The sequence below is a fragment of the Streptomyces sp. NPDC002206 genome, from assembly GCF_053593595.1.
The window spans coordinates 960,978-1,016,912 of record NZ_JBSFCW010000001.1; the positions used below are offsets into that span (position 1 = coordinate 960,978).

A 55,935-nucleotide genomic window follows, 5' to 3' on the forward strand; every position below is an offset into this window, starting at 1 on the left:
ACAACACGGCGAAGGAGTTCGGCGGCACGCCGATCCTCGGCGGTGCGGTCGCCGCGATCATCGTCTTCCCCGGCGTCGCGGACATCGAGGCCTTCGGCCAGAAGCTCTCCCCCGGCCAGGGCGGTGTGCTGGGCGCGCTCGGCGCGGCGGTCCTCGCGGTGTACGTGGAGAAGTGGTGCCGCCGCTGGGTCCCGGAGGCGCTGGACGTCCTGGTCACCCCGACGCTGACGGTGCTGATCTCCGGCCTGGTGACGATCTTCGGCCTGATGTACGTGGCCGGTGAGGTCTCCACCGCGATCGGCGACTTCGCCAACTGGCTGCTGTCCAACGGCGGTGCGGGCGCGGGTCTGGTCCTCGGAGGCTTCTTCCTCCCCCTGGTCATGCTGGGTCTGCACCAGGCGCTGATCCCGATCCACACCACCCTGATCGAGCAGCAGGGCTACACGGTCCTTCTCCCGATCCTCGCCATGGCGGGCGCGGGCCAGGTCGGCGCGGCCCTCGCGGTCTACCTCCGTCTCCCCCGCAACGAGTCGATCCGCAGGACCATCAAGTCGGCGCTCCCCGCCGGTCTGCTGGGCGTGGGCGAGCCCCTGATCTACGGTGTCTCGCTCCCCCTCGGCCGCCCGTTCATCACGGCGTGCGTGGGCGGTGCGTTCGGCGGGGCGTTCGTCGGCTTCTTCAACCAGCTCGGCAGCGCGGTCGGCTCCACGGCGATCGGCCCGTCCGGCTGGGCCCTGTTCCCGCTCCTCGACGGCAACCACGGCCTGGGCACGACGATCGCGATCTACGCGGGCGGCCTGCTGGTCGGCTACCTGGCGGGCTTCGTCGCCACGTACTTCTTCGGCTTCAGCAAGGACCTGCTGGCGGAGTTCAACGTGTCGCAGGAGCCGGCGGTTTCGACGGTCGCCGCAACCGGCACCCCGGCCGCCCCGGTCACCGACCCGGCACCGGAGCCGGCCCGCGCCTGATCCCATGACGCAACAGAGGGCGGCACCCGCACGGGTGCCGCCCTCACTGCTGCCCGGTCACGTCGGGAAGTCCGCGGTGAGCAGCGTCGTGCCGAAGGGCTCGGGGAGTGTGAGCGGCTTCCCGAACGGCACGGCGTCGGAGCGCTTGTACGTCCCGTCCTCGTTGGGCTCCGTGAACAGGGTGGCCATCGCCCCACGCGTGTCGAACCGATCGATCAGCAGGTACAGCGGCACGCCCGCGCGCGCGTAGGCGCGGTACTTCTTCGTCCGGTCGTCCCGGGCATTTCCCTTCGCGGTGATCTCGACGATGAGCAGGGCTTCCGACACGTCCATCGGATCGCTGGACTCCGGGTCGGCAGTATCGATCAGCTCCGAAGGCATGACCACAAGGTCCGGCACATAGAGCTTGTCGAGCGGGGCCACGTGGACACCGAGGGTCTGATAGATCTCCAGCTCTTCGGGCAGATCTGCGTAGAGCCTGCGCTGCACTTTGGCGGCAATACCGTTGTGATGCGCATGAGGCGGAGGTGCCAAGACGATCTGCCCTTCGTCGATCTCGGCGCGCCACCCCTCGGGCACGTCCAGTTCACGCCATGTCTGCAGCAGGTAGTCCCACGGGCGGCCCTCAGAGGCCTGGCCGTTCTCGACCATCGCGGCGGTCATCGCGGGTCCCTTCTCCTGTGGCCTGACAAAGGAGCGCAGATCGACGGTCTGCGGCGGCATGCCGCTTCCGTCAGCGCCCCACGACCGAGTGACGAACGCACGGATCCCCCCGCTGCCCCTGGACCTCGACGCTCGTACGGGAAGCCCCCCGCCCCGTAAGACAACAAGCCGACCGGCGGCCGGCGCCCGTCCCGAGCGCCACCCCCCACGTCTCTCACGGCAGCCGCCCCTCCCGGTTGACCTCCTTGACCCTGGCCCGCAGCACGTCCCCGGGCGAGGCCGGCTGCACGGACTCCGGTGGACAGTCCCACTCGGCCCCACCGCCCGGCGGACGCAGCTGCACGTACGGTCCGACGCGCCCCATCACGCGTCCCACCCGCCCGTCCCGCGCGTCCACCGCGTACGTCCCGGGCTTCGGCGTACACGGTTCGAGTCCCTCACCCGCCATGACCGGCCTCCCCGTCACACTTCTTCTCCAGAACGGCGCTCAGCCGCAGCGCCGTGTCGATGTTGCAGCGCCCGAGATCCACCAGCGGCGCGGGCTCGTTCCCCGCGCACGACACCGGATCGATCCGCAACGACGGCAGCGTGAGCTCCACGCCCTTCAACCCCTGTCTCAGCGTCTCCACCGCGTCCTCCGCCTCCTGCACTCTTCCGGCGGCAACCCGTCGTCGCTCCGTACTGGTCATCCTGCACACCTTCCACGCTCGGTAATCGCAATGCCTACCCAGCGTGTCCGACGCCCGACTAGTCTGGAAGTGGCGCAGGTCCAACAACCGCAGGTGTGTCACAGGGAGTTGCCATGCCGGGCCCCAAGAAACTCGACCCGTCCTCCTCGCCCCGCGCCCTTCTCGGCGCCGAACTCCGCCATCGGAGGGACAGCGCCGGCCTCTCACAGGAAGAACTCGGGCTCCCGCTCTTCGTCAGCGGCTCGTTCATCGGCCAACTGGAGTCCGGTACACGCCGGATGCAGTTGGACCAGGCCCAGAAGTTCGACGAAGTCCTGACGACGGACGGGTTCTTCGTGCGGAACTGCGTCGCCCTGAAGAAGTCGAAGTACCCGGACCACTTCGCGGAGGCGGCGGAGGCGGAGGCCGTCGCGAGGACCATCAAGGAGTACGCGCCGCAGCTGATCCCCGGGCTGTTGCAGACGGAGCCGTACGCACGGGCGGTGTTCCGCGCATACCAGCCGACAGCTCCGGAGAACGTGATCGACGATCTGGTCGCGGCGAGGCTGGAGCGGGCGCACCTGCTGTCCGATCCAACAACCTTCTTGGTTTGGGCGGTTCTGGACGAGGCGGCGTTACGTCGGGAGGCCGGCGGACCGGCAGTGATGGCAGAGGCGCTCAATCACGTACTGAAGCTGGCACGTGAACACCGGATCATCGTGCAGGTACTGCCGTTCAGTTCGGGCGCGCACATGGCCATGCAAGGCCCGCTCAAGCTGATGTCCTTCGATGACGCGCCCCCGCTCGTCTACCTTCAGGGCCTGGGTACAGGGAAGTTGCAGGATGATCCCGCAACCGTCAGGCACTACGAACTGACCTACGATCTGGTGGTGGCCAGCGCATTGTCACCGGAAGCGTCCCTGGCCCTGATCGAGTCGGTGGCGGAGGATCACGCCCATGAAGCTCAGCAGTTCTGACTATGACCTGGCCGCAGCAACCTGGCACAAGTCCTCACACAGCGGCGGAGACGGCGGGGACTGCCTGGAAGTCGCGGACGGCCACCCCGACATCGTCCCCGTCCGCGACTCCAAGGTCCCGGACGGCCCGGCGCTCGTCTTCCGAACGGCGGCGTGGTCGTCCTTCATCGCGGATCTCAAGCGCAGCTGAGGCCCGGGGCTCAAGCCCCGTACGCCGAGCGCTCTTTTCAAGGAATGGGTGGAGGGCTTCAACCCACCCACCCTCCCCAGCAGCCAAGTTCACTTTTCGTGACCGGCTTGCCACGCAAGGTCGCGACGCTCTAGCGTTCCGAATAACGAACGACCCCTGCCGGTGCGGGAACACCGAACAGGGGTCTGACCAGCAAGATCGAAAAGGGCGATCCCATGGCTGACAGCCAGCTTAGTGCTGCCTCGTGCGCACCGCACGTACCCCCGCACAGCCCGCACACACCGCCGCACCCGATGGCCAACCCGGGCTACGGCAAGCGGTCCGCGTCCGGCCAACGACCCCGTACCGCACAGGACTTCGCGCACCTTCCGCCGCGTGAGGCCGCCGTCGCCGCCTATGTCGACCGGCTGCCGGACGGCGCCGACATCGCCGTGAAGACGCTGGCCAAGGTGTTGCCGTACGGGCAGTGCGCACTGCGGACCGCGCTGAACAACCTCCAGCGGGCCGGGCATCTGCGCCGGGGCAGCGAGCACGTCATCGGCTCGGGCAGCGCACGCTGGGTGACGCGTACGTTCTTCTCCCGCACGCCTCGCGACGACGACTGGTGGGCTGCGTTCACCAGGGGCGACGCACCGCCGGAAGAACGGCGGCCGACCCGTTCCCGGGCATTCGTCCTGCTGGCCGCACTCGGCCGCACCGCACCCGCGCTGAGCCTGTCGTCGACGGACTGCGCAACGCTGGAGCCGTATGTCACGGCGTGGTTCGACCGGGGCGCCACCGAGGCACAGCTGCTGCACGCGCTGACCGACGGGTTGCCGGTCCCGGTGCATCATGCGGCGGCACTGGTCCGCAGCCGCCTGACCACCAAATTGCCACCCGAACGGGTCGCTCCGTCCACACCGTCCGCCGCGCTACGGGTCCTGGAATGCGCGAAATGCGGCACACCGGGCCGGGCGGAGACACTGCCCGGCGGCGAGTGCGGGCCATGCCGGGGTGCGCAGACCTCCGCACCGGCGAGCAGCCGCGGGATCCCGGCCGACGGGGTCCGCAACCGGATGGCCGAGGTGCGGGCCGCGATGGCCCCCCGCCCCAAGAGGCAGGACGTGATCACGTGACGCCGCGGCCGCGACTCCGAACTCCGGGCCCGCAGGCGTCGGTCTGCAGGTGGCTGCGCGCCGGGGCGGCCGTGTCACCGCAGCGGGCCCGACACCGCTCGGTGTCGGGCCCGCTGGGCGGTCAACGCGTGGGCCGGGGTGCCTGGTCGGCACCCCGCCTCATGCGTCAGGCGTGGGAGCCGGCCTTGCGACGGCGTACGACGAACACCGCGCCCGCGCCGATCGCCAGGGCCGCGCCGCTCGCGAGGGCGAGCTGCGACGTCGCGGAGGACGAGCCTGTGGCGGCGAGGCTGCCGCTCACGGGACTGGCCGACGCACCGCCCTGCGGCTTGACGTCCGAAGTGTTCGGCTCGGTCGTGCTCGGCTTGGCGTCGTCGACCTTGCCGGGCTTGCTGCCTGCGGCGGCGATCAGGAACTCGTAGCCCTCGAGGTCCGGGTTCCCGCCGCAGGTTCCGTTGTCGTTGAAGTAGTCACCGGCGACGAAGGTGACGCCGTTGCCCGCGGGGGCCGAGGCGTCGACCGTGAGGCGCATCTTGACGTCGGCGTGGGCGCCTGCCTTCAGCGGGCTGATGGCGTCCATGTAGTGCTCGTTGTCGACGGTCTTCCACGTCGAGGACGAGGCGGACGACCACTGCAGGTGCACCAGGTCGTCGATGTCCTTGAGTCCGCTCTTGTCGGTCGCGTGGACGTAGGCGAACGGAAGTACCTCGTCCATCGTCTTGTCGGTGCCGTTGGTCACCCGGAGATTGAAGTCGACCTTCGTGCCGGCGACGACCGTGGACGGCAGACCCGTGACGACCGTGGTGAGCTCGGCCTCGGGGACGCAGTCCTCGCCGCCCTCGCCCGCCTCCTCCTTCGCCTTGGCCAGCGCCTCGTCGGCGGCGGTCTTGTCAGCGAGCGCCGCCTCGGTGGCCTTCTGCGCCTGGTCCAGCGTCCGGGTTGCGGCGACCCGCTCGTCGTCACGCGCGTCCAGGGCTTCCACGACCTTGGCATCGGCGGCGGCCTTGGCATCGGCGGCGGCTGTGGCGGCGGCTTCCGCCTCGGTGAGAGTCGTCGCCGCCGCGGTCTTCTCCTCCTCGGTGGCCGTCTCCGGGAGGGCGTCGACCGCTGCCTTGGCGTCGACGACCGCCTGGTCGGCGTCGGTCTTCGCGGTGGCGGCGTCGGCGGCCGCGGCCTCGGCGGCCTTGGCTGCCACGGCCAGCGGAGAGGTGTCGGACAGGACCGCCTCCAGAGCCGCGTAGGCGGCACTCTCGGCCGCCACGGCGTCGTCGTACGCCGCCTGCGCTGCGTCGGCGGCCTTTTCCAACTCGGCGATGGACGGCTTCTCCTGCGTCTGCGCGGCCGGCTTGTCGTCGGCGAACGCGGGGGTGACCGACAGCAGGAGGACAGGCGTGGTCACTGCGGCGGCAACAGCTGTGGCAAGAATCCGGCGAATCTTCACAAGAACCCTTCGGAGTCCGAAAAAGAGAAGAAGGGGTCGCAGCGGAATGGGACACGCAGATGCGACTTGAGCCGATCGTATGGCCGGGGCGACGGTCGACCGTCACGAGTTTTTCACCTGTTCCGACCAGCACCACAACACCGGGACAGACAGAAAAGACGAAAGGGTGCAGTTGCTTTCACTACCTGCACTTTCGCTGTGAGGAATGCCACATGACCCGGGGCGCCTCGTTCTGCGCTTCTCCGGCGCCACCCCACCCGGCAAGCGCCTGCACCTTCACGTACGCGGCCCTGCCGCCGCCACAGCGCTCACAACCTGGAAGGCCGGCAGGAGAGTTGTGGCGTTTCCGTCGAGGAACTCAACAGGGAGGCGGGGCGCGTCCCGTCCCACCGTTGGGAACGCGCCCCGACGTCACGGCCTCATGAGACCGGCCACCGAATCAGCTGGTGAAGATGAAGTACTTCCAGGCGCCGTGCGTCGTCGAGTTCACGTTGTCCCCGGAGCTGAAGTTGATGTACGAGGAGCGCACCCGGGCGCGGATGCCCGACTTGGCGGCTCGAGCTGCGCGAACAGGAGGTGACGTCCGTCCTCAGAGCCAGCCGCGACGGCTCGCCTGGACACCGAGCTGGAAGCGGGTCTGCGCACCGAGCACCTCCTGGAGGCGGGTGATGCGGCGAGCCACCGTCCGCTCGCTGACGCCGAGCTCGCGGGCGATCGAATCGTCGGTCAGGCCACCACTGAGATAGGTGAGGAGCTGCCGGTTCTCGGCGGTGGCAGTTGCGCCGATGTCGTTCGCCGTGTCGACGGCGGTGGGCAGCGGGACGGCGATCTGCCAGAACGACTCAAACACGCCGATCAGCGCCTCGAGTAGGTCCGATCGCTGCACGAGAATGTGGTGACGACGGCCCCAATTGCTTGCAGGGGGGCATACGAGGGCGAAGCGGTCGTCGCAGATGCCCATGTTCAGCGGGATGCCAGGAAAGACACGCGCTCGCTCACCGAGGTCGATGGAGGCCTGGACGCCCTCCCGGCCGGGCCTGTCGCGCAGCACTTCGGCCCCATAGACGACCGAGCACTTGACGCCGCGCGTCAGTGCCTCCCGAAAGCCGGGGGCCAGGCTGTTGGGTTGTGCCGATCGGCCGGTGAATCCAATGGTCAGGCAGCGGAGCTGCTCGGTGGCCTCGTCGTAGAGCCGCCGGACAAGTGCCCTGCGGGCCACCTCCGTCCGGGCGATTTCAATGTAACTGACCCCTTCGATGTGGTGGTCGCGCCAGAAGCGGGACAGCTCCTCGACGCCATTGCGCAACTCGGCCAGTTCCTTGGTGCGGCTTTCCACCACGACGTCGAGCGCAGCGCGTGGGGGGTGGGCGACAAGCCGTGCGCCGTCCGGTCCCACCAGGCCGAGGCCGGTCAGTTCACCGACCGCCGCGCTCATGGCGTGCGAGGTCACGCGGAGGACGCTCGCCAGTTCAGCCGGAGCCATCGGGCCCCGCTCGACCAGGGTGAGGTAGACATCCTCGGCCGTTTCGCTGATACCTATGCCATGAAACGAATACATATGCCCCATTATCACATGCAGAGCCCGGGCGAGGCGAGTGCCGTTGGACACAGTGCTCTGCGTGTGTCAGCAAGGCAGTTGCGATGAGTCCACTGGTCTCCAAGAGTGCGGGACCTGTCAACTTTCTGCCATGCCGGATCTAGACAACACAAGCTCTTCATCGGCGCGCCACTTCCTCGCAGACTCTGTGTACGACGCAGCTGACCGCCCCTCACTCCGCAGGGACACCCCCGCGCGTCGGCTCGCGCACACGAAGGAGTTCTCTGTGAAGAAGACCCTGACCTGGGCTGTCACTGCTGGGATCGCGGCCACCTGCACCCTCGGTGCCGCCCTGCCGGCCATGGCCGCGGACGACACGACGTCCGCCGCCGTCACGTCCCCCGCCGCCCCCGGCTCCGCGTTCGACACCTCCCGCCTGTCCCCGGAGCTGAAGGCCCTCGCCGACCAGGTCCTGGCCAAGCTGCCGGCCGACTGGCAGCAGCGCCGCGATGCCGCCGCCGCCAAGTACGGCATCCACGACACCCAGTGGGCCGACGTCCGCAACAGCGTCCTCAACCCGGGTGACTACCAGTGCCAGAACACGGCGCTCAGGGACTACCAGGGGACCCTGCTCCAGGGCGCCAACTTCGAGCTGCTCCTCTTCCTCTACTTCCTGGGCGTGTTTGACATGCCCACGTATGACGCGCTGTTCTTCGGCAGCGAGTCGAAGTCCAACACCTTCGGTGTCAACGGCGAGTACACCAACGAGCTGACGTCCGAGGGCAAGGACCTGAAGAAGTTCTGGGACATCAACTCCGACGACATCCAGATCGTGCCGATGCACGGCGGCGAGGTCTTCTCCTCCCCGGAGCGGCTGGCCCCCGTCGTGAGCCTGATGTACGGCATCCCGAAGGAGAACAACCAGGCGGCGCTGGCCCTGGCCAAGGTGTTCATCTACGTGATCAACCTCGAGCCCGTCCTCCAGGGCGGCGACAACCCGTTCTTCACCCTCAACGCGTTCGCCTTCACCGAGAAGGGCGACCCGGACCCGGCAGGCATATCCGACCGCATCGTCATGGGTGACGGCATCCTTCAGGCCCTGAAGGCGGTGGGTTTGGGCGACACCGCCCCGCGTGCCGTCCTCGCCCACGAGTTCGGCCACCACGTGCAGTACGAGAACAACCTGATCGACAACACCACGCTGACCGGGCCGGAGGCCAGCCGTCGCGTCGAGCTGATGGCGGACGCGTACGGCACGTACTTCCTCACGCACTCGCGCGGTGAGGCCCTCAACGCCAAGCGAGTGCTGGACTCCGAGAAGTCCCTCTACGAGGTCGGCGACTGCAGCTTCACCAGCCCCGGGCACCACGGCACGCCCAACCAGCGCTTCACGGCCGCCTCGTGGGCCGCGAGCGTGGCCGATGACGCCGCCAGCCAGGGTCACATCCTGCCCTCGCTGAAGTTCGACGAGCTGTTCGAGGCGAAGCTGCCGGACATCGTGAAGCCGGACGCGATGAACTGAATGCGGTGATCCGGGTGCGGCTCGGCGGGCCCTGAGACCCGCCGATCCGCACCCGCCGCACTCGACCCGAAAGGCCTGCCGGACAAGGCAGGGGTCTTGGAATTCCGCGGTCCCGGCACCTTCTTGCCACGCCGGATTCCGCCCGTACGAACGCTTCATCGGAACGCCGGTCCCTCGCAGACTCTGCATCCGGCACCGCCGACCGCCTCCCTCGCTCCGCAGGGACACCTTTGCGCGTCGGCTCGAGCACACCAAGGAGTTCTCCGTGAAGAAGACCCTGGCCTGGGCGGTCACCATGGTGACCGCGGCCACCTGCACCCTCGGTGCCGCCTTGCCGGCCATGGCCGCGGACGACACGGCGTCCGCCGCCGTCACGTCCGCCGCCCCCGGCTCCGCGTTCGACACCTCCCGCCTGTCCCCGGAGGTGAAGGCCCTCGTCGACGAGATGCTGGCCAACCTGCCGGCCGACTGGCAGGAGCACCGCGATGCCGCCGCCGCCAAGTACGGCATCCACGAAACCCAGTGGGCGGACCTCCGCAACAGCGTCATCAACCCGGGCGACTACCAGTGCGGGAACACGGCGTTCAGGGACTACGCGAACAGCCTGCGGACAGGCATCAAGGATCAAGACCTGCGCGACTGGCTCGACGTCTTCGGCGCGTTCGACATACCCACCTATGACGCGCTGTTCTTCGGCAGCGAGTCGAAGTCCAACACCTTCGGCGTCAACGGCGAGTACACCAACGAGCTGACGTCCGAGAGCAAGGACCTGAAGAACTTCTGGGACATCAACTCCGACGACATCCAGCTCATGCCGATGCACGGCGGCGAGGTCTTCTCCTCCCCGGAGCGGGTGGCCCGCGTCCTCGCACTGATGTTCGGGATCAATAACGAGCCGGTGGTGCAGAGACTGGCCAAGGTGGTCATCAGCCTCGTCAACGCCGACCCCGTCCTCCAGGGAGGCGACAACCCGATCTTCACCTTCAACGCGTTCGCCTTCTCCGAGAAGGGCTCGCCGCAGCCGTACGGCATCTCCGACCGCATCGTCATGGGTGACGGCATCCTTCAGGCCCTGAAGGAGCTGAGCCTGGGCGACATTGCTCCGCGTGCCGTCCTCGCCCACGAGTTCGGCCACCACGTGCAGTACGAGGACCACCTCTTCGCCAACACCAACCTGACCGGGCCGGAGGCCACCCGCCGCACCGAGCTGATGGCGGACGCGTTCGGCACGTACTTCCTCACCCACTCGCGCGGTGAAGCGCTCAACACCAAGCGGGTGCTGGACTCCGAGAAGTCCTTCTACCAGGTCGGCGACTGCTACTACGACAGCCCCGGCCACCACGGCACGCCCAACCAGCGCTTCGCTGCCTCCTCGTGGGGCGCCAGCGTGGCCGATGGTGCGGCCGACCAGGGTCACATCCTGCCCTCGCTGAAGCTGGACGAGCTGTTCGAGGCGAAGCTGCCGGACATCGTGAAGCCGGATGCGACGAACTGAGCCCTCTGAACCGGGTGCAGCCCGGCGGGCCCTGAGGCATGCCCGGCTGCACCCTTTCCACGGCACCGCCTGGGTGTACTACGGCGAGGGACACACACGGTTGATGAATCCCTTCATCACGGCCGACGAGTTCAAGCTCGCCTCGCAGAACGAGGGCCACACCCTCGTGAGCGAGGAACTCTGCTCCTGGATCATCGAGCAGCTGTAACAGCATGTAACAGTGCCGGGTACGACGACGTCGGCCCCCGGGACCAACTGGTCCCGGGGGCCGACGTACGGGCACTTACCGATCCGTCAGGATCAGAAGTCCATGTCACCGCCCGGCATGCCGCCCGGAGCGCCCGCAGAGGCCTTCTCCGGCTTGTCGGCGATGACGGCCTCGGTGGTCAGGAACAGCGCGGCGATCGACGCGGCGTTCTGCAGAGCGGAGCGCGTAACCTTCGCCGGGTCGAGAATGCCCTCGGCGATCATGTCGACGTACTCGCCGGTCGCGGCGTTCAGACCGTGACCGATCGGCAGGTTGCGCACCTTCTCGACGACGACGCCACCCTCGAGACCACCGTTGATGGCGATCTGCTTGAGCGGGGCCTCCAGCGCCAGCTTGACGGCGTTGGCGCCGGTCGCCTCGTCACCCGAGAGCTCCAGCTTCTCGAAGACGGCGGTGGCCTGCAGCAGCGCCACGCCACCACCGGCGACGATGCCCTCCTCGACGGCCGCCTTCGCGTTGCGAACGGCGTCCTCGATGCGGTGCTTGCGCTCCTTGAGCTCGACCTCGGTGGCGGCACCGGCCTTGATGACGGCCACGCCGCCGGCCAGCTTCGCCAGGCGCTCCTGGAGCTTCTCGCGGTCGTAGTCCGAGTCGGAGTTCTCGATCTCGGCACGGATCTGGTTGACGCGACCCTGAACCTGGTCGCTGTCACCGGAACCGTCGACGATCGTGGTCTCGTCCTTGGTGATGACGACCTTGCGGGCGCGGCCCAGCAGGTCCAGGCCGGCGTTCTCGAGCTTGAGACCGACCTCCTCGGAGATGACCGTGCCACCGGTGAGGATGGCGATGTCGCCGAGCATGGCCTTGCGGCGGTCACCGAAGCCCGGGGCCTTGACGGCAACGGACTTGAAGGTGCCACGGATCTTGTTGACGACCAGGGTCGACAGGGCCTCGCCCTCGACGTCCTCGGCGATGATCAGCAGTGCCTTGCCGGACTGCATGACCTTCTCCAGCAGCGGAAGGAGGTCCTTCACGTTGCTGACCTTGGAGTTGACGATCAGGATGTACGGGTCGTCCAGGGACGACTCCATGCGCTCCATGTCGGTCGCGAAGTACGCCGAGATGTAGCCCTTGTCGAAGCGCATACCCTCGGTGAGTTCCAGCTCCAGACCGAAGGTCTGGGACTCCTCGACGGTGATGACGCCTTCCTTGCCGACCTTGTCCATCGCCTCGGCGATGAGCTCGCCGATCTGGGTGTCGGCGGCGGAGATGGAGGCCGTCGAAGCGATCTGCTCCTTGGTCTCCACGTCCTTGGCCTGCTCCAGCAGAGCGGCGGAGACGGCCTCGACGGCCTTCTCGATGCCCCGCTTGAGGGCCATCGGGTTTGCACCCGCGGCTACGTTGCGAAGGCCCTCACGGACGAGCGCCTGGGCGAGAACGGTGGCGGTGGTCGTACCGTCGCCGGCGACGTCGTCCGTCTTCTTGGCGACTTCCTTGACCAGCTCTGCGCCGATCTTCTCGTACGGGTCCTCGAGCTCGATCTCCTTGGCGATGGAAACACCATCGTTGGTGATCGTGGGCGCGCCCCACTTCTTCTCGAGGACGACGTTGCGGCCCTTGGGGCCAAGGGTGACCTTGACGGCGTCGGCGAGCTGGTTCATCCCGCGCTCGAGACCGCGCCGTGCCTCCTCGTCGAACGCGATGATCTTGGCCATGTGAAGTGGTCCTCCCGGACAGGGGTGGATTTCTCCGGACCGAGTGGCGCCCGCGACGGACGGCCTGCCTGCCCGGTGGTTCCTTGCCCCACCAAGCCTGCGGGCCTCACCGGCCCGGTCCAAGTTCTGTCACTCTCACCTGGAGAGTGCTAACGCCAATGATTAGCACTCGACCCCCACGAGTGCAAGCGCCCCCGGCGGTTGTGGACAACGTGCGGACCGGGCGACGGCGCGCGGGATGCCGCGGGCATGCCACGCGGGGCGACGGCCGACATCACGCGTGAAGGGCCCGTCCCCCTGGGGGTACGGGCCCTTCATGCGTGAGTGGTGTCGTTGGCCGACCGCGCCGAGCTCAGCCGACGGCGAGCTTGACCATGTCCGCCTGCGGCCCCTTCTGGCCCTGCGAGATCTCGAATTCAACTCGCTGACCCTCTTCGAGGGTGCGGTACCCGTCCATCTGGATCGCGCTGTAGTGGACGAAAACATCCGCACCACCGTCGACCGCGATGAAGCCGTACCCCTTCTCCGCGTTGAACCACTTGACGGTGCCCTGAGCCATGCCTAACTCCCCTATTACTGGCCCTTGCACAGGACCGCACTTCGCGGGCCCGGGTCAGAACTCACCCTCCGACAGGAGAGGGTGCGTGCGCCGGAACGCGTCGACCGCGGCCGAATGTATCTGCCCAACTGCCCTCTGCAACAGGTCAATCGGACGAGAATTCTGGGCAGCACTGAACGCCCGAATATGCGGAATTTGTGCGATTCCAGGGCAACTCGGACCGGGCAAAGGCCACTTATGTCGCAAGGAGTTCGAACACTTTGGCTGCATCTTGTCGCGGGCGGGCGCATTCTCATATGCGGTCGGCACGGGCAGCGGAGGGGGCTGCCCAACTGTACCGCGCTTAACCATGCAGAATTGCCCCCTCCGCTTACCTCGCAGAGGGGGCAATTCCGGTGACGCTGTGAAGTCGGCCGCGGGGCCTACGGGGAGTCCGGGCCGGGGCGACGGAAGGTCAGCAGCCGCCCGCGACGGCCGGGATGATCGAGATGCCGGCGCCGTCCGGGGTGGCCGCCTCCAGGCCGCCGTCGAAGCGCACGTCGTCGTCGTTGACGTACACGTTCACGAACCGGCGCAGCTTGCCCTGGTCGTCCAGGACGCGCGCGGCGATGCCCGGGTGGTTCTGCTCCAGCGACTCGATGACCTGGGAGAGGGTCGCGCCCTCGGCCGGGACCTCGGCCTGACCGCCCGTATAGGTGCGCAGGATGGTGGGGATACGGACCTTGACGCTCATGTGGGTGCCTTCCTTGCGTCTCGGGTGGACGTCTCGGGTGGACGTCCCGGTGGTCGGGTCAGCTGCGGGCCAGGCCGGCGTCGCGGAACGCGTCGAGGCTGGGCCGGATGGTCGCCGTCGGACCGGTGGTCGGGGCGACCGCGTCCAGCGTCTTCAGACCGTCACCGGTGTTGAGGACGACGGTGGTGAGCGTCGGGTCCAGCAGGCCGGCCTCGATCAGCTTCTTCGTGACGCCGACCGTCACCCCGCCCGCCGTCTCCGCGAAGATGCCCTCGGTGCGCGCCAGCAGCTTGATCGCGTCGACGACCTGCTCGTCGTCGACGTCCTCGACGGCGCCGCCGGTCCGGCGGGTGATGTCCAGGACGTACGGGCCGTCGGCCGGGTTGCCGATCGCCAGCGACTTGGCGATCGTGTTCGGCTTCTGGGGGCGCACGACGTCGTGACCGGCCTTGAAGGCGGTGGAGACCGGGGAGCAGCCCTCGGCCTGGGCACCGAAGATCTTGTACGGCCTGTCCTCGACGAGACCGAGCTTGATCAGCTCCTGCAGGCCCTTGTCGATCTTCGTGAGCTGCGAGCCGGACGCGATCGGGATGACGAGCTGGTCGGGCAGCCGCCAGCCGAGCTGCTCGCAGATCTCGTACGCAAGCGTCTTGGAGCCCTCGCCGTAGTACGGGCGCAGGTTGACGTTGACGAAGCCCCAGCCCTCGCCGAGCGGGTCACCGATGAGCTCCGAGCAGAAGCGGTTGACGTCGTCGTAGTTGCCCTCGATGCCGACCAGTTCACCGCCGTACACCGCGGCCATGACGACCTTGCCCTGCTCCAGGTCGTGCGGAATGAACACGCAGGACCGCAGGCCGGCCCGGGCGGCGGCCGCGCCCACGGCGCCGGCGAGGTTGCCGGTGGAGGAGCAGGAGAGAGTGGTGAAACCGAAGGCGCGGGCGGCCTCGACGGCGATCGCGACGACGCGGTCCTTGAAGGAGTGCGTCGGGTTGCCGGAGTCGTCCTTGACGTACAGGCCGCCGGTGACGCCCAGTTCGCGGGCGAGGTTGTCGGCCTTGACCAGCTTGGTGAAGCCGGGGTTGATGTTGGGCTTGTCCGCGACATCGGCGGGGACCGGCAGCAGCGGCGCGTAACGCCAGATGTTGTTCGGCCCGGCCTCGATGCGCTTCTTGAGCTCGTCCGGGGAGCCGCTCGGCAGGTCGTACGCCACTTCGAGCGGCCCGAAACAGGTCGCGCAGGCGAAAATGGGACCGAGCTCGAAACGCTCTCCGCACTCGCGGCAGGAAAGTGCCGCGGCGGGACCGAGGTCGACAGCGTCGGCGGAAGAATTGGTGCTCACTGCAACGGTCTGCGTAGCCATGATGGCGAGGCCCTTTCTCCTCATCTTCCTCGCGACGCATTTCGTCACGAGACGGAATTGGCACCTTCCCCACCTGACCTCGCGGTCGGCAGGAGGGTTGCCGGGACTTCAACGGGCCGTTCCCTCAGTCCCTCTGGATGAGCGCTGTGGCACTGGATCATCGATCCAGGCATTTATCGGCGGAGGACCCCGGCATGCGAGGGTCATCCGCGTTGTTCAAGACTGTAACCGAAGCATCGGACGGTTGAGATGGCCGTCCGAACCGCGAGATGGATCACATACAGGGAGTATCGACCGTGCTGGAAGAGGTCGAACGCTGGCTGACCAGACGTTCCTGGTCGGCCGCCGACCGTCCGCTGGACCGGCTCGTCGCAGCCAGGACCAGGGATCCGCGGCGCGGGAGTGTGAGCGTCGTGCTGCCCGCCCTCAACGAGGAGGCGACGGTCGGCGCGATCGTCGAGACGATCCGGGTCGAGCTCATGGAGAGGGTCCATCTGGTCGACGAGCTGCTGGTGATCGACTCCGGATCGACGGACGCCACCGCGGAGGTCGCCCGGAAGGCGGGCGCCCGGGTGGTGCACCGTGACGACATCCTCCCCCGGATACCCGCGCTGCCCGGCAAGGGCGAGGTCCTCTGGCGATCACTCCTGGTCACCGACGGTGACATCGTCTGCTTCATAGACGCCGACCTGAAGGACTTCTCCGCGGATTTCGTCTCCGGCATCATCGGCCCGCTGCTCACCGATCCCGAGGTGCAGTTCGTCAAGGCGATGTACGACCGCCCGCTCGGAGACACAGCAGGCCAGGGCGGTCGCGTCACGGAACTGGTGGCCCGGCCGCTACTCAATCTGCACTGGCCGCAGCTGGCCGGCTTCGTCCAGCCGCTGGGCGGGGAGTACGCGGTGCGGCGCTCGCTGCTGGAGCGGCTGCCTTTCCCGGTCGGTTACGGAGTGGAACTGGGCCTGCTCGTGGATGCGCTGCACACCGTGGGGCTGGACGCGCTGGCACAGGTCGATGTAGGGGTCAGAAAACACCGCCATCAGGACGGGCAGGCGCTGGGCCGGATGGCGGCCGCGATCTACCGGACGGCGCAACTGCGCCTCTCCCGCGGCCACTTGGTGCGACCGTCCCTCACCCAGTTCGAACGGGGCGAGACCGGCTTCGTACCGCGCACGCACGCCGTGGACACGGAGGAGCGGCCGCCGATGCAGGAGATCAGGGAGTACGTTTCGCGCCGCGCCGCCTGAGGTGGCCTGACTTCGCACGTTTGGGCGGTTCGCGATCGGGCTAGATTCCGCAACATGGTCTCCGAGCACGTGATCACATCTGCCGCCCAGGTACTCGTCGCCTCCAACCGCGGCCCGGTCTCGTACGCACTGAGCGAGGACGGTTCGATCAGCGCCAAACGGGGCGGCGGCGGACTCGTCTCCGGGCTGAGCGCCGTCGAGGACAAGCTGTGGGTCTGCGCGGCGCTCGACGACGGGGACAGGGAGGCGGTCCGGCGCGGGATCGCCGAGCCGGGCGTACGGATGCTCGACATCGACGCCGATGTGCATGCCGACGCGTACAACGGCATCGCGAACTCGGTGCTCTGGTTCGTCCACCACATGCTGTACCAGACGCCGCTGGATCCGGTCTTCGACGCGGAGTTCCGCCGGCAGTGGGCGTCGTTCGAGGCGTACAACCTGGCCTTCGCACAGGCGCTCGCCGAGGAGGCGGGCGAGGGCGCGGCGGTGCTGGTGCAGGACTACCACCTGGCCCTGGTCCCCGGCATGCTCCGCGACCTCCGCCCCGACCTGCGGATCGGTCACTTCTCGCACACCCCCTGGGCCCCGGCCGACTACTTCCGCCTGCTGCCCGACGACATCGCGGAGCAGCTGCTGCGCGGCATGCTCGGCGCGGACCGGGCGGCGTTCCTGACCCGGCGATGGGCGGACGCGTTCACCGCCTGCTGCACGGAGGTCCTGGGCGGCACCGGCCGGACGAGGATCGGTGTGCACGGCCTCGGCGCGGACGCGGACTTCCTGCGCCGTCGCGCGCACCAGCCGGACGTGGCCGAACGCATGGCGATCCTGCGGGAGCAGGTGGGCGGCACCGGCCGGAAGACGATCGTGCGGGTCGACCGTACGGAACTCTCCAAGAACATCGTGCGCGGGCTGCTGGCGTACCGGGAGCTGCTGAACACCCGCCCGCAGTGGCTCAAGCGGGTGGTGCATGTCGCGTTCGCGTACCCGTCTCGGCAGGACCTGGCGGTGTACCGGGAGTACACGGCCGAGGTGCAGCGGCTGGCGGACGACATCAACGAGGCGTACGGAACGCCCGATTGGACCCCGGTCCTGCTGCATGTGAACGACGACTTCGCGCGCTCGCTGGGGGCGTACCGGCTGGCGGACGTGGCGCTCGTCAACCCGATCCGCGACGGCATGAACCTGGTCGCGAAGGAGGTCCCGGTGGTCTCCGACCATGGCTGCGCGCTGGTGCTGTCGCGGGAGGCGGGGGCGTACGAGGAGCTGGGCGCGGACGCGATCGTGGTGAACCCGTACGACGTGTCGGCGACGGCGGCGGCCCTGCATGCGGCGCTGACGATGCCGGACGGGGAGCGGGCGGAGCGGACGAAGCGGCTGGCTGCGGCGGCGACTGCGCTGCCGCCGCAGCAGTGGTTCCTGGAGCAGTTGGAGGCGTTGCGGCGGGACTGACCGTTCGGCGGCGATCGTTCAGAGGCGCCGGGCGAGGGCCGCGAGGAAGTCGACCACGGCCGCCGGACCCGGCAGCAACAGGTCCGCCCGCTCGGCCAGTTCCGGCACTTCCGCGCTTCCGCTGCAGACCAGCAGACCCGGGATGCCGTCGGGGCCCTCCGTGCGGAGCTTCTCCACCGCGGCGTACGCGGCGAGGTCGCCCAGGTCGTCCCCGGCGTACAGGACGGACTCGGCGTCCGTCTCCCTTACGTACTTCGCGAGCGCCACGCCCTTGTCCATGCCGGGCGGGCGCAGTTCCAGGACGAGGCGCCCCGGCTCGACGATCAGTCCGTGCCGTGCCGCGAGCTCGCCCAGCGGGCCGCGCAGCGCGTCGAATGCGGCCTGCGGGTCGGCGGCGCGGCGCGTGTGGACGGCGAGCGCCTGCCCCTTCTCCTCGATCCATGTGCCGTGCCAGGAGTCGAACCGGTCCAGCACACCCGGGAGTTCGGCACGGACCGCCGCCACACCGGGGTGCGGGGCAGGGGCGTGAACGGTGCCGGACACGGCGTCCCAGCGTTCGGCGCCGTAGTGGCCGAGTACGACGAGGTGGTCGAGGCCCGGGACGCCCGCGAAGCCGCCGTGCCGGACCGCGACGCCGGCCGGGCGGCCGGTGATCACGGCGACGGAGGCGACCTTCGGGGCGAGCGCGGCGATGGCCGGGACGGCGCCGGGGTGGGCGCGGGCCTGCTCCGGGTCCGGGACTATGTCGGCGAGGGTGCCGTCGAAATCGAGGGCGACCACGGCGCGGTCGGGACGGGTCAGGAGGGCGGCGAGGCCTTCACGGCCGGCCGGCGTGGTGGGGGTGGGGAGGGATTGCTCTGGGTTGCTGCCCATGGGCCGAGCCTATCGGGGGTGACGGAGCGCGGCTACGGCTGCACCTGCGGCAGGCCTGTTCCCCTGCCCCGGCCCCTTCCCGGGACCCGCGGCTCCACCGGGGACCCCGGACCTCGAACGCCGGAGGGCCGGTCCTTCCGGAACAGCGCCCCGACTACCGCCTCCCCCGCCGGGCCTCCCGCACGCGCCGCAGCCGGTTGACCGTCACCGGGTCCTCCTCCAGCGCCCGCCGGTCGTCCAGCAACGCGTTCAGCAGCTGGTAGTAGCGCGTCGGCGAAATCCCCAGCCCCTCGCGGATCTCCCGCTCCTTCGCGCCGGGCCCGGGCCACGACCGCCGTTCCACGGCCAGCACCGCACGCTCCCGCTCGGAGAGCCCCGGCTGCATCGTGTCCGGGGTCTCCGCACCGTGGGAGTCGTTCTCGGAGGCGGTCATATCAGCCAACATAATGCCCGCGCCGCGTCCTGCTACTCCGCCGCTTCCGCCGTCGCCGCCCCCCGCGCGATCTCGGCCAGCACACCCGCCGGACTGCCGCCCGGCTCCACCGCCTTGCCGATGTCCTGCTTGATCAACTCGCTCGTCCGCGCCCACGACGTATTGCCGACGGGGTAGAACTCCGAGTTCGGCAGCGCCGCCAGGAACTTCCGCAGCGGCTTGTGCTTGACGTCCGTCTCCATCACCGCGGACGCGCTGTCGGTGACCGGCAGCAGGTCGTACTCGTCGGCGAAGGCCACCACGTTCTTGTCCTCGAACATGTAGTCGAAGAATTTACCGATGGCTTCGCGGTGGTTGTTCTGCTTGAAGCCCATGATCCAGTCGGCGACGCCCATCGACCCCTCGGTCGGGCCGTTGATGCCGGGCAGCGGCACCATGCCGACCTGGACACCCTTCTGCTCGGCCTCCTGCATCAGCGTGGGGTGCCCGTTGAGCATCCCCACCTTGCCGCTCGTGAACGCGTCGAACGCCTGCGCCCGGTCCAGTTTTCCGGGGGCCACCGGGCCGACCAGCCCCTTGTCGACCAGATTCGTCTTCAGCCAGTCGAACGTCTTGATGTTCTCGGGCGAGTCGATGTCGTACGCGCCGACGTCGTCCGTGTAGCCGCCGCCCCCGCTGAGCAGCCACATCATGGTCTCGGCCTGGGACTCCTCCTGACCGAGCGGCAGCGCGAACGGGTAGGTGACGCCACGCTGTTTGAGCACCACGGCGTCGTCACGGATGTCGTCCCAGGTCTTCGGGGCCTCCAGGCCCGCCCGGCTGAAGTATTTCTTGTTGTAGAAGAGCAGCCGGGTGCTGGCGACGAACGGCAGTCCGTACTGGGTCTGGTTGTACTGGCCCGCAGCGGCCAGCCGCGGCAGGAAGTTCGCCTGCGTGCGGATGGCCAGCATGTCGTCGGCGCTGTAGAGCTTCCCGGCCTTGGCGTAGTCCGCGTAGGCACCGATCTGCGCGATGTCCGGGGCCTGCCCCTTCTTCACCATCTCGGCGACCTTGCGGTCGACGTCCTTCCACGAATAGACGTTGACATCGACCTTGATGCCGTTGTGGGACGCCTCGAAGTTCCTGGCGAGTTCGTCCCAGTACTTCTTGGAGCTGTTCGCCGCGCTGTTGCCGTAGTCGGCCGCGACGAGTTTGAGGGTGACGTCCCTCGCTGCGCTGCCGGTGCCACAGCCCGACAAGGTTGCCGCCATGCCGAGTGCGGCTACCGCCGCGGTCAGTGCCAAGTAGTGCCGCTGCACAGCCAGTCCATCCTCATCGATTCGGTGACCACCCGACCGTCCGGATGAGCTGCGATTTTTACCCATGCCGCCAAGGGAGGTCTACACCAGAGAAGTATCGCTTCTGCAACGTAACCGGACCTGTGTCCGGATGGTCCGGGGTGTCATTGCACGGGAACGGAACCGGCTGTTAAGTACATCTCGGCACACGGCACTTCGTGGTCTGAACCTTTCCGTGCCCGCTGTTCTGCACCGCCCCGTCGTTACCGTTCCCCCACGCACCGAGGAGCCGTCCAGCATGTCCCGTACCGCATCAGAGATTGCCACCCAGCCCAACTGCTGGCGGCGCGCCGCGGAGGCAGGGGCCGCGTTCGACGGACTGCCGCGGCCGGGTGAGCGGGTCGCCGTCACCGGGTGCGGCACCTCCTGGTTCATGGCGATCGCGTACGCGGCGCTGCGCGAGGCGGCCGGGCAGGGCGAGACCGATGCGTTCGCCTCCTCGGAGTTCCCCGCGGGGCGTCCGTACGACCGGGTCATGGCGATCACCCGCTCCGGCACGACGACCGAGGTCCTCGACCTCCTCGGTGAGCTGCGCGGCAAGGTGGCCACCGTCGCGCTGACCGCCGACCCGAAGACGCCCGTGATGGATGCCGCAGACGCCGTGGCCGTTCTGGACTGGGCGGACGAGGAGTCGGTCGTCCAGACCCGGTTCGCCACCACCGCGCTGGCCTTCCTGCGGGCCGGCCTGGAGGCGGCGGGTCCGCTTCCGGCGGGGGTGAAGACGGTCGCCGAGGCAGCGGTCGACGCGGAGCTCGCGGTGACGGAGCCGCTGGCGGAGGCGGTCGTCGCCGCCGAGCAGTGGACATTCCTGGGGCGCGGCTGGACGTACGGGCTGGCCCAGGAGGCCGGGCTCAAGATGCGCGAGGCGGCGGGTGCCTGGACCGAGTCGTACCCGGCGATGGAGTACCGCCACGGACCGATCTCGATCACCGGTCCGAACCGGGTCGCGTGGGTGTTCGGCGCACTGCCCGAGGGACTCGCGGGCGAGGTCGCGGGAGTCGGCGGCACGCTGGTGGCCCACGCCACTGCCGACCCGATGGCCGATCTGATCCGGGCCCAGCGGCTCGCGGTCGAGATCGCGGAGTCGAAGGGGTACGACCCCGACCACCCGCGCAATCTTTCGCGCAGCGTGATCCTGGCGCCCTGAGCCGTCGGCCGCGCCGACCGCCCTCATCATTTTGTATGGACGCGCAACAAACAGCGATAGTGGACTAGACCTATCGGGGTCCGGCGGGCGAAACTGTTTTCCGTGAAACACGTCATCGCCCTCGATGTGGGCGGCACCGGAATGAAGGCCGCCCTGGTGGGGGCCGACGGCACCCTGCTGTACGAGGCCCGGCGCGCGACCGGCCGGGAGCGCGGACCCGACGCCGTCGTGGAGTCGATCCTCGCCTTCGCCGCGGATCTGCGCGCCCACGGCGAGGAACAGTTCGGCGAGAGCGCCGCCGCGGCCGGTGTCGCCGTGCCGGGCATCGTCGACGCGGAGAACGGGATCGCGGTCTACGCCTCGAACCTCGGCTGGCGCGACGTACCGATGCGGGACAAGCTCGGCGAGCGGCTCGGTGGAGTGCCCGTCGCGCTCGGCCACGACGTCAGGACCGGCGGCCTCGCCGAGGGCCGGATCGGCGCGGGCAAGGGCGCCGACCGCTTCCTCTTCGTGCCGCTGGGCACCGGTATCGCCGGGGCCATCGGCATCGCAGGCAGCATCGAGGCCGGCGCGCACGGGTACGCGGGCGAGATCGGGCACATCGTGGTCCGGCCGGACGGGCCGGACTGCGGCTGCGGACAGCGCGGCTGCCTGGAGACCCTGGCCTCCGCCTCCGCGGTCAGCCGCGCCTGGGCCGCCGCCTCGGGCGACCCGGAGGCCGACGCGGCGGACTGCGCGAAGGCCGTCCAGTCGGGCGATCCCGCGGCCGTACGGGTCTGGCAGAACGCGGTCGACGCGCTCGCCGCCGGGCTGGTCACCGCGCTCACCCTGCTCGACCCGCGCACGCTGATCATCGGTGGCGGGCTCGCCGAGGCGGGGGAAACCTTGTTCGTACCACTCCGTGCGGCCGTCGAGGAACGCGTCACGTTCCAGAAGCTGCCCCACATCGTCCCGGCGGCCCTCGGGGACACCGCCGGATGCCTGGGCGCAGGGCTGCTCGCCTGGGATCTTCTCTCCACGGAGGTATCCGCCTGATGGCCGGACGCGCAGACAGCACGGTTCTCGCAGGGGCCAGGGTGGTTCTTCCCACCGGGACCGTCGAGAACGGGCGGGTGATCGTCGAGGGCACCCGGATCGCCGGCACCACGTGGACACCACTCACCGAGAGCAACCCCCCACGCCCCCCGGCAGCGTCAACCCCGCACCCGGGTGCCGCCGGCAGTGCACACGAAGGCGTCCGGACCGTCGATCTGACCGGCCACTGGGTCGTGCCCGGCTTCGTCGACATGCACAACCACGGCGGCGGCGGCGCGTCCTTCACCTCCGGCACCGTGGACGAGGTCCTGACCGGCGTCCGCACCCACCGCGAGCACGGCACCACCACCCTGGTCGCCTCCACCGTCACCGGCGAGATGGACTTCCTCGCCCAGCGGGCCGGCATCCTCTCCGAGCTCGTCGAGCAGGGCGATCTGGCCGGAATCCACTTCGAGGGCCCGTTCATCTCGCCGTGCCGCAAGGGTGCGCACAGCGAGAAGCTGCTGCGCCACCCGGACCCGGCCGAGGTCCGCAAGCTGATGGACGCGGCGCGCGGCACCGCGAAGATGTTCACGCTCGCCACCGAACTGCCGGGCGGCATCGAGTCGGTGCGGCTGCTCGCCGAGCACGGGGTGATCGCCGCGATCGGGCACACCGACGCGACGTACGAGCAGACCGTCGTGGCGATCGACGCGGGCGCCACCGTCGCCACCCACCTGTTCAACGCGATGCCGCCGCTCGCCCACCGCGAGCCCGGCCCGATCGCCGCGCTCCTGGAGGACGAGCGAATCACCGTCGAGCTGATCAACGACGGTACGCACCTGCACCCGGCCGCCCTGGAGCTGGCCTACCACCACGCGGGCGCCGCCCGCGTCGCCCTGATCACGGACGCGATGGACGCGGCCGGCTTCGGTGACGGTCAGTACCAGCTGGGCCCGCTCGCCGTCGAGGTCAAGGACGGCGTCGCCCGGCTCGTCGAGGGCGGCTCGATCGCGGGCTCCACACTCACCCTGGACACCGCGTTCCGCCGGGCCGTCACCCTCGACAGGATCCCGGTCGACGACGTCGTGCAGTCCATCTCCGCCAACCCGGCGCGCCTGCTCGGCGTGTACGACAAGGTCGGCTCGCTGGAGCCGGGCAAGGACGCCGACCTGGTGGTCCTGGACGCTGACTTCGCACTGAAGGGCGTCATGCGCAAGGGCGATTGGGTTATTGAGCCCCATCTTGGTTGATTCCACCCATTATTGACGACGGGTCGAATACGTAACGAAGAGAAGGTGGTTGGCCCCGAGGTCTGGGCCGACCGCCGTCTCTTTGGCATGATCGCTTCGTAAACAGCAGGGAAAGCGCGTTCTGGCAAGGGATCCGCGCTCCGGCACGGATCGAAGGGGTGACCGAGGTGATCCTCACGGTCACGCTGAACACGGCACTCGACCTGACGTACGGCGTACCGGCGTTGGTCCCGCACACCAGCCACCGCGTCGGCGACATCTCCGAACGCCCCGGCGGCAAGGGCCTCAACGTGGCCCGGGTGCTCTCCGCGCTCGGCCACGAGACCGTGGTCACCGGTTTCGCCGGAGGCGCCACCGGAGCCGTCCTCCGCGACCTGCTGGCCGGCCTCCCGCCGCGCGACGCACTCGTCACCGTCGCCGGGAACACCCGCCGTACGATCGCCGTCGTCGACGCGTCCACCGGCGACACCACCCAGCTCAACGAACCGGGCCCGCTCGTCACCGCCGGGGAATGGGCCGCCTTCCTCACCACGTACCGGAAGCTCCTCGGCGAAGCGGACGCAGTCGCCCTCTGCGGCAGCCTGCCGCCCGGCATCCACGTCGGCGCGTACGCCGAACTGGTCCGCCTGGCCCGCGCCGCCGGCGTCCCCGTCCTCCTCGACACCAGCGGCGAACCGCTGCGCCGGGGCATCGCCGCCCGCCCCGACCTGATCAAACCGAACGCCGACGAACTCGCCCAGCTCACCGGCTCCCGCGAACCGCTGCGCGCCACCCGCGACGCCCGCCGACGCGGCGCGCACGGCGTCATGGCCTCGCTCGGCGCGGACGGCATGCTCGCCGTCACACCCGACGGCACCTGGCGGGCCGCGCCGCCCGCCCGGGTCGCGGGCAACCCGACCGGAGCGGGCGATTCCGCAGTGGCCGGGGTGCTGTCCGGGCTCGTCGAGGGCCTGAGCTGGCCGGACCGGCTGCGCAGGGCGGTGGCACTGTCAACGGCGACGGTGCTGGCCCCGGCGGCCGGGGAGTTCGACCGGGCGGCGTACGAGGAGCTGCTGTCGCGCGTCGGTGTCGAGGAGTACGCACCGACGACGGCCTGAGCCGCGGAACCGCCCGGCACCATCCAGCACGATCCAGCACCATCCCGCACCATCAGAAGTTTCAGGGGGCAGCATGCCGCTCGTCAGCACCGGTGAACTCGTCTCGGCCGCCCAGGCCGACCGCCGCGGGATCGCCGCCTTCAACGTCATCACACTGGAGCACGCGGAGGCCATCGCCGCGGGCGCGGAGCGCGCCGGGGCGCCCGCCGTCCTGCAGATCTCCGAGAACGCCGTGAAGTTCCACGGCGGCCGGCTCTCCGCCGTCGCCGCCGCTGCGGCCGCCGTCGCCCGCGCCTCCGGCGCGCCGCTCGCCCTCCACCTCGACCATGTCGAGTCCGTCGACCTGCTGCACCAGGCGCACACGGAGGGCTTCGGCTCGGTGATGTTCGACGCCTCGAAGCTCCCGTACGAGGAGAACGTGCAGGCCACGGCCGACGCGGTGGCCTGGGGCCACGAGCGCGGGATCTGGATCGAGGCGGAGCTCGGCAAGGTCGGCGGCAAGGAGGGCGAGGCCCCGCTCGACGCCCACGCCCCCGGCGTCCGCACGGACCCGGCCGAGGCCGCCGCCTATGTCGCGGCGACCGGCGTGGACGCACTGGCCGTCGCGGTCGGTTCCTCGCACGCCATGACGGAACGCACCGCCGCCCTGGACCACGCCCTGATCGGGCAGCTGCGTGACGCGGTCACGGTTCCGCTGGTGCTGCACGGCTCCAGCGGCGTCCCGGACGACGAGATCCGCCGGGCGGTCGCCTCCGGCATGCGCAAGATCAATGTGGGCACGGCCCTGAACACGGCATTCACGGGCACGGTGCGCGCCTACCTGGCCGAGAACCCGACGGGCGTCGACCCGCGCAAGTACCTCGTCCCGGGCCGCGAGGCGATGGCCGCGACGGTGGCGGGATTCCTGGCGCTGATGGGCTGAGGAGCCACCGGGCGGCCGGTACGGAGGAGCCGGCACAGAAGAACTGCCCTACGTCCTCGTCCGAACCGTCGCGGTTCGGAAGAAGGCGTAGGGCAGATCGGTTCCGGGAGTGCTCAGCCCTTCGCCGACGTGACCTCGAGCCAGTCGAGAATCACGTCGCACTGGTTGCCGGTCTCGCACGAGATCTTGATCTCGTTGTCTCCCTGGTTCAAAGTCACCGGCGCCCACGTGGTCTGCCAGTTCTTCTCCCAGTTCGGGTCCGAGGACTTCACGAAGTTCTTCAGACCGATGGGCTGGCTGTTGGCCTTGCCGTTGACCGTCAGCGTGGCGTCGGCGTCCTTGGCCGGGATGGCGTACCGCACAGTCAGCCGGTACGACCCCGCCGCCTTCATGGACGCCTTCCAGGTCACCGAGGACCCCGGCTGGTTGAAGCCGGTGACGTACACGCCGTCCGCGCCCTCGGCGCCCTTGATGGTCTTCTCGACGGTGGCCGTGCCGCCCAGCTTCAGCGTCGCCGCGTCCTGCTTCGGCAGCTCCACCGGAGCTTCGGAGGACGACCCGGTGTTCTTCGGCTTCGGGGACTCGTCGACCTGACCGGCGGCACCGGCCGAGGTGGCGGCCTCGTTCTTCTTGTCGTCGTTGCCGTCGCCGGTCATCAGCGCGGCACCGATGCCGATGAGCACGACCGCGACGACCGCGACCGCACCGATCAGCAGACCCTTGTTGTTGGGACCGCCCTTGCCGGGGCCGCCGGTCCGGCCGCGGCCGCCCTGCGTCGCGACCGGTGCGGTGGGCGCACCACCGGGGTAGGTCTCGGGGGCGGCGTACTGCACATTCGGCCCGCCGTAGGGCGCCTGCGGCTGGCCGTACGGCTGCTGCTGCGGCACCTGCTGCCCGTACTGGCGCTCGCCGACGGTCCGGACCTGGTTGTACGAGGTCCTCGGCACGCCGGGCTGCGGGACCGGGCCCGGGTAGCCGTATCCGCCCTGCCGCGGCGACTGAGCGCCGGCCGCTTGTCCGTCCTCGTACAGGTAGCCGAACGGATCGTCGTCCTCGGGTGTGTTTGCGCCGTTGTTCCCGGCCGTCATCCCTGGGTCACTCCTCACCATGTCGCCAGCCGTCGCCGAAAATCGCCAGCCGTGGCCGACCGGCCGAGCCTACCTCGAACGGAGCACACCAAGAATTGCCGTTGACCTCCGGGGCCACTCGTTCACCTTGGTGGGGGTACGGCAACGGATGCCGGAACGGACCTGTCGTGAACGTCAGCCGGCCCTGCGGTGAACCTTCGACCGGGACCGCTTTTCCACGTACATCCGCTGGTCGGCGGAGCGCAGCACCTCTTCGGCGGTCATGCCGCAGCCGGCCCAGCCGATCCCGAAGCTCGCCCCGACCCGCACCGCGCGACCATCCACCCGAATGGGCGGAATAATGGCGTTTCGGAGACGTACGGCCAGATCCGCGGCGTCTGCGGCGCCGAGCCCGTCCGCGAGGACGACGAATTCGTCACCCCCGAGCCGTGCGACGGTGTCGCCGTCGCGCACACAGGTGGTGAGCCGGCGGGCGACCTCGATCAGGACGGCGTCACCGGTGTGGTGCCCGAAGCGGTCGTTGATCGACTTGAAGCCGTCGAGGTCGCAGAAGAGGACCGCGAGCCCCTTCGCCCCGTCGTCGCTCTCGTCGTCGGGTGCCACGGCGTGCACATGGTGGTCGTACGGGCCGCCGGCCACCGCGTCGGCCTCGAAGCCGTCGGCACGGAAGCCGTGCACGCGGCCCTCCGTGTCCTCGACGTCGCCGTACGCCGCGTCCAGCGCCTCCACAGCGGTGGTGGCAGCCGCGTGCGGACGCTCGCAGAGCCGGGCACTGAGCCGCGCGCGCAGCTCGGCACTGTTGGGCAGTCCGGTCAGCGCGTCGTGCGAGGCGCGGTGCGCCAGATGCAACTCGTGGCGCTTGCGCTCCTCTATGTCCTCTACATGGGTGAGGAGGAAACGCGGGCCGTCGGCGGTGTCCGCGACGACGGAGTTGCGCAGCGAGACCCAGAGGTACGAGCCGTCCCGGCGCCCGAGCCGCAGCTCGGCGCGGCCACCCTCGGCGGACGTCCGCAGCAGGGTGGCGACGTCCTCGGGGTGGACCAGGTCGGCGAAGGAGTAGCGGCGCAGTACGGAGGCGGGGCGGCCGAGCAGCCGGCACAGGGCGTCATTGGTGCGCAGCAGCCTGCCGTGCTGGTCACCGCCCATCTCGGCGATGGCCATGCCGCTGGGGGCGTACTCGAAGGCCTGGCGGAACGACTCCTCGCTGGCCCGCAGCGCCTGCTGTTCGCGTTCGAGCCGGACCAGGGCGCGCTGCATGTTTGCTCGGAGCCGGGCGTTACTGATCGCAATGGCCGCCTGCGACGCGTACATCTGGAGAGCCTCGCGGCCCCACGCGCCGGGACGGCGGCCGTTGCGCGGGCGGTCGACGGAGATGACGCCGAGGAGGTCTTGCCCGCCCCCGGACGCGTACATCGGGGCGTAGAGCCGGTCCTCCGGGTGCCACTCGTCCTCGAAGCGGGGCTCGGGGCCCTCGGTGTGCCACTGCGGTACGTCGTCGTCGAGGAGGACCCAGCCGTCGGTGTGCGGTATGAAGCGGAGCCCGTCCCAGCACTCACCCATGGCCAGGCGGCGATCCCACGAGGTGCGGGAACCGACGCGGCCGGTGATCAGGGCTTCGGCGGCGGAGTTGCCCGCGAAGGCGGCGACGACGAGATCACCGTCGGGACGGACGAGGTTGACGCAGGCCAGCTCGTATCCGAGACCGGCGACGATTCCGTCGGCCACGGTCTGCAGTGTGTCGGCCAGGCTCCGCGCCGTATTGAGATCGGCGACGGCCTGATGCAGCTGCCGCATCGTCGCCAGACGGACGTACGGCTCCGACTCGGCCTCCATTGCTCGCACTCCCCGAGACCTCGACAGCACTCCAGGTTTCTTATCGACGTACTAGTTCGCAGTGTCACCGCCACTGAATCACAGTGAGCTGTGCACCCGGTACACAGGGTCAACAAATATTGCGCTCTGTGACTCAAGTCACAACAGATGATGAAGGGTTGCGAGGGGCGCACCCAGGTGGCCCGTCCGTTTCTTGAACGCAAATCGGTACGTTTCAGTACGTTGCACCCCGTCGTCCCGGCACCTCCCCATCGGCCCGGAGTCCTAGGACCCCTCTGGTCCCCTGGCCCGATGCGGCGGCCCGCGACCCGCGGCTAGCGTGCCCGTTGTGTTGCAGACGAAGCCCCCCACCCCGCGGTCCGAGCCCATCCCCCATGCTGAGGGGGTGAGCAACGACGAGTTCCGCGGCGCCCTCGCCCGGCTGGCCGCCGGCGTGGTCCTGATCACCGCGCAGGAGCCGCCGCTCGACGAGAACGGGCGCGGCGAGGACGTCGGCATGACGGCGACCGCCTTCATGTCCGTGTCGCTGGACCCGCCGCTCGTCCTGGTGAGCCTGCGCAACGGCTCCCGGATGGACGACCTGCTCGACGAACAGCCGCTGTGGGCGGTCTCCGTACTGTCGGAGAGCCAGCGGCACATCGCGGGACGGTTCGCGATGAAGGGCAGGATCAGCGACCGGCTGCTGTTCGAGGACATCCCCTATGTACGGGGAGAGGTGTCGAGCGCACCGCTGATCGGCGGGGCCCTCGCCACCCTGGAGTGCCGCACGGAGCAGCGGGTGCCCGCGGGCGACCACACGCTGGTGATCGGACGGGTGCTGAGCGCGGCACTACCGAGCGCGGACGGCGGGCCGCTGACGTACTTCCAGGGGCGTTACCGGCAGCTGGGCTGAACCCCGGCGTCCTGGTTCACCAATCGCGGCCGGAGCGGCCGCGCTTCGTGTCGCCGCGCTGCTTCTTCTCGCGCAGCCGGCGTTCATTGATCCCGCGCGGGATCCTGGTCTTGCGGCGCGGCTTGGGGGGCGGCGCCGTGGCTTCGGCCAGCAGGGAGGCGAGGCGGACGAGGGCGGTCTCGCGGTTGCGCCACTGGGAGCGGTGCTCCGACGCCCGCACCGTGACCACCCCGCCCACCAGCCGGCTCTCCAGCCGCTGGAGCGCCCGGTCCTTCCACACCTCGGGAAACGCGTCGGTCGCCGCGAGGTCGAAGCGGAGCTCCACCTGGGAGTCACTGGTGTTGACGTGCTGACCGCCGGGCCCGGAGGACCGCGAGAAACGCCACATGAGCTCGGCCTCCGGCAGGGAGACCGAACCGCGGATGACATAGGGCCCGGACATGACACCCATGTTCCCTGGCCGCCGGCCCTCCCGTCACCTCCTTTTGGCGCATCCGGTCACCCGTTCGGCCGACGGTTCGGTAAAGAAAGTAAAGGGACCAGGAACCTCCCGGTCCTCTGCCTGCGTTATGAGGTGTGACGGTAGCTTCGTGATGGCACGAAGCCCGCACACGACGATGAAAGGGACTTCCCATGGCAGTAAGCCTGTCCAAGGGCGGCAACGTCTCGCTCACCAAGGAGGCCCCGGGCCTGACCGCCGTCACGGTCGGCCTCGGCTGGGACGTCCGCACCACCACCGGCACCGACTTCGACCTCGACGCCTCGGCGATCGCGGTGAACCCGGGAGGGAAGGTCGTCTCCGACGGCCACTTCGTCTTCTTCAACAACAAGTCGACCCCGGACCAGACCATCGTCCACACCGGTGACAACGTCACGGGCGCGGGCGAGGGCGACGACGAGCAGATCAACGTCAACCTGGCGGGCCTGCCGGCCGACGTCGACAAGATCGTCTTCCCGGTCTCGATCTACGACGCCGAGACCCGCAGCCAGAACTTCGGCCAGGTGCGCAACGCGTTCATCCGCATCATCAACCAGGCCGGCGGCACCGAGATCGCCCGCTACGACCTGAGCGAGGACGCCGCCACCGAGACCGCGATGGTCTTCGGCGAGCTGTACCGCAACGGCGCGGAGTGGAAGTTCCGCGCCGTGGGCCAGGGCTACGCCTCGGGCCTGCGCGGCATCGCCCAGGACTTCGGCGTCAACCTCTGACGCAAGAGAGTTCATGGCCTGACCTGACAGACGGGAGCCCCCGGTCGATTCTTCGGCCGGGGGCTCCCGTCTGTCATGCCGTCAGACGGCCCGCATTCGACCGCACGACACCTGACGCACAACGCATAACGGACAGCGCGACCTCATGAACGGACAAGATCCGGTCAAATATTTGACACGCCCCTGCCAAATTTAGGCGCACCGGTGCCAGTCTCACCGCACACCCCTCACGGAGCTCATGTACCGAGTGAAGGAGAACGAGTGAGAACCACTCTGCGTGCCGCCGCTCTTGCCGCATCCGCCGCCATGGTCGTCGTCGGCGTACAAGCAGGCTCGGCCGATGCCGCCCAGGACCGCACGGCCGGAGCCACCGCGCTGCCGATCAGCGCGTCCCAGCGGGCCGCGGCCATCGAGGAAGCCCAGGCCGGGGCTGCCTCGACCGCCGCGAAGATCAAGCTGGGCGGCAAGGAGAAGCTCATCGTCCGCGATGTGATCAAGGACGCCGACGGCACCGTCCACACTCGCTACGAGCGCACCTACGCCGGACTGCCCGTCCTCGGCGGCGACCTGGTCACCCACACCAGGAAGGACGGCTCCCTCAAGGGGGTGTCCAAGGCAACCGACGCAAAGATATCCGTGGCATCGACGACCGCCACGGCCACCGCCAAGTCCGGTGCCCGGAAGGTGATCTGGGCCGTCACCGGCAAGCCTGCGCTCGCCTACGAGAACGTGGTCAAGGGCACCCAGGCCGACGGGACGCCCAGTGAGCGCCACGTCATCACCGACGCCGCCGGCGGCAAGGAGCTCTACTCGTACGAGGCCATCGACACGGGGTCCGGCACCAGCCAGTACAGCGGCACCGTCACCCTCGGCACCTCGGCCTCCGGATCCGGCTACAACCTGACCGACGGCGGACGCGGCGGCCACAACACGTACGACCTGAACGGCGGCACCTCCGGCACCGGGACCCTCTTCACCGACGCCGACGACATCTGGGGCAACGGTCTCGCGACCAACCGTCAGACCGCCGCGGTCGACGCCCACTACGGCGCCGCCACGACCTGGGACTTCTACAAGAACGAACTGGGCCGCAACGGGATCGCCGGCGACGGCAGGGCCGCCTACTCCCGGGTCCACTACGGCAACGCCTACGTCAACGCGTTCTGGCAGGACAGCTGCTTCTGCATGACGTACGGCGACGGCTCGGGCAACCTGAAGCCGCTCACCTCGCTGGATGTGGCCGGACACGAGATGAGCCACGGTCTGACCGCGGCGACCGCGGGTCTGAAGTACAGCCGCGAATCGGGCGGCCTCAACGAGGCGACCAGCGACATGTTCGGCACCGCGGTCGAGTTCTACGCGGGCAACAGCAGCGACGCCGGCGACTACCTCATCGGCGAGAAGATCGACATCAACGGCAACGGCACCCCGCTGCGCTACATGGACAAGCCGAGCAAGGACGGCGGTTCGGCGGACTACTGGTCGAGGACAGTCGGCCGCCTCGACGTCCACAACTCGTCCGGGCCCGCCAACCACTTCTTCTACCTGCTGTCCGAGGGCAGCGGCGCGAAGACCATCAACGGCGTCGCCTACAACTCGCCGACCTCCAACGGCTCCACGGTCACGGGCATCGGGCGCGCGAAGGCCGTCCAGATCTGGTACAAGGCGCTCACCACGTACATGACATCGGCCACCGACTACGCGGCGGCGCGGGTCGCCACCCTGCAGGCGGCGACCGACCTGTACGGAGCAGGCAGCGCGGAGTACGCAGCCGTCGCCTCCGCCTGGTCCGCGATCAACGTGAACTAGTACGCCGTCCGGCACCCCTGACGGCTCCTGCGGATCGTCCACGCGCCGCGCACAGCCACCGGTTTCCCGGAGATGTGCGCGGCGTCCGGCCGTTCCACGGGCGGTCGCGCCGTGGGTGGCCGCCGTACGGGTGGCTGCGCGCGGCGGCACCGCACGGCGGCACCGCGCGCCCGCATAGGCTGCGCCGTGTGATCATCGAACCGCTGCTGCCGGTGGCCGGCGCGCTTCCCGGCCCGCTGCTCGCCGAACTCACCGCGCTCTACGCGTCCGATCCGACGTTCCAGCAGCTCAGCGGCGACTTCCCGGACCCCCACGACATCCGGTCGGAACAGGTCGCGGCCTCGCTCGCCGAGGAGCTGGCGAACCCGGACACCGAGGTGCTGCTCGCCCGGTCGCAGGGGCGGTTGGTCGGCGTGGCCATCACCCTCGCGCACCATCCGGACCCGGCCGACCCCGACCCGTGGGTCGGACTGCTCATGGTCGACGCACGGCAGCACCGCTCCGGTTACGGGCGACAACTGGCCGGCCTCGTCGAGGAGCGGTTCCGGGCAGCCGGGCGGGACGGAATCCGGCTGGCCGTCCTGGAGAACAACCCCAGGGCGCTCGCCTTCTGGACCGCGCTCGGCTACGAGGTCATCGCCCACCGGCCCGACCGCCAACTGGGCCGCCCCTGCGCGGTGTTGCGCAAGCCACTGAAGCCCGCCGAATAACGGACACAAGAGCACCTCAGTCGGACAAGAAGTGGTCAAAAGAATGTGAGGCAATTGTCGGCACACCGTCAAATTCGGTCATCCGATGGCACGCTCTCCGCTCGTAACCCCCCACGGAACGAACAACGGAGAACGCATGACCCCCCACATGACCACCCGTCGCGCCGCAGCCCTGGCCGCCGTGGCCGCGATGGTCGTCGTCGGCGTGCAGTCCGGTGCCGCGACCGCGGCCCCGGGCAACGCCCACGACGGCGCCTCCGCCACCCGTACCGCCAACACGTCCGGCGCGAGGACCGCGATCGGCACGGACACCGCGTCGGAACGGATCGCCGCGATCAAGTCGGCCCGGTCGAACGCCTCTTCGACGGCCGACTCGCTCGGGCTCGGCAGCCAGGAAAAGCTGATCGTCCGCGATGTGATCAAGGATGCCGACGGCACCGTCCACACCCGCTACGAGCGCACCTACGCCGGACTGCCCGTCCTCGGCGGCGACCTCGTCACCCACACCACCGCCGGCGGAAAGCTCAAGAGCGTCACCAAGGCGACCAGCGCCCGGATATCGGTACCGTCCACGACGCCGAAGGTGAAGACCGTGGCGAGCGCCCGCAAGGTGATCTGGGCGGGCAGCGGCAAGCCTGTCCTCGCCTTCGAGACGGTGCGGACCGGCGTGCAGAAGGACGGCACGCCCAGCAGGCGTCACGTCATCACGGACGCCGTCACCGGCAGGACGCTGCACAGTTACGAGGCGATCGAGACCGGCGTCGGCAACAGCCAGTACAGCGGCAAGGTCACCCTGTCGACCACCGCGAGCGGCTCCGGCTTCCAGCTGACCGACCGCGACCGCGGCGGCCACAAGACGTACGACCTGAACCAGGGCGAGAGCGGCACCGGCTCGCTCGTCACCGACGACGACGACACCTGGGGCAACGGTCTCGCGACCAACCGTCAGACCGCCGCGGTCGACGCCCACTACGGCGCCGCCACGACCTGGGACTTCTACAAGAACGAACTGGGCCGCAACGGGATCGCCGGCGACGGCAGGGCCGCCTACTCCCGGGTCCACTACGGCAACGCCTACGTCAACGCGTTCTGGGACGACAGCTGCTTCTGCATGACGTACGGCGACGGCACCGACAACAGGAGCGCCCTCACCAGCCTGGACGTCGCGGGCCACGAGATGAGCCACGGCCTGACCGCGGCGACGGCCAAGCTCGACTACGCAGGCGAGTCCGGCGGCCTCAACGAGGCGACCAGCGACATCCTCGGCACCTCGGTCGAGTTCTTCGCCGACAGCAGCAGCGACGCCGGCGACTACCTCATCGGCGAGAAGATCGACATCAACGGCAACGGCACCCCGCTGCGCTACATGGACAAGCCGAGCAAGGACGGCGGTTCGGCGGACTACTGGAGCGCCGGCGTCGGCGACCTCGACGTCCACTACTCCTCCGGCGTCGCCAACCACTTCTTCTACCTGCTGTCCGAGGGCAGCGGCGCGAAGACCATCAACGGCGTCGCCTACAACTCGCCGACCTCCGACGGCTCGACCGTCACCGGCATCGGCCGGGACAAGGCAGTCCAGATCTGGTACAAGGCGCTCTCCGCGTACATGACCTCGTCCACCGACTACGCGGCCGCGCGCACGGCCACGGAGAAGGCGGCGACCGACCTGTACGGGGCGGGCAGCCCGGAGCTCGCGGCCGTGGACGCCGCCTGGTCGGGCGTCAATGTGAAGTAGTTGCCGGTGGGTTCCCGGGGCCGGTCAGCTCTTTTCCGGAGCGGGCCGGCCGTGGCCGTACAGCCAGGTGTTCCACAGATCCGTCAGATCCTTCCCCGTCGTCCTCTCCACGTACGCGGTGAAGTCGGCCGTCGACGCGGTGCCGTACCGATGGGCCTTCGTCCAGCCCGCGACGAGCGCGAGGAACCGCCGGTCGTCGTCGACCGCCTGCCGGATCTTGTGGATCACCATTGCCCCGCGCTCGTACACCGGGTCCTGGGAAATGTCCGCAGCCGTCGGCGGATCGGCAGGCGGGAACGCCCAGTTGGCATCGTCGGCGAAGGCGGCGTCGAAACTGCGCCGGACGGGAACGCCCTCCTTGTCCGCCTTCCACAGCCACTCGGCGTAGGTCGCGAAGCCCTCGTTGAGCCACATGTCGCGCCAGCCGGCGGGCGTGACGGAGTCCCCGAACCACTGGTGGGCCATCTCGTGGACGAGGAGTCCCACGGTCGGCGGTCCGGGGAAGTACGGCCGGTTCTGGGTCTCCAGCGCATACCCGGAGTCGTGCGGACGGCCGACGATCGCGCCGGTCGACGAGAACGGGTACGGGCCGAAGCGCGCGGCCTCCCACCGCACGACCTCGGGGATCCGGGCGAGGGTCCGGGCACTCGCCGCGGCCACCTTCGGGTCCACGGCCGTGAACACCTTGATGCCGTCGGGGGTCGTCGACGCCTTCGTGTCGAAGCGGCCGACGACGAGCGTCGCGAGATAGCTCGCCATGGGTTGGCCGGTGTGCCAGTGGTACGTGGTGGTGGCGCCGGAGACCTTCCGGGACGTCAGCTCACCGTTGGAGACGGCCGTCAGATCCCGGGGGACAGTGGCCGTGAGGTCGTACGTCGCCTTGTCGCTCGGGTGGTCGTTGCCGGGAAACCAGGCCATCGACCCGACCGGCTCACCGAGCGCGACCGATCCGTCCGCCGTCCTCAGCCAGCCCTCCTTCGACCCGTCCGGATCGGTGAGGGTCAGCGGGGAGCCGGAGTAGTGGACGACCGTACGGAAGGTCCTGCCCTTGTGCAGATGGCTCTCCACCTCGGCGGCGGGGCGCAGCGTCAGCTCGCGGCCCGCCCGGTTGACGGCGGCCGGATGCCCCTCGACCTGCGCGGACTCGACGGTCAGCCCGGCCAGGTCGAGGTTGAAGGCGCTGAGGTCCTGGGTGGCGCGCGCAGTGATCACGGCGGTGGAGCGGATCCGCTGGGCGGCCGGGTCGACGTCGAAAGTGAGGTCGTAGTGCGTGACGTCGTACCCGCCGTTGCCGGCCTTCGGGAAGTACTGGTCGCGCAGACCGGCGACGCCCGGAGTCCCCTCCACACCACCGGTGCAGCCGGCGGCGAGGGAGACGACGGTGGCAGTGACGAAGGCCAGGAACAGGGCGGTGGGGCGCACACAATGATCCTATGTGCGGAAAGTCGGCCTGACGGATCGGCGGAAGCTCACCTCGGGTCCGGGTGCCGCAGCAGCGCCGCGATCTCCGCGAACCCTCGCCGCTCCGCATGTTCCAGCGCCGTCACCCCGTCGCCGTCCGGCAGACCGGGGGTCGCGCCCGCCGCCAGCAGCAGTTCGACGATCTCCTGGTGCGCCCGGCCGCCGTCACCCAGGATCACAGCCTCCAGCAGGGCGGTCCAGCCGAGCCGGTTGACGTGGTCGACGTCGATGTCCGTGACGCGGAGCAGCTCCCGTACGTAACCGACGTGGCCGCGCTCGCTCGCCGGGATCAGCGCGATGCCGCCGAACCGGTTACGGAGCTTCAGGTCGGGACCGGCCGGCAGCAGGGTGTGCAGCATCGCGACACTGCCGGTGACGCCGGTCGCCAGCCAGGGACTGTCCTCGCGCCTGTCCTGCGCATCGGGATCCGCACCCGCCTCGACGAGCAGCCGGGCGAGCCGGACGTGGTCGCCGTGCACGGCGAGGAGCAGCGGGGTGCGCCGCTCCTCGTCGCGGGCGTCGACGCGGGCGCCGCCCTCGATCGCGGTGCGTGCGGCATCGGCGTCACCGGTGCGCGCGGCTCGGAGGAGGCCCTGATCGAGGGTGTTCATCCGCGGTTTCTCCTGGGCTGTGGTCGGCTGTGCTACTTGGCGAGTGCGGCGACGCCCGCCCGGGCGAACTTCTCGTCGAGGTCGCCGCTGGGGGCGCCGGCCACTCCGATGCCGGCCACCGGTGCGTCCTTGACCTGCACCGGGGCGCCGCCCGCGAGGAACAGGGTGCCAGGGATGTCCTTCAGGTTCGGGGCCTGCGCCAGGCGGCCCGCGAGCACGGAGGTGGGGGCGTTCCAGGAGACAGCGGTGTACGCCTTCCTCTCGGCGGACTCGTACGCCTGCGGGCCGGAGCCGTCGCCGCGCAGCGTCACGACGGTGTTGCCGTTCCGGTCGACGACGGCGACCGCCACACGCTGGTTCTCGTTCTCGGCGGCGTCGAGGGCGGCCCGCGCGGCCTTGGTGGCGGCAGCGACGGTCAGATGGGTGGTCTGCTGGAGGTTCCGGTCCGCTGTGTCGGCCGTGACGGCGGCGGCAGGCGCAGCGGCGGGTGCGGAGGCGCTCGCGGTCATGGCACCGAAGGTTCCGGCGCCGAGCGCGGCGGCGGCGACGGCACCGGTGAGGACACGGGTGCGCAGCGGCATCTTCTTCATGGTGGGGCTCCTGGACGATTCGATGGTGTTCCGCCCGTGCGGTGATCCGATCAGGCGGTGTCCGGCTCTGTGATCGATCCTCCGGCCGGATCCGGCCCCGTAACGTCGACGTACCGGCTCGACACCGCACGCAGGACGGCTGACGGACCCATCGGCCGATCGGTTGATGCGGGGGTGGCCGCACCGGGTCACCATGGATGTATCCGCGCAGGTCAAGCAGCAGCTCTTCGGCAGTCGGCAGGGAGTAAGAGGTACGAGGTGGAGCACCGAACCGAAGCCACCGACCCGGATGCCCGGTGGCTCGCGCTGCTCATGCACGCCGCGTTCTTCCTGCTGCTCGGCGCGTCCCTGGCCCGCTTCCTGCTCCGCCACCCCGGCGAGGACCGCACCCCGTGGATCATCGCGCTGTCCGTCGCGCTCGCCGCGCTGTATCTGCTGGGCCCGGCGCTCGGTTCCCGCCCCACCCCGCGCCGGCTGGCCCGGCTCGGCGTGCTCGTGGCCGTGTGGATGGTGCTTGTCGTCCTCGCGCCGAGCTTCGCCTGGTGCGCGGTGCCGCTCTTCTACACCGGGCTGCGGCTGCTCCCGCCGCGCGCCGCGCTCGCCCTCGTCGCCCTGCTCACCGTGTTCGTCGTGGCCGCGCAGTTGCGGCTGGCCCACGGCTTCGACCCGAACCTGGTGCTCGCGCCCCCCGCCGTGGCGGCCACCGCGACCGCGGTCTTCGTCCACATGCAGCGCCAGGCCGTGCGCCAGCGCGATCTGATCGACGATCTGCTGCGTACCCGCCGCGAACTCGCCGCCACCGAACGCCGCGAAGGCACCCTCGCCGAACGCCAGCGGCTCTCCATGGAGATCCACGACACCCTCGCGCAGGGCCTGTCCAGCCAGCAGATGCTGCTCCAGGCCGCGGACCGCACCTGGGACGCCGACCCGGCGACCGCCCGCCGCCATGTCCGTACGGCCGCCGGCATCGCCGAGCGCAACCTCGCCGAAGCGCGCCGCTTCGTCCACGACCTGGCACCGGCGGACCTCGCGGAGGGGGGCGGCCTGGAGGCGGCGCTGCGCGCACTGGCCACCCGCGAAACGGCGCAGGCCCACGGCCTGCTCACGGTCCGCTGCCATGTGGAGGGGACGCCGCACGCGGCACTGCCCGACCGGGTGCAGTCCGCACTGCTGCGCATCGCCCAGGGCGCCCTGGCCAATGTGAGGGAGCACGCGGACGCCACGGAGGCCGCGCTGACACTGACCCACCTCGACGACCGGACCGTCCTGGACATCGCCGACAACGGCCGCGGCTTCACCCCGCCCGCACCGGCGGTAGCCCGTGGAAGCCACACACCGGCGCCGGCCCACCACGCCCCCCGGCGGCGCCTGCGCCGCACCTGGGGGGCGGCCGCCCTGCGTCCGCCGGCCGGCGTACGCGGCCACGGGCTGCCCGCGATGCGCGCCCGGCTGCACCAGCTCGGCGGCACGCTCACGATCGAATCGGCACCGGGCGAGGGAACCGTCGTCTCCGCCGAGGTCCCCCTGCCCGCCCCCTCGCCCTCGCCCGCCCCCTCGCCCTCGCCCTCGCCCTCGCCGGAGGAACTCTCATGACCCCGCCCGCCGTACGGATCCTGCTCTGCGACGACCACGCCGTCGTACGCGCCGGACTGCTCGCCCTCCTGGGCAGCGAACCGGACATCGAGGTCGTCGGCGAGGCGGGCAGCGGCGAGGAGGCCGTCGCCCTGGCCGCCCGGCTGACCCCCGACGTCGTCCTGATGGACCTCCAACTGGGCGAAGGAATCGACGGCGTCGAAGCCACCCGTCGCATCGCGGTCACCGGCGTCCACGTCCTCGTCCTCACGACGTACGACACGGACGCCGACATCACCCGCGCCATCGAAGCGGGCGCCACCGGCTATCTGCTGAAGGCGGAACGCCCGGAGGAACTGTTCGCCGCGATCCGCTCGGCGGCCCAGGGCCGCACCACGCTCTCCCCACCCGTGGCCAGTCGTGTCATGGCCCGCATGCGCAGCCCCCTACCGACGCTCACGGACCGCGAACGCGACATCCTGGGCCAGCTGTCCCAGGGCCTGGGCAACCGGGACATCGCCCGGGCCCTGTTCATCAGCGAGGCCACGGTCAAGACGCACCTGGGCCGCATCTACGACAAACTCGGCGTCGACACCCGCGCGGGCGCCGTGTCCGTGGCGAAGGAGCAGCGGCTGCTGCCGTGAGCCGGGCCGGCTTGCGGCGAGGACCGCCGCGGCGCCGGGCGTCCACGGCTCCCGGGGCCGTGGGGCACCCACCGCTCCGGCATCGACGCACCCCCGGGCATGACACCATCGAACTGTGCTCGACATCGGCTACTCCCTCTCCCGACGCTTCCCCGATCCCCCGCAGACCGACTACCGCCGCGCGGACGTCCACGCCCTGCGGCACGATCTCTTCTCCGGGGACGTCTACCTCGCGGACACCAAGGCGGACCGCGAAGTATCCACAGCCTGGGGATGGGTTCCCGTGCTCGACTTCGCCTGGGCGCTCTGCGACATCGTCGAGCAGATCGACCAGGACCCCCGCGGCAGCCGCTCGCACCGGCGGCAGTTCGCCGAGCTCGACTTCACCGAATCGTCCGACCGGATGCTCTTCGAGCGCCGCTTCGGCTGGGTCGACGTCGAGGCCGACTGGATGCCCGGCGACGAACCCCCGCTCACCTTCGGCCACTCCCTCCTGCGCCGCGAGGCCCGCGACTTCCTGCACGACCTGATCGCGGACCTCGCCGACATGCACGAGGGGCTCGCCGACAACCCCGTGATCTGGGACCTCCAGGCCCGCTTCCCCCGCGTCTGACCTGTCCCGGAGGTCCGGAGCAACCCTCTACGCCTCCACCCGCACCCCGATCTGTGCCGCGAAGGCCGGCGCCAGCTCCATCAGCTGCAGCGGGCTGATCACCGCGCCCGCCAGCCGCTCCACCCCCCGCGCGATGTCCAGCTCGGCGGCCGTCCGCAGATCCACCGCGTCCATCCGCGCGGAGCTGAAGTCGGCCCGCTTCAGCACACAGTCCCGGAACTCCACCCGCACCAGCTGCGCGTCCCCGAAGTCCGGCTCGGACAGCACACAGCCCTCGAAGACCACGTCCGTCAGCCGCGCCTTCCGCAGATTCAGGTAGTCGATCTTCCCGCCACGCACATGCACCCGCTCCAGCACCGCACCGTGCAGCTGCACCCCGCCCAGCCGTGCGTCCACCACCTCCACATCGCGCAGCGACGCCCCCGCGAGGTCGGTGCCGACACCCCGCACCCCGGTCAGCACCGAGTCGATGAAACGGGCCCTGACCAGCTCCGTACGGTCGAGACCGCACCCCTCCAGCGCGCAGTCCATGAACCGCGCGCCCGGCCCCGACCCGTCCGCGAGATCCACCCCCTCGAACCGCACACCGTCGTAGTCGCCGTCCGGCTCCAGTCCCTCCCCGTCGTACGGAACGAGCGGCGGCAGCCGCACCTCCGGCCGCCGCGCCGCCGCCACGACGCCCTTCCCGCCCCCGCCATCACTCCTGCTGTTACGTGCCATGGGCCCCATCGTGACCCACGCCACTGACAACGCCCCGCGCGCCGATGTCACACGTCCGCGCTTCCGGCCGTCCCCTCTATGACGCATTCTTCGACCGAGGGGACCGAAACATGCAGCGGATCCACATCATCGGCGGCGGCCTCGCCGGGTTCACCGCAGCGATCACGGCCGCCGAGTCCGGCGCCCTGGTCACCGTCCACGAGGCCCACCACACGCTCGGCGGCCGCGCCCGGACCGCCGAAGGCCCGTATCGCACCAATGACGGACCCCACGCCCTCTACTGCCGCGGACCGCACTGGACCTGGCTCGCGCAGCGCGACCTCCTCGGCCCGACCGCCGCCGTGCCGCTGCGCCAGGCCGGCAAACTCCGCTTCCGGCTGGGCGGCGCCCTGCGCAGGACCCCGCCCCTCGCCCTCCTCCGGCTGACCCGCCGCCGGGCCGAACACGCCCCCGTCGACACCGATTTCCGCACCTGGGCCACCGCTCAGGTCGGCGAGGAGGGCGCCCGCACGGCCGCGCATTTCGCCGCTGTCGCGCTCTACCACCACGACCCCGGTTCGCTCTCCGCCGCGTTCGTCCAGGAGCGGCTGCGCCGCGCCGCCGCACTGCCGCCCGAGGCCCGCTACCCGGTCGGCGGCTGGGCGCAGGTCATCGACCGGATGGCCGCGCGTGCCTGGAACCTGAGCGTCCGGATCGAGACGGTGAGCCGGATCGACCCGAGCACCCTCGACCTCCTGGCCCGCAGCGGCCCGGTCGTCGTCGCCACCTCCCTCGACGCCGCCCGCGGCCTGCTCCGCGACCCCACCCTGACCTGGGACAGCGGCAGGACCGCGCTGATCGACCTGGCGCTGCGCACCCGGCGCGGCGACGCGTTCGCCGTCTCCGACCTGGACGCCCCCGGCTGGACAGAACGCTTCACTGCCCAGGACCGCACCCTCGCACCGGCGGGCCGGCAGCTCGTCCAGGGCCAGATTCCCGTCGCCCCCGGCGAGTCGAAGGCGGCCGGCATCGCCCGGGCCGAAGACCTCCTCGACCTCGGCTTCCCGGGCTGGCGCGACCGCGTCGAGTGGCGGCGCGAGGCCCTCGCCGCCGGCCGTACGGGCGCGGTCGACCGCCCCGGCACCACCTGGCGGGACCGGCCGGCCATCGACCGCGGCAACGGCATCTACCTCGCGGGCGACCAGGTCGCCGCGCCCGGACTGCTCAGCGAGGTCTCGTTCAACAGCGGTATGGAGGCCGCCGTGCTCGCGCTCGGAGCGAGCGAACCGCCACGGCCGGCCCGTCGCCCACTTGACCTCAAGCGGAGTTGAGGTCAGAGGGTGAACCCCGACAGCCAGTCGACCCGGGGAGCCCGCCATGCACGCCGTCCGCCTCCACACCTTCGGCCCCGCCGAGAACCTCACGTACGAGACGGCCGACGACCCCGTACCCGGCCCCGGCCAGGTCCGTATCGCCGTCGCCGCGGCGGGCGTGCACCTCCTGGACACCGCCCTGCGCGAGGGCATGACAGGCCCCTTCCCGGCCCCCGCCGAGCTGCCCACCGTCCCCGGCCGGGAAGTCGCCGGAACGGTCGACATGCTCGGCGAGTCCACCGACCCCGGGCTGCTCGGCAACCGCGTCGTCGCCCATCTCGGCACGGCCCCCGGCGGTTATGCCGAACTCGCCGTCACCGACGCCGACAGGCTCCACCGGATCCCGCCCGGCCTCGACGAAGCCGAAGCCGTCGCCATGATCGGCACCGGTCGCACCACACTCGGCATCCTGCAGTTCACCGACCTGGGCCCCGACTCCATCGCCCTGGTCCCGGCCGCCGCGGGCGGTATCGGCACCCTGCTCGTGCAGTACGCCAAGAACGCCGGGGCCACCGTCATAGGCCTGGCCGGCGGTCCCGCCAAGACCGCCGCGGTCAGGGCCAACGGCGCCGACCTCGCCGTCGACTACACCCTCCCCGACTGGCCCCGGCGGGTCCGCGCCCACCTGGACGGCCTCGGCCGCCGCGCCACCGTCGTCTACGACTCCGTGGGTGGCGTCACCGGCCGCGCGGCCGTCGACCTCCTCGGCAAGGGCGGGCAGCACATCGTCTTCGGCTGGTCCGGCGAAGGACTCCACAACGGGTCCCCGCTCACCTTCACCGACGAGGAACTCGCCGAACGCGGCATCACGTCCGAGAGCGTCCTCGGACCGGCGATGATGCAGAAGGCGGGCGGCCTGCGCGTCCTCGAAGAACGCGCGCTCACCGAAGCCGCCGCCGGACGCCTGCGCCCCGCCGTCCAGCGCTTCCCCCTCGCCGAAGCGGCCGCCGCCCACCGCGCCCTGGAGACGCGCGGCACGATGGGCAAGGTCGTCCTCGTGCCGTAGGAGGTGTCCGGCAGAGGTCAGCTGCCGAGCTCCGCCAGCGCCCCGTCCGTCAGCCGGTACACCGTCCACTCGTCCTGCGGCCGCGCGCCCAGCGAGTCGTAGAAGGCGATGGACGGGGCGTTCCAGTCCAGCACCGACCACTCCAGACGCTCGTAACCACGCTCCACACAGATCCGCGCCAGCTCCCTCAGCAGCGCCTTCCCGTGCCCGCCACCGCGCCGGTCCGGACGTACGTACAGGTCCTCCAGGTAGATGCCGTGCACCCCGCGCCACGTCGAGAAGTTCAGGAACCACAACGCGAAGCCGACGATCTCGCCGTCCTCGTCGGACTCGGCGATGTGCGCATACGCTGCGGGCCGCTCACCGAAGAGTGCCTCGCGCAGCTGCTCCTCGGTGGCGTTCGCCTCATGGAGCGCCTTCTCGTAGTCGGCGAGCTCGCGGACCATCGCGTGAATGACAGAGACATCGGCAGCGGTAGCGGTACGAATCATGAGGGCAGCGTAGACACGCGTCCGTCCTGTGCCGCTGCTCGCCCCTACCTCTCTCTCCCTCACTCACCTCCGCCCCAGCAGCTGCCGGGCGATCTCCACCTGGTCCGGCGGCAGCCGGTGTCCGCCTTCCGTCACACCCCAGAGGCCGTTCTGCAGCGTCCGCCCCAGTGTCCAGGCCCGCGCCCGCTCCCGGTCCAGCCCCAGCACCTCCGTCATCAGATCGAACCGCCACCGCACCGACGACGCGTCGAACCGGTTGGCCAGGGCGGGCATCAGATCGAAACCGGGGTCCCCTGCAATGGGGTCTCCCCTGCTCCTTAAGAGCTTGGGGAAGGCTTCGGGTCCAGTGCGATCCACTCGTGCGCCCGGCCCTCGTCGGCCCGCCCGGCCAGGATGTTGCCGTAGTGCAGGTCCCAGTGGAGCAGCCGGTCCCCCGGTTCGCCCGCCACCTCCCGTACCGCTGCCGCACAGTCCCTCAGCAGCCGCCGCTCGTCCGCGTCCGCCGGCCCGGCCACCGCCCGCGCCACCCCGTCCAGCATCCGCTCCACGGCATCCCCGAGCCGGCGCAGTCCGTCCGGCGCAGGTACGGACGTCAGCCGGGCCAGCAGCCCGGCGAGCACCTCGACCGCCGCCCGCTCATCGGCCACCTCCGACAGCGGCCGCCGCTCGTCCAGCCGTTCCAGCAGCATCGTGCCGGTCCCCGGGTCGTGGTCGAGCAGCCCCACCGCTCCCGCACCCGCCTCGCCCCAGACCCGCAGCGCGACCGGCTCCCCCGCTGTCTCCTCGTCCTTCGCCTGAAGCTTCAGTGCCGCCGGCCGGCCGTCCGACGCGCGCACCACCGGCAGCACCAGCGCACACACCCCGTACATCGCGGCCCCGTCCCGCCGCAGCCCCCACTCCCCCAGGAATCGGTCCGCGAGCCCGGGCAGCGCGGCCACAAACGCCCGGCCGGCCTCCCCGTTGTACTTGGACCGGGTGGCGATCAGCGCGTCCGGAATGTCGATCACGCACCCGATCGTAGGACCGTGCATCAATCGTCTATGGCCTCGAGCAGCCCCTCCCCACCCACACACCCGGCCCCCGCGCGAGCCATCCGCGCCGTCGGCTGCTGGATCCGCAGCGCCCCCGGCACCTACATCTGGCTGGCAATCCTCTTCGCCACGACCGTCGTCGTGCACCAGATGTCACCCGACTTCGAAGAGGACTTCCTGCGCCAGCGCTCGACCAACATCCACGAGCTCGTCCGCGACCCGGTACGCGTCCTCATCTCCAGCGCCTTCTGGATCGAGGGCGGCCACTGGCCCATGTACGCCTTCCTCTTCACGGTCTTCCACGCCCCCGTCGAGCGCTGGCTCAGCACGCTGCGGTGGCTCGCGGTCGCCGCGCTCGCGCACGTCCTGGCCACGCTCGTCAGCGAGGGCGTCCTCGCCTGGGCCGTCCGCCACGGGCAGGCACCCGTGTCCGCCGTCACCACCTTGGACGTCGGGGTCAGTTACGCACTCGCGGGTGTGGTCGCCGTCCTCACATACCACGTCCCCCGCCCCTGGCGGCTGGTGTACCTCTTCGCCGTCCTCGTCGTCTACGGCGTCCCCCTGATCACCGGCCGCACCTTCACCGACCTCGGTCACTTCGCCGCCGCACTCATCGGTCTCGCCTGCTACCCGCTCACCCGGGGGACGACGAAACCACCCCTCACGCAGTAACGTCCCGCCACACAGGAACTCGGGCTTCACTCGGCCCCGGGCTTCACACAGACTCGGCTTCACACCGGACAAGCAGGGGCAACATGAGCACCGTCAGCACGGTCAACGGCGGAATATCGTTCTGGTACACGGATCAGGGCACCCCCACAGCCCGCGAACCCCTGCCCGGCGACACCACGGCCGACGTCTGCATCGTCGGCGGCGGATACACCGGCCTGTGGACCGCCTACTACCTCAAGAAGGCCGTCCCCTTCCTCAACATCACCGTCCTGGAAGCCAAGTTCTGCGGCTACGGCGCCTCCGGGCGCAACGGCGGCTGGCTCTACAACGGCATCGCGGGCCGCGACCGCTACGCGAAACTCCACGGCCACGACGCCGCGGTCCGCCTCCAGAAGGCGATGAACGAAACCGTCGACGAAGTCGTACGCGCCGCCGCCGAGGAGAACATCGACGCCGACATCCACCGGGGCGGCGTCCTCGAAGTCGCGTACACCCCCGCCCAGCTGGCCCGCCTCAAGGACTTCCACTCCGTGGAGATCGCCTTCGGCGAGACCGACCGTGTCCTGCGCGGCGCCCGCGAGACCGCCGAACGCATCCGCGTCACCGGAGCCGTCGGTTCCACCTGGACCCCGCACGGCGCCCGCCTGCACCCGGTCAAACTCGTCAAGGGCCTCGCCGACGCCGTCGAAGCGCTCGGCGTCACCATCCACGAATCGACCCCCGTCACCGAGATCAAGCCGAAGCACGCCCTCACCCCGTACGGCACCGTCCGCGCCCCGTACATCCTGCGCTGCACCGAAGGCTTCACTTCGGGACTGAGGGGTCAGCGACGCACCTGGCTCCCGATGAACTCCTCGATGATCGCCACCGAGCCGCTCCCCAAGGAGATCTGGGACACCATCGGCTGGGACGGCCGCGAGACCCTCGGCGACATGGCCCACGCCTACATGTACGCCCAGCGCACCGCCGACGACCGCATCGCACTCGGCGGCCGCGGCGTCCCCTACCGCTACGGCTCCGCCACCGACAACGACGGCCGCACCCAGCCCGCCACCATCGAGGCCCTCCGCGACATCCTGGTCCGCTTCTTCCCCACCACGGCGGGCGTCCGCATCGACCACGCCTGGTCCGGCGTCCTCGGCGTCCCCCGCGACTGGTGCGCCACGGTCACTCTCGACCGCTCCACCGGCCTGGGCTGGGCCGGCGGCTACGTCGGCTCCGGCGTCGCCACCACCAACCTCGCCGCCCGCACCCTGCGCGACCTGATCCAGCAGGACTCCGGCCAGTCGGGCCCCACCGACCTGACGACCCTCCCCTGGGTCAACCACAAGGTCCGCCGCTGGGAACCGGAACCCTTCCGCTGGATCGGCGTCCACGGCATGTACGCGGCCTACCGCACCGCGGACCGGCGGGAACTCACCTCCCCCCGCCCCGGCACCGACCCCATCGCCAAGGTGGCGGACCGGCTGGCGGGGCGTCACTGACCGAGGGAGATCCCGCGAAGATCTTCTGGAGATCCCGCGATCCCGCGATCCCGCGAACTCGCGATGACCTGAATATCCCCTTCACATGCCTTTGATCACGCGCGGCTGTGCCATGCGTCGGTCAGGGCCGGGATCGCCGGTTGAACGGGCGCGCCGGGTTGCGCAGGGCAACATCCAGGTCGCGATCGCGCGTCTGGAGGAAGTGATCGCGGCGCGTGACGGCCAGGTGAAGGCTGCGACGGCAGCGCACGCGCGGCGACCACCCCACCGGTCCGCTTTCCCCGCGATCCTTGTCGACGGGGGCGCGACGCCCTCGCTTCACCGCTCCGCTGACGGATGTTCATCACCGGTGTTCAGCCTGGCCCTTCACTGTTTCCCGTTGTGGAGGTACCCACACATGACTCGACCGGCCCGCCGCCGGATCGCCGTCGCGGCAGTCCCGGCACTCGCCGTTTCCCTGCTGCTGCCGGCCGCGGCTGACGCCACCACCCAGTCGGGGCCCGAGCGGGGTGTCTCCGGCAAGGTCATCCGCACGTCCACCCTTCCGGACATCCCGCTCGCCACCTTCTCCAACGCCCTGCTGCACCACTCGGTGGCCGACGACCGCGGCGTCGACCTGGGCGGCATCGGCAGCGACCTCTTCCCGGCCGGGCGGCCCGGAGAGTTCTGGACCGTCACCGACCGCGGCCCCAACGGCCAGATCAAGATCGACGGTGTCAACCGGCGGACCTTCCCGGTCCCCGGCTTCGACCCCGCGATCGTCAAGGTCAAGGTCGAGGGCTCCAGGCTCGAGGTCCTCAAGGCGCTCCCGATCAGAACGCGCAGCGGCGCACCCGTGACCGGCCTGTCCAACCAGAGCGGCCGTGACGAGATCCCGTACACCTACGACGCCTCCACCCCGCTGGGGTTCAACCCCGATGGGCTGGACACCGAAGGCATCGTGCAATCTCACGACGGCACGTTCTGGCTGGTCGACGAGTACGGCCCGTCGCTCGTCCACGTCTCGGCGACCGGCCGGGTGCTCACCCGGTACGTCCCCAAGGGCCTGGCCCTGAAGGGCGCCGACTACCCGGTGGTCGAGGGTCTTCCGTCGGTGTTCCTCACCCGCAAGGGCAACCGGGGCTTCGAGGGCCTCGCCCAACTCCCGGGCGGGGACCTGGTCATCGCCCTGCAGAGCCCGCTGCTCAACCCCTCCAAGCAGGTCGGCGAGGCGTCGGGGACCACGCGTCTGCTGCGCTTCTCGCCCCGCCGGGGCACGGTCACGGCCGAGTACGCCTACGCCTTCGACGCGGTCGGCACGGTGGATCCGGGCGAGGACGACCCGACCGAACTGAAGGTCTCCTCGGTGGTCGCGATCGGCCCGGACACCCTGCTGGTGCAGGAGCGCACGGACCGGGCCGCCCGTCTCCACCGGGTGGTGCTGCGGCGCGAGAACAACATCCTGGGCACCGCCTGGGACTCGACCGCCACCACCCCGTCGCTGGAGGCGCTGCCGAACCCGGCGGCCGCGGGGGTGCCTGTGCTGTCGAAGAAGCTCGTCGTCGACCTCAACACGGTGCCCGGCGCGCCGAAGAAGATCGAGGGCGTCGCCGTCGTCGACCCGCGGACGATCGCGGTCATCAACGACAACGACTTCGGCATGACCGACGGTGCCGGGGCATTCGGTCCCGACGGCCGCCTCGTCGACAGCGGTGTGGAGACCACACTGGTCCAGATCCGTCTGGACGCGCGGCTGCGCTGATTCCCCGGCCGCCGACGGCGGCCACGAGCGGTCCCGGCCCGTGTGCGGGCCGGGACCGTGTGCGGGCCGGGACCGTGTGCGGGCCGGGACCGTGTGCGGGCCGGGACCGTCCCGGCGTCACAACTGCCAGGTTTCACAAGTGACCTACATTTTGCTCCACTTGGCGTCAGGCGTTCATGCGGAACGCGTTCGCCGGTCAGCCGGTGATCATCATCGGCCGGGATCGTCCCCCCATGACGATCACCTCCCGCACCGCCAGGATCCGCCCGTCCGCCACCGCGGCGATCGCCCTGGCCGCGTCCGCGTCCCTCTTCGTCGGCACGACGCCCGCACAGGCCGCGTCCAACGCGGTTCCGACCTACGAAGTGAAGATCAACCTCACCACCGCCGCACTGGACGCGTCGCACACCCCGCTCGCGGCCGTGAAGTCCGCCTTCGGGATCACGGGCTCCGCCAAGGCCCGTTCGTACACCTACTACGACACCAGCACCCAGGCCCTGGACGCCCAGGGCTGGAGCGTCCGGCTCCGGCACAAGAGCGGCTCCTCGTTCGAGGAGAGCTACAAGAAGCGGTTCACCGTCACCAACGGCGACATCGACGCCGCGCTCACGACAGCCAACGCCGCCGGATTCGACAGCAGCGACACCAACTACGACGCCGAGGTCGACTGGGGCTACGCCAAGCAGACCCTCAGCTTCAGCAACGAGAAGTCCCACAGCGCCGCCGGCTACTCCGGCACGGCCATGCCGAGCAGCAGCACCGGTCTGAGCTGGCTGGTGAACGAAATCCCGGGCAAGCTCCAGGACTGGAACGCCGACAACTGGGGCAAGGCCACCCTCCAGGCCTCCCGGCCCCACGGTCCGGTGACTTCGCAGGTCTGGGAAGGCGCATGGGAGGCGTCCGACGACGCCGGCATCGAGGTTCTCCCGGTCGTGGGGGCGAGCGGTTCGGGCACCGAGTACGTCGTCGAACTGTCCTTCAAGACGGACAACTACGACAACGCGGCGAAGCTGCACACCGACGCCATCAACGTCGCGGAGTCCCACGGCTGGCTGTACCACGGCGACATCCTCAAGACCGGGCTGATCCTCGACCGCTACTAGCAGTGCTCGGTCAGGCCGGTATCGGGGTCGGCGCGTCGCGGTGGCAGGTGGGGCAGGCGCCGGCGCAGTCCGCGAGCAGGATCTGTAACGCGCGGGCCACCTGGTAAGGGCTCGGACCGGCGCCGCGTCCTTCGGGGCCCGGACCGGTCGCTGCAGGGCGCGAAGGCCCCCGCGACGAAGACGCAGGTCGCCGTCGCGGGGGCCTCGCTGATCACGTGAAGCCGAGCCGCAGTGATCAAGCACTTCAGGACAGGGCGCTCGACGCCGGTCCCGGGCGTGAACGGCAGCATCCCGGCCAGTCGGCCGATGAGCGTTCGCCGGTACACCCCCGCGGCTGCCGTACAGGTCGGCTCGCAGCGCACCTGCCTGCCCACCGTTCCGCACGCCCGCTGCCCGCTCGTCCGCCGGCTGCCCACCGGCGCCCCCGAGCAGCGGCCATCGGGCCGATCGAAGGTCGGAGCGCTACCAGCGGACGCTCATCGGTCATGAGTTGTTGGGTGCATGGGTGATGGCCAGCAGCGCCATGTCATCAGTTCTCCGGCCACCGGTGTGTCGGCAGTGGTCGGCAATCAGAGCGTCAAGAAGAGCATCCGGGCCGGCATAGCGATGCCCCGTGCACTTGCCGATGGGGTCGTAAAAGGTACCCGTCTCGTCCCGGGCCTCGATGAGCCCATCGGTGTAGAGCAGCAGAGTGGCCCCCTCGGGGAACGTCACCGTGTCGACGCACACAGGGGCGGCGTCGAGGGCCCCCAAACCCAGGGGCAAGCTTTGCCTACCGGGCTCGACATACTGCACCGTGTCTCCCAGGATCAGCAGGGGCGCCGGGTGGCCGCGGTTGACCAACCGAACTTCGTTTGCCCGCCGGGGGAACTCGGCCAATACGCCTGTGATGAACCCTTCGAGCTCGGTCAGGGTCCCTGACTGCTGAGCCTCGAGGACGACGGCCTGCTCCAGACGTTCCACGAGACTGGTCAGGGTGGGCTCGTGCAGGGCTGCCTCCCGAAAAGTCCCGATGCTGACCGCGACCGCCCTGACTGCCCCCATCCCCTTGCCACGCACATCGCCGATCACGCAGCGCACGCCGAACGGAGTGTCCACCACTACGTAGAGGTCCCCGCCGATCTGTGCATCCGCCTGAGCAGCCTCGTAACGTGCGGCCAAGCGCAGCGGACCGATTCTGTCCGGAGGGTGTGGCAGGACAGCACGCTGAACAGCCGCGGCAATGTCACGTACGGACTCCAGCTGCAATTTCCGGTGGTACAAGAAGCGATTGAGCAAGCCCGCGATCATGGTCACTGTCGCAACCATGATCAGCTCGCTGATCGCGATCGCACTCCGGCGATAGCCGAAATACCGGAACATCATCCAGTCGATGAGGAGCGCAAACACTCCAGTGAGAACGGTGCCCCGCAGAGACAGCAGTGGAGCGGCCGACAAGATCGCAGCCGCATAGAGGGCCGCAGCGCTGACGGTGCGAGGCGTGCTGAGGTCAATCAATACGGCAATGAGAAGCAGGATGGCCGGCAGCAGGCGGCCCCGCTTCCCCACCCACTTCCACGCTCCCAGCCTTGCCACGTGTAACCCCTGACGTTACTGGGCCCCTGGTCAGCTCAGGCTAACCGGCCCCTCTCCGCCCCGCTCTCCGCGTCACCTCACTCGGCTATGCCGTGTTCCCACCCACGCGGGGGCTACCACCCAAGCGGAGTACACCATTGAGACTCATGTCGAAACGTTCACCAAGACTGGTCGTAAGTCCGAAAACCTAGGTTGGCGGAGCGGGTTTGGCTGGTGTCCTGCCCGGTTTGAGGGTGGTGGCACGGTCGCGTGACGATGGGCGTGAAGAACGACGGCAGCCCGGACCGCCGGCACCGCCGGTCCAGGACCGACGCCGAAGTCCGCCGCAAGGTGCAGCAGTTGGAGAAGCCCCGAGACGACGGCCGCGCTCCCGTGGCTGGACGTAAGCCGACCGTCGAGCAGTGGATGACGACGTACCTCACCACGATCGCCGGCCCCAAGCTCAAGCCCCGCTCGCTGGACGACTACTGGTCGAAGACCCGCAACGACATCGTTCCTGGCGTCGGACGTCACCGCCTCGACAAGCTCGGTCCCGAGCACCTGGAGCGCATGTACGCCGACATGCTTCGCGAGGGCCACACTCCCTCCCACGTGCTCAAAGTGCACCGCATCCTGTCCCCGTGCCCTGAAGATCGCGCACTGTCGCCGGATGGTCGTGGAGAACGTCGTATGGGGTTCCGGCAGGGTGAGGCGCTGGGCCTCCGACGGAAGTACGTGGACCTGGAGGCGGAACTGTTCCATCCCCACTGGCAGCTCCAGCGATCTGCTGGACGAAGCCGGTCCCAGTGACCGACGTCTCTATGACGGAAGCCGCCACACGGCGGGCACGATCCTCAACGAACTCGGGGTGGACATGCCAACGATCATGGAGATCCTCCGGCACACCCAGATCACCCAGATCACCCAGACCAATCGCTACGTGAAGGGGAGATCCACGCTCTCGAAGGACGCGATGCGCCGCATGGGAGACGCATTCATGCCCGCCCCCGAACCGACGACTGAGACCAGAACCGAGACCCCCGACAGCAGGGCGGCACGGGCGCGGCGCCGACGCATCCGCGGAAACGAAGAATCCCAGCTCAGAGGTGTTCTGAGCTGGGATTCCGCTGAGCCGCCTGTCGGAATCGAACCGACGACCTGGAGCTTACAAGGCACCCGCTCTGCCAACTGAGCTAAGGCGGCATCGCGCACGCCAAAGCCGCGCGCGCAAGTTCCCTCACTCTACACAGCAGCCCGCCTCCTGATCCACGAAGTTCTTCCGCACCCGTGACCACTCGACCATCCGTGCGTTAAGAGGACTGACGAGCTGTTCCGACTATCGGACGGCTGGATCGGGGGAGCGGACGTGGTGAGTTCGGCGGACCAGCCCATACGGGTCACGGGCGCAGAGGCCAAGCGCGTCAAGCGCGACGCACTCGGCATCCCCGACCGCCGGAAGCATCACGACCGGGCATCGACCCGGCTGAAGAGCCGTACCAAGGAGCCGGGCACCCAGCAGCGGGTCTACCGGTACCGCGTCTACCCGAGCCCGGCGCAGGCCGAGCAGCTGGAAAAGACCTTCGGCGCCTGCCGGTGGGTCTACAACGAGGGCCTCGCTCTCCGCGCGAATGCGTGGGAGCGACACAAGGTCTCGGTGGGATTCGCGGAGTCGTGCCGGGCGCTGACCGGGTGGCGACAGGCGGCGGAGACGTCGTGGTTGCAGGAGGTGTCGTCGACGGTGCTGCAGCAGTCGTTGCGGCATCTTGATGCGGCGTTCTCGCGATTCTTCAAGCAGTCGGCGCGGTACCCGAAGCGGAAGAAGAAGCATCACTCGCGGGATGCTGCCACGTACGTGCGGACGGGTTTCCGGTGGGTGGAGAATCCGGGGCGACCGGGCACTGGGGCGGTGACGCTGGCGAAGCAGTCGGAGCCGTTGGATGTGCGGTGGTCGCGGCCGCTTCCGGTGGGTGTGGTGCCGGTAAAGCTGTCGGTGACGCGTGACCGTGCGGGTCGGTTCTTCCTCTCCGTGCTGGTCGAGGAGCGGATCGAACCGTTGCCTTCGGTTTTCGTGCCGGGCGGGCGGGAGCCGAAGACGGTGGGGATCGACCTGGGGCTTGCGGCGCTTGTGACACTGGACGACGGCACGAAGGTGGATCATCCGCGTCTGCTGCGGAAGTACGAGAAGGAGTTGGCGCGGTTGCAGCGCGGGCTGCACCGCAAGAAGAAGGGGTCGAAGAACCGGGGGAAGGCCCGGATTCGTATCGCTCGCCTGTATGCGCTCATCGGCGATGTCCGCAGGGACATGCTGGACCAGCTGACCACCCGCCTCGTGCGCGAGGACCAAGTGCTCGTGGTGGAAGACCTGGCCATTGCGAATCTGATGCGTACGGCAGTCGGGAAGGGCCGGCGACGGAAGGCCCGGCTGAACGCGTCGATCAGCGATGCGGCGTGGGGTGAGTTGCTGCGGCAGCTGCGGTACAAGTGCGCGTGGTACGGACGGACCCTGGTGATCGTGGACCGTTTCTTCCCGTCGACGCGTCGGTGCTCGTGCTGTCAGGCAAAGGGGCCGTCACTGGACGTGTCGGTTCGTGAGTGGACGTGCACGGAGTGCGGCGCGGCGCACGACCGGGATGTGAACGCGGCGCAGAACCTCCGCGAGGAGGGTATGCGGCTGTACTGGCTGGTGGCCTCGGTGCTGCCGCCCGGCAGGGTGCCCCCGCCGGTGATCAAGGCATCGGAGCTTCCCGAGGTACTCCTGGCGGCCTGAGCGGTCGCAATACGAGTGTTACGGACCGACGGGCCGTCGGCCGACATGCCTGTGGAGTCCATGTAAGACCGGCCGGGTGCGACCCCCAGGGTTGCGTCGGGTCGGCAGCGGGCGATGAAGCAGGAAGTGCTGCTTTCACAGCAGGCCAAAAATCCGGGGCCTGCCTGCACGCGCAAGGTCAAAAGTGTGTTGCTCTGCCCGACCTGCCCCGCCCCGATGCGAGATATCCGTCCCCCTCGAACTACTGACAGATTCTTGATGGCCAGGTAGCGTCGCTAAGGGTTCATTCAAATGGACCAGACCACTCCCTTACTCGGATCGTCCGGCACGTTCCTGCCGGTGGAGGAGAAGATCAGCATGGCCAGTGTCACGTTCGACAAGGCGTCCCGCGTCTACCCCGGCTCCACCAAGCCCGCCGTGGACCAGCTGGAGATCGACATCGCGGACGGTGAGTTCCTCGTCCTCGTCGGTCCTTCCGGTTGTGGCAAGTCGACCTCCCTGCGCATGCTCGCGGGTCTCGAGGACGTCAACGGCGGCGCGATCCGCATCGGTGACCGCGACGTCACGCACCTGCCGCCGAAGGACCGGGACATCGCCATGGTGTTCCAGAACTACGCGCTCTACCCGCACATGTCCGTCGCGGACAACATGGGCTTCGCGCTGAAGATCGCCGGTATCAACAAGACCGAGATCCGGGCGAAGGTCGAAGAGGCCGCCAAGATGCTGGACCTCACCGAGTACCTGGACCGCAAGCCGAAGGCGCTCTCCGGTGGTCAGCGTCAGCGTGTCGCGATGGGCCGCGCCATCGTGCGTGAGCCGCAGGTCTTCCTCATGGACGAGCCGCTGTCGAACCTCGACGCCAAGCTCCGTGTCTCCACCCGTACGCAGATCGCGTCGCTCCAGCGCCGCCTCGGCATCACGACCGTGTACGTCACGCACGACCAGGTCGAGGCCCTGACCATGGGTGACCGCGTCGCGGTCCTCAAGGACGGTCTGCTGCAGCAGGTCGACTCGCCGCGCAACATGTACGACCGCCCGGCCAACCTCTTCGTCGCCGGCTTCATCGGCTCCCCGGCCATGAACCTGGTCGAGGTGCCGATCACCGACGGCGGCGTGAAGTTCGGCAACAGCGTCGTCCCGGTCTCCCGCGAGGCGCTCACCGCCGCCGCGGACAAGGGTGACACCACGGTCACGGTCGGCATCCGCCCGGAGCACTTCGACATCGTCGAGCATGGTGGCGCCGCCGCCAAGTCGCTCTCCAAGGACAGCGCCGACGCCCCGGCCGGCCTGGCCGTTTCGGTCAACGTCGTCGAGGAGCTCGGCG

General features: G+C 69.7%; 50 protein-coding genes, 1 tRNA gene, 2 pseudogenes and 1 riboswitch (2 of these 54 running past the window's edge). Of the genes and pseudogenes, 30 read left to right on the forward strand and 23 right to left on the reverse strand.

All coding sequences use genetic code 11. From position 1 onward, the window contains the following. Positions 1–968, forward strand: partial view of a PTS transporter subunit EIIC gene (locus ACWCP8_RS04510; protein ID WP_451114086.1) — the 3' portion only. 580 nt of this gene lie to the left of the window's left edge; 968 of the gene's 1,548 nt are visible here — the last part of the coding sequence; its start codon lies beyond the left edge, outside the window; it ends in the stop codon at positions 966–968. A 57-nt stretch (positions 969–1,025) separates the two neighbouring features. Here the strand turns inward: ACWCP8_RS04510 and ACWCP8_RS04515 are convergent, their stop codons facing one another. The 3 genes from ACWCP8_RS04515 to ACWCP8_RS04525 all read right to left on the reverse strand — a co-directional run bounded on the left by ACWCP8_RS04515 (position 1,026) and on the right by ACWCP8_RS04525 (position 2,320). Beyond that, positions 1,026–1,631, reverse strand: coding sequence for a Uma2 family endonuclease (locus ACWCP8_RS04515; protein ID WP_451114154.1), 606 nt, complete (start codon positions 1,629–1,631; stop codon positions 1,026–1,028). 214 nt (positions 1,632–1,845) lie between these two features. Then, a complete protein-coding gene (locus ACWCP8_RS04520; RefSeq protein ID WP_352265983.1) occupies positions 1,846–2,079 on the reverse strand; it encodes a hypothetical protein in 234 nt (77 codons plus the stop codon). Further along, positions 2,069–2,320: a hypothetical protein gene (locus ACWCP8_RS04525; RefSeq protein ID WP_352265984.1), complete on the reverse strand. Its 252-nt coding sequence runs from the start codon at positions 2,318–2,320 to the stop codon at positions 2,069–2,071. Before ACWCP8_RS04525 ends, ACWCP8_RS04520 begins: the two co-directional genes overlap by 11 nt. A 113-nt stretch (positions 2,321–2,433) precedes the next feature. On the opposite strand from ACWCP8_RS04525, the gene ACWCP8_RS04530 reads away from it, so the two are divergent. The 3 genes from ACWCP8_RS04530 (at position 2,434) to ACWCP8_RS04540 (ending at position 4,581) form a co-directional block, all read left to right on the forward strand. After that, on the forward strand, positions 2,434–3,276 hold the full coding sequence (locus ACWCP8_RS04530; protein ID WP_451114087.1) for a helix-turn-helix domain-containing protein: 843 nt from the start codon (positions 2,434–2,436) through the stop codon (positions 3,274–3,276). After that, a complete protein-coding gene (locus ACWCP8_RS04535) occupies positions 3,257–3,466 on the forward strand; it encodes a DUF397 domain-containing protein (protein WP_451114088.1) in 210 nt (69 codons plus the stop codon). The genes ACWCP8_RS04530 and ACWCP8_RS04535 overlap by 20 nt, the downstream gene beginning before the upstream one ends. A gap of 215 nt (positions 3,467–3,681) precedes the next feature. Then, positions 3,682–4,581: a hypothetical protein gene (locus tag ACWCP8_RS04540; protein ID WP_451114089.1), complete on the forward strand. Its 900-nt coding sequence runs from the start codon at positions 3,682–3,684 to the stop codon at positions 4,579–4,581. 166 nt (positions 4,582–4,747) lie between these two features. Here the strand turns inward: ACWCP8_RS04540 and ACWCP8_RS04545 are convergent, their stop codons facing one another. Both ACWCP8_RS04545 and ACWCP8_RS04550 read right to left on the reverse strand, forming a co-directional pair. After that, positions 4,748–6,022 (reverse strand): LAETG motif-containing sortase-dependent surface protein, encoded by a 1,275-nt coding sequence (locus ACWCP8_RS04545; protein WP_451114090.1) that lies wholly within the window; start codon positions 6,020–6,022, stop codon positions 4,748–4,750. 589 nt (positions 6,023–6,611) lie between these two features. Further along, positions 6,612–7,631 carry a helix-turn-helix transcriptional regulator gene (locus tag ACWCP8_RS04550; protein WP_451114091.1) on the reverse strand — a complete coding sequence of 340 codons (1,020 nt, stop codon included), beginning with the start codon at positions 7,629–7,631 and terminating at the stop codon, positions 6,612–6,614. A gap of 214 nt (positions 7,632–7,845) precedes the next feature. On the opposite strand from ACWCP8_RS04550, the gene ACWCP8_RS04555 reads away from it, so the two are divergent. Together ACWCP8_RS04555 and ACWCP8_RS04560 are read left to right on the forward strand one after the other, a co-directional pair. Continuing rightward, complete coding sequence (locus tag ACWCP8_RS04555; RefSeq protein ID WP_451114092.1) at positions 7,846–9,081, forward strand: hypothetical protein; 1,236 nt, start codon at positions 7,846–7,848, stop codon at positions 9,079–9,081. Between the two features lie 265 nt (positions 9,082–9,346). Then, complete coding sequence (locus ACWCP8_RS04560; RefSeq protein ID WP_352265991.1) at positions 9,347–10,576, forward strand: hypothetical protein; 1,230 nt, start codon at positions 9,347–9,349, stop codon at positions 10,574–10,576. A 300-nt stretch (positions 10,577–10,876) separates the two neighbouring features. On the opposite strand, the gene groL is transcribed toward ACWCP8_RS04560, so the two are convergent. The 4 genes from groL to thrC all read right to left on the reverse strand — a co-directional run bounded on the left by groL (position 10,877) and on the right by thrC (position 15,151). Continuing rightward, positions 10,877–12,499 (reverse strand): chaperonin GroEL, encoded by a 1,623-nt coding sequence (groL, locus tag ACWCP8_RS04565; protein ID WP_352265992.1) that lies wholly within the window; start codon positions 12,497–12,499, stop codon positions 10,877–10,879. A gap of 352 nt (positions 12,500–12,851) precedes the next feature. After that, positions 12,852–13,058 (reverse strand): cold-shock protein, encoded by a 207-nt coding sequence (locus ACWCP8_RS04570; RefSeq protein WP_003967346.1) that lies wholly within the window; start codon positions 13,056–13,058, stop codon positions 12,852–12,854. A gap of 454 nt (positions 13,059–13,512) precedes the next feature. Continuing rightward, the gene (locus tag ACWCP8_RS04575) at positions 13,513–13,791 is read right to left on the reverse strand and encodes a MoaD/ThiS family protein (protein ID WP_352265993.1); all 279 of its coding nucleotides are present in this window, start codon (positions 13,789–13,791) and stop codon (positions 13,513–13,515) included. A gap of 58 nt (positions 13,792–13,849) precedes the next feature. Then, a complete protein-coding gene (thrC, locus tag ACWCP8_RS04580) occupies positions 13,850–15,151 on the reverse strand; it encodes a threonine synthase (RefSeq protein WP_451114093.1) in 1,302 nt (433 codons plus the stop codon). A gap of 17 nt (positions 15,152–15,168) precedes the next feature. After that, positions 15,169–15,295: riboswitch (SAM riboswitch) on the reverse strand. Between the two features lie 152 nt (positions 15,296–15,447). On the opposite strand from thrC, the gene ACWCP8_RS04585 reads away from it, so the two are divergent. Together ACWCP8_RS04585 and ACWCP8_RS04590 are read left to right on the forward strand one after the other, a co-directional pair. Next, positions 15,448–16,398: a glucosyl-3-phosphoglycerate synthase gene (locus ACWCP8_RS04585; RefSeq protein WP_451114156.1), complete on the forward strand. Its 951-nt coding sequence runs from the start codon at positions 15,448–15,450 to the stop codon at positions 16,396–16,398. A gap of 54 nt (positions 16,399–16,452) precedes the next feature. After that, positions 16,453–17,847, forward strand: a complete 1,395-nt coding sequence (locus ACWCP8_RS04590; RefSeq protein ID WP_451114094.1) for an alpha,alpha-trehalose-phosphate synthase (UDP-forming) — start codon at positions 16,453–16,455, stop codon at positions 17,845–17,847. A gap of 18 nt (positions 17,848–17,865) precedes the next feature. Here ACWCP8_RS04590 and otsB read toward each other — a convergent pair whose 3' ends face one another. From otsB to ACWCP8_RS04605, 3 genes are all read right to left on the reverse strand, one after another. Further along, positions 17,866–18,720, reverse strand: a complete 855-nt coding sequence (otsB, locus tag ACWCP8_RS04595; protein ID WP_355994589.1) for a trehalose-phosphatase — start codon at positions 18,718–18,720, stop codon at positions 17,866–17,868. A 154-nt stretch (positions 18,721–18,874) separates the two neighbouring features. Next, entirely contained in the window at positions 18,875–19,153 is a 279-nt protein-coding gene (locus tag ACWCP8_RS04600; RefSeq protein WP_451114095.1) for a DUF3263 domain-containing protein, read from the reverse strand. A 32-nt stretch (positions 19,154–19,185) separates the two neighbouring features. Continuing rightward, positions 19,186–20,451 carry an ABC transporter substrate-binding protein gene (locus tag ACWCP8_RS04605; protein ID WP_451114096.1) on the reverse strand — a complete coding sequence of 422 codons (1,266 nt, stop codon included), beginning with the start codon at positions 20,449–20,451 and terminating at the stop codon, positions 19,186–19,188. 277 nt (positions 20,452–20,728) lie between these two features. Here ACWCP8_RS04605 and ACWCP8_RS04610 point away from each other — a divergent pair, with 277 nt between their 5' ends. The 5 genes from ACWCP8_RS04610 to ACWCP8_RS04630 all read left to right on the forward strand — a co-directional run bounded on the left by ACWCP8_RS04610 (position 20,729) and on the right by ACWCP8_RS04630 (position 25,923). Next, a complete protein-coding gene (locus ACWCP8_RS04610) occupies positions 20,729–21,637 on the forward strand; it encodes an SIS domain-containing protein (protein ID WP_451114097.1) in 909 nt (302 codons plus the stop codon). 102 nt (positions 21,638–21,739) lie between these two features. After that, the gene (locus ACWCP8_RS04615) at positions 21,740–22,672 is read left to right on the forward strand and encodes an ROK family protein (RefSeq protein ID WP_355994581.1); all 933 of its coding nucleotides are present in this window, start codon (positions 21,740–21,742) and stop codon (positions 22,670–22,672) included. After that, entirely contained in the window at positions 22,672–23,904 is a 1,233-nt protein-coding gene (nagA, locus tag ACWCP8_RS04620) for an N-acetylglucosamine-6-phosphate deacetylase (RefSeq protein ID WP_451114098.1), read from the forward strand. Before ACWCP8_RS04615 ends, nagA begins: the two co-directional genes overlap by 1 nt. Before the next feature lie 167 nt (positions 23,905–24,071). Beyond that, positions 24,072–25,001, forward strand: a complete 930-nt coding sequence (locus ACWCP8_RS04625; protein WP_451114158.1) for a 1-phosphofructokinase family hexose kinase — start codon at positions 24,072–24,074, stop codon at positions 24,999–25,001. Between the two features lie 73 nt (positions 25,002–25,074). Further along, a complete protein-coding gene (locus ACWCP8_RS04630) occupies positions 25,075–25,923 on the forward strand; it encodes a class II fructose-bisphosphate aldolase (protein WP_352266001.1) in 849 nt (282 codons plus the stop codon). A gap of 113 nt (positions 25,924–26,036) precedes the next feature. Here the strand turns inward: ACWCP8_RS04630 and ACWCP8_RS04635 are convergent, their stop codons facing one another. Together ACWCP8_RS04635 and cdgB are read right to left on the reverse strand one after the other, a co-directional pair. After that, positions 26,037–27,011 (reverse strand): CBM35 domain-containing protein, encoded by a 975-nt coding sequence (locus ACWCP8_RS04635; RefSeq protein ID WP_451114099.1) that lies wholly within the window; start codon positions 27,009–27,011, stop codon positions 26,037–26,039. A 174-nt stretch (positions 27,012–27,185) separates the two neighbouring features. After that, positions 27,186–28,844, reverse strand: coding sequence for a diguanylate cyclase CdgB (cdgB, locus tag ACWCP8_RS04640; protein ID WP_352266003.1), 1,659 nt, complete (start codon positions 28,842–28,844; stop codon positions 27,186–27,188). A 385-nt stretch (positions 28,845–29,229) separates the two neighbouring features. Here cdgB and ACWCP8_RS04645 point away from each other — a divergent pair, with 385 nt between their 5' ends. Next, positions 29,230–29,736, forward strand: a complete 507-nt coding sequence (locus tag ACWCP8_RS04645) for a flavin reductase family protein (protein ID WP_352266004.1) — start codon at positions 29,230–29,232, stop codon at positions 29,734–29,736. A 16-nt stretch (positions 29,737–29,752) separates the two neighbouring features. Here the strand turns inward: ACWCP8_RS04645 and arfB are convergent, their stop codons facing one another. Further along, entirely contained in the window at positions 29,753–30,178 is a 426-nt protein-coding gene (gene arfB, locus ACWCP8_RS04650; protein WP_352266005.1) for an alternative ribosome rescue aminoacyl-tRNA hydrolase ArfB, read from the reverse strand. 191 nt (positions 30,179–30,369) lie between these two features. Here arfB and ACWCP8_RS04655 point away from each other — a divergent pair, with 191 nt between their 5' ends. The 4 genes from ACWCP8_RS04655 to ACWCP8_RS04670 all read left to right on the forward strand — a co-directional run bounded on the left by ACWCP8_RS04655 (position 30,370) and on the right by ACWCP8_RS04670 (position 35,199). After that, positions 30,370–30,945, forward strand: a complete 576-nt coding sequence (locus tag ACWCP8_RS04655; protein WP_030933124.1) for a TerD family protein — start codon at positions 30,370–30,372, stop codon at positions 30,943–30,945. 306 nt (positions 30,946–31,251) lie between these two features. Then, positions 31,252–32,754 (forward strand): M4 family metallopeptidase, encoded by a 1,503-nt coding sequence (locus ACWCP8_RS04660; protein WP_451114160.1) that lies wholly within the window; start codon positions 31,252–31,254, stop codon positions 32,752–32,754. A 188-nt stretch (positions 32,755–32,942) separates the two neighbouring features. After that, on the forward strand, positions 32,943–33,464 hold the full coding sequence (locus tag ACWCP8_RS04665) for a GNAT family N-acetyltransferase (RefSeq protein WP_355994566.1): 522 nt from the start codon (positions 32,943–32,945) through the stop codon (positions 33,462–33,464). A gap of 136 nt (positions 33,465–33,600) precedes the next feature. Further along, positions 33,601–35,199, forward strand: coding sequence for a M4 family metallopeptidase (locus tag ACWCP8_RS04670; protein ID WP_451114100.1), 1,599 nt, complete (start codon positions 33,601–33,603; stop codon positions 35,197–35,199). A 24-nt stretch (positions 35,200–35,223) separates the two neighbouring features. Here the strand turns inward: ACWCP8_RS04670 and ACWCP8_RS04675 are convergent, their stop codons facing one another. Genes ACWCP8_RS04675 through ACWCP8_RS04685 form a run of 3 tightly spaced genes read right to left on the reverse strand, consistent with a single transcriptional unit; the run spans position 35,224 to position 37,861 of the window. After that, a complete protein-coding gene (locus tag ACWCP8_RS04675; RefSeq protein WP_451114101.1) occupies positions 35,224–36,621 on the reverse strand; it encodes a M1 family metallopeptidase in 1,398 nt (465 codons plus the stop codon). A 47-nt stretch (positions 36,622–36,668) separates the two neighbouring features. Continuing rightward, on the reverse strand, positions 36,669–37,271 hold the full coding sequence (locus ACWCP8_RS04680; protein WP_352266828.1) for an ankyrin repeat domain-containing protein: 603 nt from the start codon (positions 37,269–37,271) through the stop codon (positions 36,669–36,671). A gap of 32 nt (positions 37,272–37,303) precedes the next feature. Continuing rightward, the gene (locus tag ACWCP8_RS04685) at positions 37,304–37,861 is read right to left on the reverse strand and encodes a GlcG/HbpS family heme-binding protein (protein WP_355994555.1); all 558 of its coding nucleotides are present in this window, start codon (positions 37,859–37,861) and stop codon (positions 37,304–37,306) included. Between the two features lie 312 nt (positions 37,862–38,173). Here ACWCP8_RS04685 and ACWCP8_RS04690 point away from each other — a divergent pair, with 312 nt between their 5' ends. The 3 genes from ACWCP8_RS04690 (at position 38,174) to ACWCP8_RS04700 (ending at position 40,690) form a co-directional block, all read left to right on the forward strand. Further along, complete coding sequence (locus tag ACWCP8_RS04690) at positions 38,174–39,454, forward strand: sensor histidine kinase (protein ID WP_451114162.1); 1,281 nt, start codon at positions 38,174–38,176, stop codon at positions 39,452–39,454. Further along, a complete protein-coding gene (locus ACWCP8_RS04695; RefSeq protein ID WP_352266826.1) occupies positions 39,451–40,077 on the forward strand; it encodes a response regulator transcription factor in 627 nt (208 codons plus the stop codon). Before ACWCP8_RS04690 ends, ACWCP8_RS04695 begins: the two co-directional genes overlap by 4 nt. Before the next feature lie 115 nt (positions 40,078–40,192). Then, on the forward strand, positions 40,193–40,690 hold the full coding sequence (locus ACWCP8_RS04700) for a hypothetical protein (protein ID WP_030933146.1): 498 nt from the start codon (positions 40,193–40,195) through the stop codon (positions 40,688–40,690). Positions 40,691–40,717: 27 nt separating this feature from the next. On the opposite strand, the gene ACWCP8_RS04705 is transcribed toward ACWCP8_RS04700, so the two are convergent. Then, positions 40,718–41,419, reverse strand: a complete 702-nt coding sequence (locus ACWCP8_RS04705; RefSeq protein WP_352266825.1) for a pentapeptide repeat-containing protein — start codon at positions 41,417–41,419, stop codon at positions 40,718–40,720. A 101-nt stretch (positions 41,420–41,520) separates the two neighbouring features. On the opposite strand from ACWCP8_RS04705, the gene ACWCP8_RS04710 reads away from it, so the two are divergent. Further along, a complete protein-coding gene (locus ACWCP8_RS04710) occupies positions 41,521–42,720 on the forward strand; it encodes an NAD(P)-binding protein (RefSeq protein WP_352266824.1) in 1,200 nt (399 codons plus the stop codon). Between the two features lie 46 nt (positions 42,721–42,766). Beyond that, positions 42,767–43,768 (forward strand): zinc-binding dehydrogenase, encoded by a 1,002-nt coding sequence (locus ACWCP8_RS04715; protein WP_451114102.1) that lies wholly within the window; start codon positions 42,767–42,769, stop codon positions 43,766–43,768. Positions 43,769–43,785: 17 nt separating this feature from the next. Here the strand turns inward: ACWCP8_RS04715 and ACWCP8_RS04720 are convergent, their stop codons facing one another. Then, positions 43,786–44,259, reverse strand: coding sequence for an N-acetyltransferase family protein (locus tag ACWCP8_RS04720; RefSeq protein WP_451114103.1), 474 nt, complete (start codon positions 44,257–44,259; stop codon positions 43,786–43,788). Between the two features lie 63 nt (positions 44,260–44,322). Next, positions 44,323–45,290: pseudogene (locus ACWCP8_RS04725) on the reverse strand (aminoglycoside phosphotransferase family protein). Positions 45,291–45,299: 9 nt separating this feature from the next. Between ACWCP8_RS04725 and ACWCP8_RS04730 the strand changes: the two are divergent. The 4 genes from ACWCP8_RS04730 to ACWCP8_RS04745 all read left to right on the forward strand — a co-directional run bounded on the left by ACWCP8_RS04730 (position 45,300) and on the right by ACWCP8_RS04745 (position 50,290). After that, complete coding sequence (locus ACWCP8_RS04730) at positions 45,300–45,962, forward strand: rhomboid-like protein (RefSeq protein WP_352266820.1); 663 nt, start codon at positions 45,300–45,302, stop codon at positions 45,960–45,962. Positions 45,963–46,045: 83 nt separating this feature from the next. Further along, a complete protein-coding gene (locus tag ACWCP8_RS04735) occupies positions 46,046–47,446 on the forward strand; it encodes an NAD(P)/FAD-dependent oxidoreductase (RefSeq protein ID WP_451114104.1) in 1,401 nt (466 codons plus the stop codon). Positions 47,447–47,843: 397 nt separating this feature from the next. Next, the gene (locus ACWCP8_RS04740) at positions 47,844–49,187 is read left to right on the forward strand and encodes an esterase-like activity of phytase family protein (RefSeq protein WP_451114105.1); all 1,344 of its coding nucleotides are present in this window, start codon (positions 47,844–47,846) and stop codon (positions 49,185–49,187) included. A gap of 233 nt (positions 49,188–49,420) precedes the next feature. After that, complete coding sequence (locus tag ACWCP8_RS04745; protein WP_451114106.1) at positions 49,421–50,290, forward strand: hypothetical protein; 870 nt, start codon at positions 49,421–49,423, stop codon at positions 50,288–50,290. A gap of 483 nt (positions 50,291–50,773) precedes the next feature. Here ACWCP8_RS04745 and ACWCP8_RS04750 read toward each other — a convergent pair whose 3' ends face one another. Continuing rightward, a complete protein-coding gene (locus ACWCP8_RS04750) occupies positions 50,774–51,865 on the reverse strand; it encodes a PP2C family protein-serine/threonine phosphatase (RefSeq protein ID WP_451114107.1) in 1,092 nt (363 codons plus the stop codon). Positions 51,866–52,120: 255 nt separating this feature from the next. Here ACWCP8_RS04750 and ACWCP8_RS04755 point away from each other — a divergent pair. Beyond that, positions 52,121–52,925 (forward strand): annotated as a pseudogene (locus ACWCP8_RS04755) (hypothetical protein); the annotation flags it as partial. 49 nt (positions 52,926–52,974) lie between these two features. Here ACWCP8_RS04755 and ACWCP8_RS04760 read toward each other — a convergent pair. Next, a tRNA-Thr gene (locus ACWCP8_RS04760) sits at positions 52,975–53,047 on the reverse strand. Between the two features lie 163 nt (positions 53,048–53,210). On the opposite strand from ACWCP8_RS04760, the gene ACWCP8_RS04765 reads away from it, so the two are divergent. Both ACWCP8_RS04765 and ACWCP8_RS04770 read left to right on the forward strand, forming a co-directional pair. Next, positions 53,211–54,611, forward strand: a complete 1,401-nt coding sequence (locus ACWCP8_RS04765; protein ID WP_451114108.1) for an RNA-guided endonuclease InsQ/TnpB family protein — start codon at positions 53,211–53,213, stop codon at positions 54,609–54,611. A 357-nt stretch (positions 54,612–54,968) separates the two neighbouring features. After that, on the forward strand, positions 54,969–55,935 hold the 5' portion of the coding sequence (locus ACWCP8_RS04770) for an ABC transporter ATP-binding protein (protein ID WP_352266838.1). 170 nt of this gene lie beyond the right edge of the window; 967 of the gene's 1,137 nt are visible here — the first part of the coding sequence; the start codon lies at positions 54,969–54,971; its stop codon lies off the right edge, out of view.

What these genes read in the sequence shown, in the direction of transcription:
- ACWCP8_RS04535 (WP_451114088.1), top strand. Translation starts at nt 3,257, where the DNA reads ATGAAGCTCAGCAGTTCTGACTATGACCTGGCCGCAGCAACCTGGCAC.
- ACWCP8_RS04655 (WP_030933124.1), top strand. Translation starts at nt 30,370, where the DNA reads ATGGCAGTAAGCCTGTCCAAGGGCGGCAACGTCTCGCTCACCAAGGAG.
- ACWCP8_RS04720 (WP_451114103.1), bottom strand. Translation starts at nt 44,259, where the DNA reads ATGATTCGTACCGCTACCGCTGCCGATGTCTCTGTCATTCACGCGATG.
- arfB (WP_352266005.1), bottom strand. Translation starts at nt 30,178, where the DNA reads ATGTCCGGGCCCTATGTCATCCGCGGTTCGGTCTCCCTGCCGGAGGCC.
- ACWCP8_RS04745 (WP_451114106.1), top strand. Translation starts at nt 49,421, where the DNA reads ATGACGATCACCTCCCGCACCGCCAGGATCCGCCCGTCCGCCACCGCG.
- thrC (WP_451114093.1), bottom strand. Translation starts at nt 15,151, where the DNA reads ATGGCTACGCAGACCGTTGCAGTGAGCACCAATTCTTCCGCCGACGCT.
- ACWCP8_RS04710 (WP_352266824.1), top strand. Translation starts at nt 41,521, where the DNA reads ATGCAGCGGATCCACATCATCGGCGGCGGCCTCGCCGGGTTCACCGCA.
- otsB (WP_355994589.1), bottom strand. Translation starts at nt 18,720, where the DNA reads ATGGGCAGCAACCCAGAGCAATCCCTCCCCACCCCCACCACGCCGGCC.
- ACWCP8_RS04695 (WP_352266826.1), top strand. Translation starts at nt 39,451, where the DNA reads ATGACCCCGCCCGCCGTACGGATCCTGCTCTGCGACGACCACGCCGTC.
- ACWCP8_RS04635 (WP_451114099.1), bottom strand. Translation starts at nt 27,011, where the DNA reads ATGACGGCCGGGAACAACGGCGCAAACACACCCGAGGACGACGATCCG.
- ACWCP8_RS04610 (WP_451114097.1), top strand. Translation starts at nt 20,729, where the DNA reads ATGTCCCGTACCGCATCAGAGATTGCCACCCAGCCCAACTGCTGGCGG.
- ACWCP8_RS04515 (WP_451114154.1), bottom strand. Translation starts at nt 1,631, where the DNA reads ATGACCGCCGCGATGGTCGAGAACGGCCAGGCCTCTGAGGGCCGCCCG.
- ACWCP8_RS04680 (WP_352266828.1), bottom strand. Translation starts at nt 37,271, where the DNA reads ATGAACACCCTCGATCAGGGCCTCCTCCGAGCCGCGCGCACCGGTGAC.
- cdgB (WP_352266003.1), bottom strand. Translation starts at nt 28,844, where the DNA reads ATGGAGGCCGAGTCGGAGCCGTACGTCCGTCTGGCGACGATGCGGCAG.
- ACWCP8_RS04575 (WP_352265993.1), bottom strand. Translation starts at nt 13,791, where the DNA reads ATGAGCGTCAAGGTCCGTATCCCCACCATCCTGCGCACCTATACGGGC.
- ACWCP8_RS04685 (WP_355994555.1), bottom strand. Translation starts at nt 37,861, where the DNA reads ATGAAGAAGATGCCGCTGCGCACCCGTGTCCTCACCGGTGCCGTCGCC.
- ACWCP8_RS04630 (WP_352266001.1), top strand. Translation starts at nt 25,075, where the DNA reads ATGCCGCTCGTCAGCACCGGTGAACTCGTCTCGGCCGCCCAGGCCGAC.
- ACWCP8_RS04705 (WP_352266825.1), bottom strand. Translation starts at nt 41,419, where the DNA reads ATGGGGCCCATGGCACGTAACAGCAGGAGTGATGGCGGGGGCGGGAAG.
- ACWCP8_RS04740 (WP_451114105.1), top strand. Translation starts at nt 47,844, where the DNA reads ATGACTCGACCGGCCCGCCGCCGGATCGCCGTCGCGGCAGTCCCGGCA.
- ACWCP8_RS04735 (WP_451114104.1), top strand. Translation starts at nt 46,046, where the DNA reads ATGAGCACCGTCAGCACGGTCAACGGCGGAATATCGTTCTGGTACACG.
- ACWCP8_RS04520 (WP_352265983.1), bottom strand. Translation starts at nt 2,079, where the DNA reads ATGGCGGGTGAGGGACTCGAACCGTGTACGCCGAAGCCCGGGACGTAC.
- nagA (WP_451114098.1), top strand. Translation starts at nt 22,672, where the DNA reads ATGGCCGGACGCGCAGACAGCACGGTTCTCGCAGGGGCCAGGGTGGTT.
- groL (WP_352265992.1), bottom strand. Translation starts at nt 12,499, where the DNA reads ATGGCCAAGATCATCGCGTTCGACGAGGAGGCACGGCGCGGTCTCGAG.
- ACWCP8_RS04730 (WP_352266820.1), top strand. Translation starts at nt 45,300, where the DNA reads ATGGCCTCGAGCAGCCCCTCCCCACCCACACACCCGGCCCCCGCGCGA.
- ACWCP8_RS04525 (WP_352265984.1), bottom strand. Translation starts at nt 2,320, where the DNA reads ATGACCAGTACGGAGCGACGACGGGTTGCCGCCGGAAGAGTGCAGGAG.
- ACWCP8_RS04530 (WP_451114087.1), top strand. Translation starts at nt 2,434, where the DNA reads ATGCCGGGCCCCAAGAAACTCGACCCGTCCTCCTCGCCCCGCGCCCTT.
- ACWCP8_RS04715 (WP_451114102.1), top strand. Translation starts at nt 42,767, where the DNA reads ATGCACGCCGTCCGCCTCCACACCTTCGGCCCCGCCGAGAACCTCACG.
- ACWCP8_RS04570 (WP_003967346.1), bottom strand. Translation starts at nt 13,058, where the DNA reads ATGGCTCAGGGCACCGTCAAGTGGTTCAACGCGGAGAAGGGGTACGGC.
- ACWCP8_RS04660 (WP_451114160.1), top strand. Translation starts at nt 31,252, where the DNA reads ATGGTCGTCGTCGGCGTACAAGCAGGCTCGGCCGATGCCGCCCAGGAC.
- ACWCP8_RS04670 (WP_451114100.1), top strand. Translation starts at nt 33,601, where the DNA reads ATGACCCCCCACATGACCACCCGTCGCGCCGCAGCCCTGGCCGCCGTG.
- ACWCP8_RS04690 (WP_451114162.1), top strand. Translation starts at nt 38,174, where the DNA reads ATGCACGCCGCGTTCTTCCTGCTGCTCGGCGCGTCCCTGGCCCGCTTC.
- ACWCP8_RS04540 (WP_451114089.1), top strand. Translation starts at nt 3,682, where the DNA reads ATGGCTGACAGCCAGCTTAGTGCTGCCTCGTGCGCACCGCACGTACCC.
- ACWCP8_RS04600 (WP_451114095.1), bottom strand. Translation starts at nt 19,153, where the DNA reads ATGACCGCCTCCGAGAACGACTCCCACGGTGCGGAGACCCCGGACACG.
- ACWCP8_RS04590 (WP_451114094.1), top strand. Translation starts at nt 16,453, where the DNA reads ATGGTCTCCGAGCACGTGATCACATCTGCCGCCCAGGTACTCGTCGCC.